At 62.7% G+C, this 56634-nt stretch carries 55 protein-coding genes and 2 tRNA genes (1 of these 57 only partly in view); 33 read left to right on the top strand and 24 right to left on the bottom strand.

Going from position 1 to position 56634, the window contains the following annotated elements:
- Window positions 1–1103, bottom strand: partial view of a DUF5129 domain-containing protein gene (locus HMPREF2736_RS03490; protein ID WP_070828898.1) — the 5' portion only. The gene continues 349 nt to the left of window position 1, outside the view; the window shows 1103 of its 1452 coding nt (coding positions 1–1103); its start codon is at window positions 1101–1103; its stop codon lies off the left edge, out of view.
- A gap of 108 nt (window positions 1104–1211) precedes the next feature.
- Here HMPREF2736_RS03490 and HMPREF2736_RS03485 point away from each other — a divergent pair, with 108 nt between their 5' ends.
- The 3 genes from HMPREF2736_RS03485 (at window position 1212) to HMPREF2736_RS03475 (ending at window position 2892) form a co-directional block, all read left to right on the top strand.
- Window positions 1212–1634, top strand: a complete 423-nt coding sequence (locus HMPREF2736_RS03485; RefSeq protein ID WP_070483278.1) for a hypothetical protein — start codon at window positions 1212–1214, stop codon at window positions 1632–1634.
- A 148-nt stretch (window positions 1635–1782) separates the two neighbouring features.
- Entirely contained in the window at window positions 1783–2199 is a 417-nt protein-coding gene (locus tag HMPREF2736_RS03480) for a hypothetical protein (protein WP_070828897.1), read from the top strand.
- 324 nt (window positions 2200–2523) lie between these two features.
- Window positions 2524–2892, top strand: a complete 369-nt coding sequence (locus HMPREF2736_RS03475; protein ID WP_070483285.1) for a hypothetical protein — start codon at window positions 2524–2526, stop codon at window positions 2890–2892.
- A gap of 27 nt (window positions 2893–2919) precedes the next feature.
- On the opposite strand, the gene HMPREF2736_RS03470 is transcribed toward HMPREF2736_RS03475, so the two are convergent.
- The 3 genes from HMPREF2736_RS03470 to HMPREF2736_RS03460 form a co-directional block, all read right to left on the bottom strand.
- The gene (locus HMPREF2736_RS03470; protein ID WP_070421883.1) at window positions 2920–3627 is read right to left on the bottom strand and encodes a hypothetical protein; all 708 of its coding nucleotides are present in this window, start codon (window positions 3625–3627) and stop codon (window positions 2920–2922) included.
- Window positions 3628–3684: 57 nt separating this feature from the next.
- Window positions 3685–5391: an ATP-binding protein gene (locus HMPREF2736_RS03465; protein ID WP_070828901.1), complete on the bottom strand. Its 1707-nt coding sequence runs from the start codon at window positions 5389–5391 to the stop codon at window positions 3685–3687.
- A 210-nt stretch (window positions 5392–5601) separates the two neighbouring features.
- The gene (locus tag HMPREF2736_RS03460) at window positions 5602–6840 is read right to left on the bottom strand and encodes a dicarboxylate/amino acid:cation symporter (RefSeq protein WP_070820058.1); all 1239 of its coding nucleotides are present in this window, start codon (window positions 6838–6840) and stop codon (window positions 5602–5604) included.
- A gap of 88 nt (window positions 6841–6928) precedes the next feature.
- Here HMPREF2736_RS03460 and HMPREF2736_RS03455 point away from each other — a divergent pair, with 88 nt between their 5' ends.
- The 11 genes from HMPREF2736_RS03455 (at window position 6929) to HMPREF2736_RS03405 (ending at window position 16169) form a co-directional block, all read left to right on the top strand.
- Window positions 6929–7384 carry an SdpI family protein gene (locus HMPREF2736_RS03455; protein WP_224213302.1) on the top strand — a complete coding sequence of 152 codons (456 nt, stop codon included), beginning with the start codon at window positions 6929–6931 and terminating at the stop codon, window positions 7382–7384.
- A 187-nt stretch (window positions 7385–7571) separates the two neighbouring features.
- Complete coding sequence (locus HMPREF2736_RS03450; protein ID WP_070828896.1) at window positions 7572–9041, top strand: anthranilate synthase component 1; 1470 nt, start codon at window positions 7572–7574, stop codon at window positions 9039–9041.
- Window positions 9038–9598, top strand: coding sequence for a glutamine amidotransferase-related protein (locus HMPREF2736_RS03445; protein WP_070828895.1), 561 nt, complete (start codon window positions 9038–9040; stop codon window positions 9596–9598). The genes HMPREF2736_RS03450 and HMPREF2736_RS03445 overlap by 4 nt, the downstream gene beginning before the upstream one ends.
- Window positions 9591–10610: an anthranilate phosphoribosyltransferase gene (trpD, locus tag HMPREF2736_RS03440; RefSeq protein WP_070828894.1), complete on the top strand. Its 1020-nt coding sequence runs from the start codon at window positions 9591–9593 to the stop codon at window positions 10608–10610. Before HMPREF2736_RS03445 ends, trpD begins: the two co-directional genes overlap by 8 nt.
- Window positions 10603–11982: a bifunctional indole-3-glycerol-phosphate synthase TrpC/phosphoribosylanthranilate isomerase TrpF gene (gene trpCF / locus HMPREF2736_RS03435; RefSeq protein WP_070828893.1), complete on the top strand. Its 1380-nt coding sequence runs from the start codon at window positions 10603–10605 to the stop codon at window positions 11980–11982. The genes trpD and trpCF overlap by 8 nt, the downstream gene beginning before the upstream one ends.
- A gap of 10 nt (window positions 11983–11992) precedes the next feature.
- Window positions 11993–13189, top strand: a complete 1197-nt coding sequence (gene trpB / locus HMPREF2736_RS03430; RefSeq protein WP_070828892.1) for a tryptophan synthase subunit beta — start codon at window positions 11993–11995, stop codon at window positions 13187–13189.
- The gene (gene trpA, locus HMPREF2736_RS03425) at window positions 13190–14005 is read left to right on the top strand and encodes a tryptophan synthase subunit alpha (RefSeq protein WP_070828891.1); all 816 of its coding nucleotides are present in this window, start codon (window positions 13190–13192) and stop codon (window positions 14003–14005) included.
- Entirely contained in the window at window positions 14002–14376 is a 375-nt protein-coding gene (locus HMPREF2736_RS03420; RefSeq protein WP_070839151.1) for a Rieske (2Fe-2S) protein, read from the top strand. Before trpA ends, HMPREF2736_RS03420 begins: the two co-directional genes overlap by 4 nt.
- Window positions 14377–14400: 24 nt before the next feature.
- Complete coding sequence (locus HMPREF2736_RS03415; protein WP_070828889.1) at window positions 14401–15339, top strand: bile acid:sodium symporter family protein; 939 nt, start codon at window positions 14401–14403, stop codon at window positions 15337–15339.
- Window positions 15336–15641 (top strand): hypothetical protein, encoded by a 306-nt coding sequence (locus tag HMPREF2736_RS03410; protein ID WP_070421893.1) that lies wholly within the window; start codon window positions 15336–15338, stop codon window positions 15639–15641. The genes HMPREF2736_RS03415 and HMPREF2736_RS03410 overlap by 4 nt, the downstream gene beginning before the upstream one ends.
- Before the next feature lie 15 nt (window positions 15642–15656).
- The gene (locus tag HMPREF2736_RS03405; protein ID WP_070828888.1) at window positions 15657–16169 is read left to right on the top strand and encodes a hypothetical protein; all 513 of its coding nucleotides are present in this window, start codon (window positions 15657–15659) and stop codon (window positions 16167–16169) included.
- Window positions 16170–16255: 86 nt separating this feature from the next.
- Here HMPREF2736_RS03405 and HMPREF2736_RS03400 read toward each other — a convergent pair whose 3' ends face one another.
- Complete coding sequence (locus HMPREF2736_RS03400) at window positions 16256–16627, bottom strand: hypothetical protein (RefSeq protein WP_070568273.1); 372 nt, start codon at window positions 16625–16627, stop codon at window positions 16256–16258.
- Window positions 16628–17083: 456 nt separating this feature from the next.
- On the opposite strand from HMPREF2736_RS03400, the gene HMPREF2736_RS03395 reads away from it, so the two are divergent.
- Window positions 17084–18367, top strand: a complete 1284-nt coding sequence (locus HMPREF2736_RS03395; protein WP_070613757.1) for an HNH endonuclease signature motif containing protein — start codon at window positions 17084–17086, stop codon at window positions 18365–18367.
- Window positions 18368–18435: 68 nt separating this feature from the next.
- Here HMPREF2736_RS03395 and HMPREF2736_RS03390 read toward each other — a convergent pair whose 3' ends face one another.
- From HMPREF2736_RS03390 to HMPREF2736_RS03365, 6 genes are all read right to left on the bottom strand, one after another.
- Window positions 18436–18807 carry a hypothetical protein gene (locus tag HMPREF2736_RS03390; RefSeq protein ID WP_070613758.1) on the bottom strand — a complete coding sequence of 124 codons (372 nt, stop codon included), beginning with the start codon at window positions 18805–18807 and terminating at the stop codon, window positions 18436–18438.
- 188 nt (window positions 18808–18995) lie between these two features.
- Window positions 18996–19409 (bottom strand): hypothetical protein, encoded by a 414-nt coding sequence (locus HMPREF2736_RS03385; RefSeq protein ID WP_070828887.1) that lies wholly within the window; start codon window positions 19407–19409, stop codon window positions 18996–18998.
- Window positions 19410–19505: 96 nt separating this feature from the next.
- The gene (locus HMPREF2736_RS03380) at window positions 19506–19853 is read right to left on the bottom strand and encodes a branched-chain amino acid transporter permease (protein WP_070828886.1); all 348 of its coding nucleotides are present in this window, start codon (window positions 19851–19853) and stop codon (window positions 19506–19508) included.
- A complete protein-coding gene (locus HMPREF2736_RS03375; RefSeq protein ID WP_070828885.1) occupies window positions 19854–20573 on the bottom strand; it encodes an AzlC family ABC transporter permease in 720 nt (239 codons plus the stop codon).
- Window positions 20574–21182, bottom strand: a complete 609-nt coding sequence (locus HMPREF2736_RS03370) for a YqgE/AlgH family protein (protein WP_070568254.1) — start codon at window positions 21180–21182, stop codon at window positions 20574–20576.
- Complete coding sequence (locus tag HMPREF2736_RS03365) at window positions 21175–22599, bottom strand: CCA tRNA nucleotidyltransferase (RefSeq protein ID WP_246822045.1); 1425 nt, start codon at window positions 22597–22599, stop codon at window positions 21175–21177. Before HMPREF2736_RS03365 ends, HMPREF2736_RS03370 begins: the two co-directional genes overlap by 8 nt.
- A 129-nt stretch (window positions 22600–22728) precedes the next feature.
- Between HMPREF2736_RS03365 and HMPREF2736_RS12615 the strand changes: the two genes are divergently transcribed.
- The 7 genes from HMPREF2736_RS12615 to HMPREF2736_RS03330 all read left to right on the top strand — a co-directional run bounded on the left by HMPREF2736_RS12615 (window position 22729) and on the right by HMPREF2736_RS03330 (window position 32612).
- Window positions 22729–23505 (top strand): NUDIX hydrolase, encoded by a 777-nt coding sequence (locus tag HMPREF2736_RS12615; protein WP_083284711.1) that lies wholly within the window; start codon window positions 22729–22731, stop codon window positions 23503–23505.
- Window positions 23502–25964, top strand: coding sequence for a DUF6049 family protein (locus HMPREF2736_RS03355; RefSeq protein ID WP_070828884.1), 2463 nt, complete (start codon window positions 23502–23504; stop codon window positions 25962–25964). Before HMPREF2736_RS12615 ends, HMPREF2736_RS03355 begins: the two co-directional genes overlap by 4 nt.
- Entirely contained in the window at window positions 25961–29383 is a 3423-nt protein-coding gene (gene murJ, locus HMPREF2736_RS03350) for a murein biosynthesis integral membrane protein MurJ (protein ID WP_070828883.1), read from the top strand. The genes HMPREF2736_RS03355 and murJ overlap by 4 nt, the downstream gene beginning before the upstream one ends.
- Window positions 29384–29457: 74 nt before the next feature.
- Window positions 29458–30024 (top strand): RNA polymerase sigma factor, encoded by a 567-nt coding sequence (locus HMPREF2736_RS03345; protein WP_070421903.1) that lies wholly within the window; start codon window positions 29458–29460, stop codon window positions 30022–30024.
- 10 nt (window positions 30025–30034) lie between these two features.
- The gene (trxB, locus tag HMPREF2736_RS03340) at window positions 30035–31048 is read left to right on the top strand and encodes a thioredoxin-disulfide reductase (RefSeq protein ID WP_083322962.1); all 1014 of its coding nucleotides are present in this window, start codon (window positions 30035–30037) and stop codon (window positions 31046–31048) included.
- 10 nt (window positions 31049–31058) lie between these two features.
- A complete protein-coding gene (trxA, locus tag HMPREF2736_RS03335) occupies window positions 31059–31388 on the top strand; it encodes a thioredoxin (RefSeq protein WP_070421904.1) in 330 nt (109 codons plus the stop codon).
- Window positions 31389–31436: 48 nt separating this feature from the next.
- Entirely contained in the window at window positions 31437–32612 is a 1176-nt protein-coding gene (locus tag HMPREF2736_RS03330) for an N-acetylmuramoyl-L-alanine amidase (RefSeq protein ID WP_070613769.1), read from the top strand.
- A 458-nt stretch (window positions 32613–33070) separates the two neighbouring features.
- Here HMPREF2736_RS03330 and HMPREF2736_RS03325 read toward each other — a convergent pair whose 3' ends face one another.
- The 7 genes from HMPREF2736_RS03325 to rpmH form a co-directional block, all read right to left on the bottom strand.
- Window positions 33071–34141 (bottom strand): ParB/RepB/Spo0J family partition protein, encoded by a 1071-nt coding sequence (locus HMPREF2736_RS03325; RefSeq protein WP_070613771.1) that lies wholly within the window; start codon window positions 34139–34141, stop codon window positions 33071–33073.
- A gap of 3 nt (window positions 34142–34144) precedes the next feature.
- Complete coding sequence (locus tag HMPREF2736_RS03320; RefSeq protein WP_141761584.1) at window positions 34145–35065, bottom strand: ParA family protein; 921 nt, start codon at window positions 35063–35065, stop codon at window positions 34145–34147.
- Between the two features lie 27 nt (window positions 35066–35092).
- Entirely contained in the window at window positions 35093–35725 is a 633-nt protein-coding gene (gene rsmG, locus HMPREF2736_RS03315) for a 16S rRNA (guanine(527)-N(7))-methyltransferase RsmG (RefSeq protein ID WP_371326403.1), read from the bottom strand.
- Window positions 35726–35825: 100 nt separating this feature from the next.
- The gene (gene yidC / locus HMPREF2736_RS03310; protein WP_070449834.1) at window positions 35826–36806 is read right to left on the bottom strand and encodes a membrane protein insertase YidC; all 981 of its coding nucleotides are present in this window, start codon (window positions 36804–36806) and stop codon (window positions 35826–35828) included.
- Window positions 36807–36815: 9 nt separating this feature from the next.
- Window positions 36816–37103 carry a membrane protein insertion efficiency factor YidD gene (gene yidD / locus HMPREF2736_RS03305; RefSeq protein WP_070421910.1) on the bottom strand — a complete coding sequence of 96 codons (288 nt, stop codon included), beginning with the start codon at window positions 37101–37103 and terminating at the stop codon, window positions 36816–36818.
- Window positions 37103–37456 carry a ribonuclease P protein component gene (gene rnpA / locus HMPREF2736_RS03300; RefSeq protein WP_070828880.1) on the bottom strand — a complete coding sequence of 118 codons (354 nt, stop codon included), beginning with the start codon at window positions 37454–37456 and terminating at the stop codon, window positions 37103–37105. Before rnpA ends, yidD begins: the two co-directional genes overlap by 1 nt.
- A 15-nt stretch (window positions 37457–37471) precedes the next feature.
- Entirely contained in the window at window positions 37472–37609 is a 138-nt protein-coding gene (gene rpmH / locus HMPREF2736_RS03295; RefSeq protein WP_070421912.1) for a 50S ribosomal protein L34, read from the bottom strand.
- A 761-nt stretch (window positions 37610–38370) separates the two neighbouring features.
- Here rpmH and dnaA point away from each other — a divergent pair.
- From dnaA to gyrB, 6 genes are all read left to right on the top strand, one after another.
- Window positions 38371–39957: a chromosomal replication initiator protein DnaA gene (gene dnaA / locus HMPREF2736_RS03290; protein ID WP_070421913.1), complete on the top strand. Its 1587-nt coding sequence runs from the start codon at window positions 38371–38373 to the stop codon at window positions 39955–39957.
- 682 nt (window positions 39958–40639) lie between these two features.
- Window positions 40640–41839: a DNA polymerase III subunit beta gene (gene dnaN / locus HMPREF2736_RS03285; protein WP_070421914.1), complete on the top strand. Its 1200-nt coding sequence runs from the start codon at window positions 40640–40642 to the stop codon at window positions 41837–41839.
- A 15-nt stretch (window positions 41840–41854) separates the two neighbouring features.
- A complete protein-coding gene (gene recF, locus HMPREF2736_RS03280; protein ID WP_070828879.1) occupies window positions 41855–43036 on the top strand; it encodes a DNA replication/repair protein RecF in 1182 nt (393 codons plus the stop codon).
- Complete coding sequence (locus HMPREF2736_RS03275; RefSeq protein WP_070828878.1) at window positions 43020–43616, top strand: DciA family protein; 597 nt, start codon at window positions 43020–43022, stop codon at window positions 43614–43616. The genes recF and HMPREF2736_RS03275 overlap by 17 nt, the downstream gene beginning before the upstream one ends.
- A gap of 249 nt (window positions 43617–43865) precedes the next feature.
- Window positions 43866–44615 (top strand): Abi family protein, encoded by a 750-nt coding sequence (locus HMPREF2736_RS03270; protein WP_070568224.1) that lies wholly within the window; start codon window positions 43866–43868, stop codon window positions 44613–44615.
- A 104-nt stretch (window positions 44616–44719) separates the two neighbouring features.
- Window positions 44720–46855, top strand: a complete 2136-nt coding sequence (gene gyrB / locus HMPREF2736_RS03265; RefSeq protein ID WP_210384143.1) for a DNA topoisomerase (ATP-hydrolyzing) subunit B — start codon at window positions 44720–44722, stop codon at window positions 46853–46855.
- Between the two features lie 89 nt (window positions 46856–46944).
- On the opposite strand, the gene HMPREF2736_RS03260 is transcribed toward gyrB, so the two are convergent.
- A complete protein-coding gene (locus HMPREF2736_RS03260) occupies window positions 46945–47379 on the bottom strand; it encodes a DUF6918 family protein (RefSeq protein WP_070421918.1) in 435 nt (144 codons plus the stop codon).
- 114 nt (window positions 47380–47493) lie between these two features.
- Between HMPREF2736_RS03260 and HMPREF2736_RS03255 the strand changes: the two genes are divergently transcribed.
- Complete coding sequence (locus HMPREF2736_RS03255) at window positions 47494–48393, top strand: chymotrypsin family serine protease (protein ID WP_141761583.1); 900 nt, start codon at window positions 47494–47496, stop codon at window positions 48391–48393.
- A gap of 131 nt (window positions 48394–48524) precedes the next feature.
- Here the strand turns inward: HMPREF2736_RS03255 and HMPREF2736_RS03250 are convergent, their stop codons facing one another.
- The 4 genes from HMPREF2736_RS03250 to HMPREF2736_RS03235 form a co-directional block, all read right to left on the bottom strand.
- A complete protein-coding gene (locus HMPREF2736_RS03250) occupies window positions 48525–48962 on the bottom strand; it encodes a hypothetical protein (protein ID WP_141739322.1) in 438 nt (145 codons plus the stop codon).
- A 27-nt stretch (window positions 48963–48989) separates the two neighbouring features.
- Window positions 48990–50831 carry a Rib/alpha-like domain-containing protein gene (locus HMPREF2736_RS03245; RefSeq protein WP_070828877.1) on the bottom strand — a complete coding sequence of 614 codons (1842 nt, stop codon included), beginning with the start codon at window positions 50829–50831 and terminating at the stop codon, window positions 48990–48992.
- A gap of 79 nt (window positions 50832–50910) precedes the next feature.
- Window positions 50911–51171 carry a TetR family transcriptional regulator gene (locus HMPREF2736_RS03240; RefSeq protein ID WP_371326404.1) on the bottom strand — a complete coding sequence of 87 codons (261 nt, stop codon included), beginning with the start codon at window positions 51169–51171 and terminating at the stop codon, window positions 50911–50913.
- A complete protein-coding gene (locus HMPREF2736_RS03235) occupies window positions 51171–51383 on the bottom strand; it encodes a CopG family transcriptional regulator (protein WP_070421923.1) in 213 nt (70 codons plus the stop codon). Before HMPREF2736_RS03235 ends, HMPREF2736_RS03240 begins: the two co-directional genes overlap by 1 nt.
- A gap of 70 nt (window positions 51384–51453) precedes the next feature.
- Here HMPREF2736_RS03235 and gyrA point away from each other — a divergent pair, with 70 nt between their 5' ends.
- Together gyrA and HMPREF2736_RS03225 are read left to right on the top strand one after the other, a co-directional pair.
- Window positions 51454–53970, top strand: coding sequence for a DNA gyrase subunit A (gene gyrA, locus HMPREF2736_RS03230; RefSeq protein ID WP_070815879.1), 2517 nt, complete (start codon window positions 51454–51456; stop codon window positions 53968–53970).
- 3 nt (window positions 53971–53973) lie between these two features.
- Window positions 53974–54318 carry a DUF3566 domain-containing protein gene (locus HMPREF2736_RS03225; RefSeq protein ID WP_070421925.1) on the top strand — a complete coding sequence of 115 codons (345 nt, stop codon included), beginning with the start codon at window positions 53974–53976 and terminating at the stop codon, window positions 54316–54318.
- Between the two features lie 82 nt (window positions 54319–54400).
- Here HMPREF2736_RS03225 and HMPREF2736_RS12520 read toward each other — a convergent pair whose 3' ends face one another.
- The gene (locus HMPREF2736_RS12520; RefSeq protein WP_070828875.1) at window positions 54401–55645 is read right to left on the bottom strand and encodes a hypothetical protein; all 1245 of its coding nucleotides are present in this window, start codon (window positions 55643–55645) and stop codon (window positions 54401–54403) included.
- A gap of 725 nt (window positions 55646–56370) precedes the next feature.
- On the opposite strand from HMPREF2736_RS12520, the gene HMPREF2736_RS03215 reads away from it, so the two are divergent.
- Window positions 56371–56444, top strand: a tRNA-Ile gene (locus HMPREF2736_RS03215).
- A 16-nt stretch (window positions 56445–56460) separates the two neighbouring features.
- Window positions 56461–56533 (top strand) — tRNA-Ala (locus HMPREF2736_RS03210).
- The last annotated feature ends 101 nt before the right edge of the window (window positions 56534–56634 follow it).

Here is a 56634-nt window from a genome sequence, read left to right as displayed (position 1 = left end):
AGCTCCTTGCCCTTCACCTCACTGCGCGCCCGCAGCACGTCCTCGCGGATCTTGGTCAAGTCAGCCCGGCGCGCCGCGGCGTCGCCATGCTCGACGGCGAAAAGCCTGTCGATGTTTTCCTCCGCCTTAGACACGTGCTTGACGGATTCGGCCGCGTCCGCCAACTGCCTGCGGTGCTCGTACACGTCCTTGTCGTCGTTCATGTTGATCGCGTTCAGCCCCGCCGCGCCGTGGACCAACTCGTTCATGCTCAGGAAGCGGTCGCGGACTTCCGCCCACTGGCGGCGCAGGGTTTCGTCGGCAAACGCGGACGTCAGCGAGTTCGCCCGCACGTCCACCTCGTCCAGCCGTCCCGCGAGGCGGGTGTATTCGCTGGTCACGGTGTCGTAGTCCTTGCGCGCCTGGGCGACTGCTTTTCGACGACGCCCCCGCACCGCCAACAACCCAGCCCCACCAGCGCCCGCCACACCGGCACCACCGACACCAAGGCCAATGGTCGCGCCGATCTGATCATCAGTCGCATCGTCCACCTGCTTCTGGGCGAGTGCCTCGGCGTTCATGGCCTGGTTCGCCGTGCGGAATAGCCCGGCCGGGATATTGCCGTCCTTCACGCCGGGTTTCATGGCGTCTTGGAGATCGGTGAGGTGGGAGTCGTCGTCAAGCATGAGCTCGCGAGTCACATCCTCGCCGCCGTACACAAACGCCTGGCGTGGGTCGAGGCCAACGCCGACGATGAGCGCGCCGTCCGCAAGGTGGCCGTTCTCGCCCTTCGACTGATCGACAAGGTCCGGGTACTGGGTGCGCAGGAGCGCCTCAACGTCGTCGAGGACGTTCTTGTGGTTCGTTTTGAACACCATGTAGTGGAAATCCGTGACCACCTCAGGCGCATCAATGCGTGCAGTGTCACGCTCGAGACGCGCGCGATCGTCGGGGGAGAGGACCTGCTGAGGGTCGTCGATAATCGCATTCGGCGCGCCATGCGTTTGCATCGTGACCTGCGAAATCTCCGGCACATCCACCATGTTGTAGCCGACGGCGGCACCGCCAAACCCCACCAACGCCGTGACGCCAAGAACTGCTGCAGTCTCACTCAAATTCGCCATGGAAAAAAATTTTAGCGACGAAGTAACGCACATCGCTTGGCGAGCGATGTTAGGTTTACACGTGTCAGAGCCCTGGCATGTTTAACCGATCACATTGAGGAGAACCCCATGAAGCGCATCGCTACCGCAGCAGCCGCTGCAACCCTGTCCCTGTCCCTCGTTGCCGGCCCGGCTTTCGCTGCCGACGCTCCGGCTCAGAACCCGGGCAAGGACGGTTCCTCCATCACCCAGCAGGACGGCGACAAGGCCGGCGAGACCAAGGTCGGCTCCTCCGAGCGCTTCAAGCAGTGCAAGAAGGACGAGAAGCCCGTCGAGGTCAAGGACAGCAACGCTAAGGCTGAGGACACCAAGGCTAAGGAAACCAAGTCCACCGGCGACTGCATCCAGGAGCTCATCAAGGACGACAACTACAAGGCCGACATCCTCGGCCTCCTGATCGGCGTCCCGGTCGCCCTCGTCGCACTGCTCGGCGCAGCTGCTGCCTTCTCCGGCGCTATCCCGGGCCTGCAGCTCCCGGCTCTCCCGTTCTAAGTCACACTTAGACGCGGTACTTTGACCCGGCTCCCCTGGTGGGGGACCGGGTCTTTTGTTGTGGTGAGGTTTTTCTGTTGTTCGTGCTGCGAACCTTCTTCGACACACGTTTAATAGCAGGTACACACCTCACCTCAAGGAGAAAACCATGAAGCGCATCACCACCGCCGCCGTCGCGGCAACCCTGCCCCTGTCCCTCGTTGCTGGCCCGGCATTCGCCGCTGAGGAGGACCTGGGCTCTTCGTTCTACTACAGGGAATGCAAAGTCCAAATGGACGAAGTTTTCCTTAATTACGACCTCTCCTTGAAGGAGGCCAAGACCGACCAAGAGCGGGCCGAGATCAAGCAGGCCATCGAGGAAAACAAGACCGAATATTTAAAGGAGTACAACAGCTCTACCCCGTCCGGCGTCTGCATCAAAAAGACCGTAGATCAGGAAGAGTACAAGTCCGGCATGCTCGGTCTCCTGATCGGCGTCCCGGTCGCACTCGTCGCACTGCTCGGCGCAGCCGCGGCCTTCTCCGGCGCCATCCCGGGCGTTCAGCTCCCGGCACTGCCGTTCTAGGTCGGCGCGCTTAGGCGCTACAAATTCAACCCGGTCCTTGTTGAAGGGGCCGGGTTTTGTGTTGCCATGTGGAACTTTCTTCGGTGTGCCGTCGTGGTCTCCTGGGGAAAGTGAATTATTTGGGTGCGGTGGGGGAAGAAAGTTCCCGAGAACAGCCGTTTTCACCGTCGCGTGACGGAGTGGGGACGCAAACGTCAGTGAAGAACACGAAACCTGTGTGATTTCTCCAACTCGCAACACAGATTCGGCCCGTACAAGTGAATGGCGACGGGCACGACGCCCGAGCGAATCAACTCGTGCGAATCAATTAGCGAAGGAGTAATCATGACCAACACTCGTATTGCAGCCGCCGCTACCGCTCTTGTTCTCGGCGCAACCGGACTGGCCGCCTGCAACGACTCCGAGGACACCACTGACTCCGTGACCACCCCAACCGACGGTGTGGTCTCCGACGTCAGCGACGCCGTCACCACCGGTGGCGCCACCGCAGGTGACACGGGCAGCACGGGTGGCACGGACGCCACCGGCGATGCGGTCGTCTCCGATACGGCTGTTGTCTCCAAGGACCCGCTGGCGCCGAGCGACGCGGTCATTTCCGACGAGGTAGTGACCAACTCCATCCCAGCTGACGGTGCAGCAGGTGGCGCTGCCGACGATGCAGCTGGCAGCGCAGCCACCGCACCGACCAACTAAGCCAACACCGCCAGCGGGTACAGCCCGCTAGAACGGTTCAGACACCGCCCGGCTAATCACCACTGCGTCAGGCTCGATGCGCTCACGCAGTTGAAGCTCGGCGGTGTTGTTGCTGTCTGAAGTCAGCACCCAACCCGCCCAGGCGTCCTTGCCGGGGGAGAAGATGCCGTCGCCTTTACCGATGATGTTCAGGGTGGCGTCGCGAAGCCAGAGCGGGCCGACAAGATCAGCATGCTCGGTGCCCTCGAGTGGGGCGACGAAGGGTTGGTAGGCGACGGCGTTGAGGGCGGCGAGGGTGTCGTCGAAAAGCTGTTGCGCCACCGCCATGTGCTGCGAGGCGCCGAGATAAACGATGGTGGTAAGGGAGAGGGGGCCGGTGGGCTCGTCGCGAAGCGTGAGGTCCGAGAGTCCGCCGAGTGCCGCCGCGAAGCGTGTGGGCCCGCCCATATCCTCGAAAAAGAAGTAGTCAAGCGCCTCGTCGCGGTTCGTGGTGGAGAAGTCCACGAGCGCGTTGAGCTCGTAGAGCTGGAGGTCCTCCGGCGCGGCGAGGTTGTCGTACGCGGCCTGGCAGCGGAGATCCCAAAGCACATACTCGTCCTCGATGGGGTGGGGGTGCGGCGACACCGCCGCAATCTCGACGCCGCTGGCCCGGATGCGGTTCAGGTAGAGCTCGTACGCGCCGTCGAGGTCCGGCTCGTGCGCCACGAAATGAGTGGTGACGATCTCGAAGGACATGCGAATGACACTACGCCATTGGGGGAGCGGGCAGATGTTTCACGTGAAACGGTGCGCCTAGTTGGGGAGGCGATACTTTCGCTTGCGGCTTGTCGGTGGGGCAGTGGGCACAATTTCACCCACATCCACCATGCTGCGGAGTCTTGGGCGCAGGGTATTGACACTCACGTCTAGGTGGTCCGCGATATCGCGTGCTGCTGCCTCTCCAACTTGGGCCAGGTAGGCGATGAGTTTGTTGTCCGTTTCATCGAGTTCGATGCCGCTGCTTGAAAGAACAAACGAATCCCGCGTGTGGCCCGGACCGAGCAGCCCGCGTGTGACGAGATCACTCAACAGACTCCGTGCATCGTCACTATCAAGCCCAATGTGCTTACGGAGCTCCTTCACGGACACAGCACCCAAACCCTTGGCAATCGCCAGCGCGATCTGTTCCTCTCGAGAGCTATTAGGAGCAACCGACTCCAACCATGCCGACATTTCAGGATCGAGGATCCCGAACCTGTAGAGGATGACGGTGAACTCACCAATCCGGGCATCGAACACCGGCTGGGGCAGGCCATAGCCTTCCATCCCTTGCTTCATTCGTTGAATGCCGCTTCCCTGGTTTTCAGCCACGCGCATCGAGCCTGAAGGCGTTGGAAGGTTGCTCAGCAAGTTCGCGAGCGAAGGGTTCCTGCTTACCGACCTGTTCTCGTCGATATTGTCTTCGGTGCGATCTCCCCACAGTCCGCCGGGACTGTTTACCTCGACCCGGTCCGGGTACACATCAACCTGCACTTGCCGCCCCTGAACCTGCGGACTGTAGTCACGGTGCATCGCGGCATTCACAATCGCTTCACGCAGAGCAATCTCTGGAATCTCAGGTTCGTCGACCATATTCGACCCAACTTCCACAGTACGAACCCGGAGATTGCGCACGACAGCTTTAATCGCATCCTCGACCGCCAGTGGAAGCGGACCGTCGCAGTGAGCCCGATCAAGGAAGCGTGTCTCAGACGTCGACTTCTCCGTCGTCGGGTGCACTGCGACATCGATGAAGAGCTGCGGGAAGAACTGCTGCGGATAGCTGCCCAATGCCAACGCGCCCGCAAGGGTTGGTACGCCCTCTGCATCAAGCACATGCAGTCGCTCCAGAACCTCTGCATCGGTTCTTGTTCCCACTCGGATCCGAGAACCCCTCTTCTCCAAAGATTGGATCAAACCGTTCCACGTCTGGCCGTCCAGGTCATCGAGGCTCGCCCCAGGAACAGGCAGCAACTCCGAGGAATCTGGCGTGTAGAGATTCATGAGCTGGAAGATCTCGTAGCTGGAAAGCCTCTGATCGCCATCCAGTACTCGCTTGTACGCGCCATCCCGGAGTCCTTGCGAGGTCACGTAACACGGCATCTGCTTTCCGAGGCGCTCATCGGTACGCATCGGCCGCACCTCAACCAAGATCACCGGCGAACCCTGGTATTCATCGAGTTCGACGACAGTCTCGGGTATCGGCGTCACCGGAGGCTTCTGTTGGTCGACCCTCAAAGCACTGATGAGTCGATCATTCATCGCACGAGAGTCAAAATCAGTGGCTGGCTGGAACGTACCGGTCGAATGATCTTCCTCAATGCCAAGGACGATCAGGCCACCCTTCGTATTTGCAAAGGCGCTCACAGCCTTCCAAAAGGCTGTATCCAACTTCCCCGTACCGGATTTCGCCTCAATCCAGTGATCATCATTCCGCTGGCGCCGCAGCCTGGCCATGATGTCATCCATCCGCTCACTCATGCTCTCACTGTACTCACTTTTTACAGTGAGGGCATCACTCAATACAGTGAGGACCCATTTTCACCCCTCTTTTTACAGTGAGGGCGTCACTTCATACAGTGAGGAGCCATCTCGATACAGTGAGCACCTGATGTTTCACGTGAAACACCTCGAAGAGCAACAAGGCAAAAGAAAACCGCCCCGAAGGGCGGTCGTCTCAACAGAAGGGGACTAGCGGGCAGCGCCTGCTTGGGTGTCCGCCGGGGTGGTGACGGTGTCGTCGTCAAGCGAATCGTTCTTGATCTTGCCCGCAGCGAACTTGTTCACAATCAGGGCGATCGCGCCGTCGCCGGTGACGTTGGCGGCGGTGCCGAAGGAGTCAACGACGATGTAGGACGCGATCATGAGGGAGACCATGGACTCGTCGAAACCGAGGTTGGACTGCAGCAGACCGACAGCGGCCATGATGGCGCCACCCGGCACGCCCGGCGCGGCGATCATCATGATGCCCAGCAGGAGGATGAATCCGATGACCTGGCCGGCGGAAATATCCAGGTTGGCCATAAACACGATGGAGAGCGCGTAGAGGGTGATCTTCATCATCGAGCCGGACAGGTGAATCGTCGCGCAGAGCGGGACCACGAAGCCGGCGACGTCCTCGTCAACCTTGTTCTTCAGGGTGGACTTGTAGGTGACCGGGATGGTCGCGGCGGAGGACGAGGTGCCCAGTGCTGTGAAGTATGCCGGCAGCATGTTCTTCAGCGCCTTGAACGGGTTCACGCCAGCGACGGTGCCTGCGACGAGGTACTGCAGCAGGACGATCACAATGGTCATGACCACGGACAGCAGCAGGACCACACCCATGGCGGCCATGGTGTCGCCGAAGTTTTCGTTCATGCCCAGACCCAGGAATGTGCCGAAGATGTACAGCGGCAGCAGCGGGATCACGAAGGTGACCACGACCTTGAGTACGACGTGGTTCAGCTCGTCGAGCACGTTATAGAGGTTGTCGGACTTCACCGCCGTCATAGCCAAACCGACCATGAAGGCGAGGAGCAGCGCAGACATGATCTCCACCGGCGCGGGCATGTCGACAGTGAAGTAGGGGGCCAGGCCACCCTCGTCGGGGTCGGCGACGTTGGTGATCAGATCGCGGCCCTCAAGGAGCTTGGGATAGAGGACGCCACCGGTCGCCCACGCAAGCAGGCCAGAGAGCACGGTGGAGCCGTATGCGACACCAGCAGTGATGCCGAGCCACTTGCTGGCACCCTTGCCCAGGCCAGCGATGGCGGGGGCGATGAGTGCAAAGATGAGGACCGGCACGAAGAAGCCGAGGAAGTTAGAGAACAGCCCGTTGAACGTGACAAAGACGCGGGCAAGCCAGTCCGGGAAGAAGAAGCTGCAGGCGAAGCCCAAGGCAATCGCTACAACCACCCAGAACAGCAATGAGTGGAGGATTTTCTTTTGCATGGGCCTAGCGTAGCCCGTATTTATGCAATCTACTGCATTTTGATCATATTTTTTTGCAGGTGAGTGTGCGGTCGTATGCTTAGTGGCTATGAGTCCGTTCGCGAACATGAGCTCCCTTAACGTTGTCCTCGGCATTATCTTCTCGTTGCTAACGCTTGCGCTGTTCATCCCCGGCGCGCTCGCCTCTGCGGGCAAGCTGCCCGGCAACAAGTGGATCGGCCTCCACGTGCCGGCTGTGCGCAAGGACGAAGGCATTTGGAACCAGGCGCATAAGGTAGCGGGTCCGTTCTGGGTGCTGGCCGCGTTGGCGCTCGCGTTCGGCGCGGCGTTTTCGTTCATCGCTTCCGGCTGGATGTGGGTCATGCCGGCGATCGCGGCGGTAGCGGCGGTGATTTCGGCGTCCGTGGGCGGCAACTTCGGTGCGCGCGCCGCGACGTTGGTGGAGCACGCGCGTGAGCAGGCGCCTGCGCAAGAAGAGGAGAAGCCCGCGGTGAACCTTGATGCTTTGCGACGAGCCGCCGACCACGCCGACAACAACGAATAAAATGAGCCCGCGAAGCCGGATCCTCGGCTACACTTCCTTTTTGTGACGTACATGACTTCTCAAACATGGTGGTGGCTCGCCTAACTGGCGCGCCACCTAGCGAAGTCACGGCCCGCCAGCTTGTCCCCCAAGCGCCGCGGGCCCTTTTTTATCCCTCGGTGCAAGCAAGAACAGAACCGAGGATCACATGAAATTCACCCGTCAAGAGGTGCGCTACCACGAGGATGTGGCAAGCCTCTTCGCCCACATCGGCGGCCTCGACGCAACCGACACGGTGTTGCTCGAGTCCGCTGACATCACGACACGTTCGGGGTTGCAGTCGTTGGCGGTGCTGCGGTCGTCGATACGCATTACTTGCTCCGGCAACCGCGTGACGCTCACACCGCTGACGCCGTCGGGCGAGATTATTGCGAACGAGATCGGGCTCGAGCACGAGTTTCCGCGCGTTGATGTGGAGGACGAGCGCGAGCGCCTGACCGCGGCGTCCACGATGGATGTGCTGCGCAAACTGACCGCCACCGAGGGCAATGAGGACTTTCCGCTGCTCGCGGGCGGTTTCGCGTTTGATTACCTGGAGACGTTCGAGCGCCTGCCCGAGGTCGCGGACGGCGACAACACCTACCCGGATTACGAGTTTGTCCTCGCGGAGGTCGTGCTGCGCGTCAACCACGAGACCGGCACGGCGTACCTCGCCGGGGTTGATGCTGCAGGTGACGGCATTGATCTCGCCGAGATCGCAGCGCGTATCGACGACGCCCCCGCACCCACCGACCCAACCACCCTCACCGGCACCCTCGTCGCCGAGGCGGATATGCCGGACGAGGAGTTCCGTGGGGTAGTGGAGCAGCTGCAGGGCAACATTTACAACGGCGACATCTACCAAGTCGTACCGGCCCGCAGCTTCACTGCCGAGTGCGACAACGCCTTCGGTGCGTACCGCCGCCTGCGTGCCGCGAACCCCTCGCCGTACATGTTCTACATCCGCGGCGAGGGGTACGAACTGTTCGGCGCATCGCCGGAGTCGAACCTGAAGTTCTCGCCGACCACCCGCCAGGTGCAGCTGTATCCCATTGCCGGCACGCGCCCGCGCGGGCTGAACCCGGACGGCACGGTCAACCACGAACTGGACACGCGCATGGAACTGCAGTTGCGCACCGACGCCAAAGAGGTCGCGGAGCACACCATGCTGGTGGACCTGGCCCGCAACGACATGGCGCGCGTGGCCGAGCCGCGTACCCGCAAGGTGCAAGACCTACTGCAGGTGGACCGCTACTCGCGCGTGATGCACCTGGTTAGCCGGGTCACCGCGACCCTGGCCGCGGACCTCGACGCACTTGACGCCTACCGCGCGTGCATGAACATGGGCACGCTCACCGGCGCACCGAAGCTGCGCGCGACCGAACTGCTGCGCTCCGTGGAAGGCAAGCGCCGCGGCTCCTACGGCGGGGCGGTGGGCTACTTGCGTGGCGACGGCGAATTCGACACCTGCATCGTCATCCGCTCCGCATTCGTGGCCAACGGCAAGGCCATCGTGCAGGCCGGCGCGGGCGTTGTGCGCGACTCCGTGCCCCAGTCCGAGGCTGACGAAACTCTGCACAAGGCCTACGCAGTCCTGCACGCACTCGCCGGTGGCCGCAACCTGGAGGTGAAGAAATGATCGTCCTGCTGGATAACCAAGACTCCTTTGTGTACAACCTGGTGGACGCATTCGCGGACTACGACACCGTGGTCTACCGCAACACCGTTACCGCCGACACGGTGCTGAACGCCAACCCGGACCTCATCGTCCTTTCGCCCGGCCCGGGCTACCCCGCGGATGCCGGCTGCATGATGGAGGTCATCGAGCGCGCCCAGGGCCGCATCCCGATTCTGGGTATCTGCCTGGGCTTTCAGGCTCTGATGGAGCACTTTGGTGGGCGGGTTGAGCCGTGCGGGCCGGTGCATGGGTCGTCGCAAAGCATGGTGCTTACAGACGGCCGCCACGTCCCCGTCGCCCGCTACCACTCCCTCGGCGCCACCACCGCGCCACCCGGCATTACGCCACTGGCGTGGACCGGCACGGACATCGGCGACGTGATCATGGTCGCCGAAACCGACGACGGCATGTCCATCGGACTGCAGTTCCACCCCGAATCCATCCTCACCCCCTCTGGCCCACAGATCCTGGACCACTGTGTGACGAAATTGCTACAGAAAGGCCACGACAATGACTAGCCAACTCGAGATCTTCCGCCGCTTCATGGACAACCCCGAGCCCACCCTCGAGGAGGCCATCGAGGCATTTACCCCGCTGACCGTCGGCGACTACGACGACGTACACATCGCCGCACTGTTGGCCATGATCCGCACGCGCGGCGAAACTTTTGCCGACATCGCCGGTGCGGCCCGCGCGTTCCTCGCCGCCGGGCGCCCGTTCCCGGTGACGGGGGAGGGGATCATGGACACCGCCGGTACGGGTGGCGACGGCGCGAACACCATCAACATCACCACAGCCGCTTCGCTTACCGCAGCTGCCGGGGGCGTGAAGATGATCAAGTGCGGCAACCGCTCCGTGTCCTCCAAGTCCGGTTCGGCGGACGTGCTCGAGGCGCTGAATATCCCGCTAGACCTCGACCCGGACCGTGCTGTGCGCCAGTTCGAGTCCTCCAACTTCACGTTCCTGTTCGCCCCGGCGTACAACCCGGCGATCGCGTTCGTGCAGCAGGTCCGCAAGGCACTTGGCGTGTCCACGCTGTTTAACACGATGGGCCCGCTGCTCAGCCCGGCACGCCCGGAGTTCCAGATCATGGGCATCGCTAACCCGAAGTTGGGCCAGGTGATTGCGGAAACGATGCGTGAGCTGGGCCGGAACCGTGCGCTCGTCGTCCATGGCGCGGGTACCGACGAGATCGCGGTCCACGGCGAGACCGAGGTCTGGGAGCTCAAGGACGGCGAGATCACCCACTACACCGTCACGCCCGAGGAGCTCGGCGTGGAGCGCCACAGTCTAGAGGACCTGCGTGGCGGCAACGGTGCCGAGAACGCAGCCTTCATGCGGGCCACCTTCGCGGGGGAGGGCCCGGCTGCCCACCGTGATGCCGTTGCCGTGTCCGCGGGTGCGATGTTCTACCTCTACGGCATCGCTGATTCTCTGGCCGCCAGCACCGAGCATGCGAAGCAGTTGCTTGCAGACGGCACGGTGGCCGATTGGCTCGCCACCCACGAGGAGGCCGATTACAGTGGCTAAGATTTTGACCAATATCGTCGAAAACAGAAAACGTCACCTTGACGATATTCGCGCACGCGTTGCACACGTAGATTTCGCCACGTTACGCAATTCGGAGCGCTCTCTGTACGACTCCCTCGCGCGCCCCGGCACCGCGTTCATCATGGAGTGCAAGTCCGCGTCCCCCTCGCTCGGGCCAATTCGCGACGACTACAAGCCCGGCGAGATCGCCTCCGTGTACTCGCGTTACGCCGCGGGCATCTCCGTGTTGTGCGAGCCGGACTACTTCAACGGCGACTACGACCACCTGGCCACCGTCGCCGCCACGACGCATCTGCCGGTGCTGTGCAAGGACTTCATCATCGACGAGGTCCAGATCTACGCCGCGCGCTACTTCGGCGCCGACGCGATCCTGCTCATGCTCTCCGTCCTTTCCGACGAGGAGTACGCGCACCTGGCCTCCATCGCCGCGTCGCTCAATATGGACATCCTGACCGAGGTCATCAACGAGGACGAGGCTCACCGCGCCATCAAGCTCGGCGCGAAGATCTTCGGCGTGAACCACCGCAATCTTCACGATCTCTCCATCGACCTCGACCGCTCCGCACGCCTCGCCGAGCTCGCTCCCGATGGGGCAGTGGTGGTCTCCGAGTCCGGCATCCGCGACTCCGCAACCGTGCGTCGCCTCGGCGGTCACTCCGATGCGTTCCTGGTTGGCAGCCAACTAACCTCCCAGCCGGACATCGACCGCGCCTGCCGCGAGCTCGTCTACGGCCCGAACAAGGTCTGCGGCCTGCGCACCGCCTCCGCCGCCCAGGCTACCAAGGCGTGCGGCGCGGTCTACGGCGGGCTCATTTTCGACGACGCCTCCCCGCGCAATGTTTCACGTGAAACAGCCACCGACATCATCGCTGCCGAGCCCGGCCTTGACTACGTCGCGGTGTCCCGGCGCACCTCGGGTTACGGCGAGCTCGTCCAGCCCGGCATCGCCGCCGTCCAGATCCACGCGCCGTACCAGGGCTCCGTCGAGGCGGAACTGGCGCTCATCGAATCCGTGCGCAAGGAGGTCGACGTCGAGGTCTGGCGTGCCGTCTCCATGACGCAGCCGGATGGCGAAAAGGTGGCCGAGGCGGTTGCTGGGGTCGTCGACAAGCTAGTGCTCGACGCCCACGACGGCGGGTCGGGGGAGCGCTTCGACTGGACGCGCGTGCCGGACGCCGTGAAGGAGAAGGCGTTTCTCGCGGGCGGCCTCAACCCCGACAACCTCACCGATGCGCTGCGCGTCGGATGCGCCGGCCTGGACCTGAACTCCGGCTTCGAAGACCCCAACGACCACAAAGACGCGGGCTCACTGCGACGCGGCTTTGACACCATTGGCAACTACCACGACTAAAGGACACCCCATGACTCTCCTCCCTGCGTACTACGGCGAATTCGGCGGACAATTCGTCCCCGAATCCCTCCTGCCAGCGCTCGACCAACTCGAGCAAGCCTTCGTCGACGCGTTTAACGACGAGGCCTTCATGGCCGAATACCGCTCCCTCCTGCGCGACTACCTCGGCCGCCCAACCCCGCTGACCGAATGCCGCAACCTGCCGATCGACGGCAACGCGCGCATCTTCCTCAAACGCGAGGACCTCGTACACGGCGGCGCCCACAAAACCAACCAGGTAATCGGTCAGGCGCTGCTAGCGAAGAAGATGGGCAAAACCCGCATCATCGCGGAGACCGGCGCCGGCCAACACGGCACTGCAACCGCGCTTGCCTGTGCGCTGCTTGGCCTGGACTGCGTGATCTACATGGGCAAGACCGACATGCAGCGCCAGGCACCGAACGTCTACCGCATGCGCCTGATGGGCGCGAAAGTCGTCGGCGTGGAATCCGGCGCGGGCACCCTCAAGGACGCGGTGAACGAGGCGCTTCGGGATTGGACCGCCACCTTCCACGAATCCCACTACCTCCTCGGCACGGCTGTCGGCCCGCACCCGTTCCCGAAGATCGTCAAAGAATTCCACCGCGTGATCTCCACCGAGGCCCGCGCCCAGATCCTTGAGCGCACCGGCGCCCTGCCGGACGTGGTCGTCGCCTGCGTCGGCGGCGGCTCCAACGCCATCGGCATGTTCGCCGACTTCATTGACGACGACACCGTCGAACTGGTCGGCGCCGAACCCGGCGGCGAAGGCTTCGGCCAAGGCAAGCACGGCGCCGCCATCGCCCAGGGCACCATCGGCATCCTGCACGGCACCCGCTCGTACCTCATGCGTGACGACGACGGCCAGGTCGAAGAGTCCTACTCCATCTCCGCCGGCCTGGATTACCCGGCCGTCGGCCCGGAGCACGCCTACCTCGCCCAGTCCGGCCGCGCGAAGTACGTGCCCGTCACCGACGACGAAGCCCTCGACGCCTTCCAGGCCCTTTCCCGCCACGAAGGCATCATCCCCGCGCTCGAGTCCTCGCACGCCCTGGCCTACGCCCTGAAGCGCGCCGCCGAGCACCCGGCCGACGCCGAGCCGCTGAACATTCTCGTCGCCCTGTCTGGCCGCGGCGACAAGGACATCGCACACGTGCGAGCAACCCTCGAGCAGAAGGAGAACAAGTAAATGTCGCGCTACGAGCAACTCTTTGCCAAGGGGGAGGGCGCGTTCGTCCCCTTCATCATGCTGTCCGACCCGAACCCGGATGACGCGGTGGAGATCATCTCCGCCATCGTCGAAGCAGGCGCCGACGCACTCGAGCTCGGCGTGCCGTTCTCCGACCCAGTCGCCGACGGCCCCGCGATCCAGGGCGCTCATGTCCGCGCTCTCCGTGGGGGAGCGACCGTGCAGCAGTCCCTCGACCAGGTGCGCACCATCCGCGAGCGCTACCCGGACCTGCCGATCGGCATGCTGATCTACGCCAACGTCGCCCACACTCGCGGCCTCGACCGCTTCTACACCGAGTTCAAGGAGGCCGGCGCCGATAGCGTATTGCTTCCCGACGTCCCCGTGCGCGAGTCTGACCCCTTCACCGCCGCCGCCGAGCGCGCCGGCATCGACCCGATCTTCATCGCCCCGGCCAAGGCCTCCCGCGAGGTCCTCGAGGGCGTGGCCGCTAACTCCCGCGGCTACATTTACGCCATTTCTCGCGACGGCGTCACCGGCGCGGAGAATGAGGCGACAGTGGAGGGGCTGCGTGAGGTCGTCGATAATGTGCAGTCCTTCGGCGGCGCACCGGTACTGCTCGGCTTCGGCATCTCCCGACCCGAGCACGTGCGCGACGCGATCGCCGCTGGGGCCGCCGGCGCGATTACCGGGTCGGCGATTACGAACATTATTGATAAGTATGTCGTCGATAATCGTGTGGAAAACATGGACAGGCTGAAACGGGAACTTTCCGACTACGTCAGCGCCATGAAGCAGGCTACGATCGCATCATGACCTGTTCACGTCGCATGTTCCTGCTCGGCACCGCCACCACCTTCGCCGGTGCCTTCCTGGCCGCCTGCGGGGAAGAGGCCCCCGAAGAAATTGCGAAGACCGACGTGCCGGTCGGCTCTGCGGTGATTCTGGACAAGTTCATCATCGCCCAGCCGTCCGCCGGCCAGTTCGTCGCATACTCGGCGGTGTGCCCGCACCAGCAGAAGAAGATCACCAAGGTGGAGGGCGAAACCGTCAAGTGTGTCGCCCACGGTTCCGTTTTCAACATCGCCACCGGCGAGCGCGTCTCCGGCCCGGCCGTGACCGGCCTGCGCGAAGTTGAGGTCATCGAAGCCGGCGACAAGGTCGAAGCTCAAAACCCGGCGAGCTAACCTGCTGGCCGTAGACTCGGCCACATGAAGAAGCTCGATCCTCTCCTCGTCGGCATCGTTGTTGCTGCGATCCTCGCCTTCGTCGTGCCGGCGCGCGGCGCGTTCGCGGACGGCTTTGGGGTGGCCGTCAAACTCGCGATCGCGCTGCTCTTTTTCCTCTACGGCGCACGCCTATCGACGCAAGAAGCCCTCCGGGGCCTCACCAACTGGCGCCTCCATGCCCTCATCCTCGCGTTTACCTTCGTGGCGTACCCCCTGATCGGCCTGCTCGCGCGGCCCACCACCGGGCTCATCTCCGAGGATCTCTACCAGGGCTTACTCTTCATGACCCTCGTGCCGTCCACCGTCCAGTCCTCCGTGGCGCTGACCGGCATCGCACGCGGCAACGTGTCCGGTGCTGTTGTAGCGGCGTCGGTGTCGTCGTTGGTGGGTGTCGTCGTCACGCCATTGCTCGTGATGTGGCTGATGGGCGCTGGCGACGGCGTGCATATCGACACCACCGTGTTCACCGACATCGCCCTCCAACTCCTCCTGCCGTTCATGCTCGGCCAGCTGGCACACAAACGGCTGGGGGAGTTAGCCAAGTCCAAGGCCACCAAGATCGTCGACCGCGGCTCCATCTGGATGGTCGTCTATTCCGCCTTTTCCAAGGGTGTCGTCTCCGGCGTGTGGTCGAACGTGACCGCGCTTGAGATCGTGCTGCTGATTGTGTTCTCCGTGGTGCTGGTCTTCGCCATGCTGTGGCTGACCCGCGTCGTGCCACAGGCGCTGCGATTCCCGCGCGAGGACGTCGTGGCCGTGCAGATGTGTGGCACGCAGAAATCTCTTGCGACCGGCTTGCCGATGGCTACCGTCATCTTCGGCGGTGCCCAACTCGGCGTGCTTATTATTCCGCTAATGATCTATCACATGGCACAGTTGATGATCTGTTCCGCATATGTCTCCAGAAAGAGTTTCACGTGAAACATTACGTCCGCATCCATTACAACGTCCCCGAACTCGGCGGAGAGCTGCTGAATATCGCTGAGCTGGAGGAGGTGTCGTCGCAAAGCTGCACCATGCTCCGCATGATTGAACTCGACCCCGCCGAGACCATCACCGGCATCTACGTCGACGGTCGCGTCATCGGGCAGGCCAACCAACCCATGGGCACCGTGCCACACCCGCGCACCTACGACGCGATGGAAGGCATCACCGCCCGACACCTCACCGCCGACGAATTCGAAGGCCTCTGGAGCGAAGCCCGAGCGAAGTTCCCGCACTAGCTTTATTCTTCGCCTATGGGTAGCTTTTTCGACACCATAGGCCCCTTCCTGCCTGGCCCGCTTGAAATCATCGGGTTCTACGGCCAGATTTTCCTCCCGATCCTGGTGCTGTTTTTCATCGCCCGGATGATCTTCCCGGGCCGCGCACCCATCGGATTTCGCCGCGACCTTATCGACGGCGTCATCCGCACCATCCACATCACCCCGCACATCCCGGGTGTGGACTCGACCGTCAGATACATGTCCGTTGCGACGATCGAGGCCACCACGCCCAATGGGGTAGTGAAGTACAAGGACATCCCCGCCAGTCCCGGTGCCCTCCCCAGCGCGGTTCGTCGGCAGATTTTCAAGCGCCCCCTACGCCAGCGCTCGCATCGGATCGACGTCGGCGACACGCTCAAAGCCCGCGAGATCCGCCGCCAGATCCAGAGTGGCGGCTACGACTTCACCCTGCCGCAGCCGGTCCGCGTGAAACTCGTCCCGCCGAAGAAGGAAGGCAAGCGCCTCTGGTACCGCGTGGTGAATTAGTTGGTGCGTCCCCACTTGTCCGCAATGCGGAGTTGCGGGCATGAAAAAACGCCACTCCGACGGGAGAGTGGCGCTTCAGCTCTTGCTTAGAACGGGAGAGCAGCGGCGACCTGCGGCGGCAGAATGCCAGCAGCCTTAGCGCCGTAGCCGATCAGACCGAGACCTGCAACAGAAATAGCGATCCAGGTGAGAGCCCAACCAGCTTGAGTTGCGCGGTAAGCCTCTTCACCCGAAGAACCAGCCTTAATGGACCCAGCCATCATATTGCCGACAGGTTCGGTGTTTGGAGCAGCGCCTGTTCCCTTATCCGCAATGATGCCGAGCAACTTGACAGCTTCAACGGCCTGACGCACCTCTTCTGCCTCATTGTTTGGCTTGGTTGCGGCCTCTGCAGGGACCATGGCAAGAGAAACAGTGGTTGCAGCGGCAAGAGCGGCTGCCGTCAAGCGACGCTTCATGGGGACTCCTCAGTAGATATTTGTGTGATTCTGCCAGCGGACTGGACAAATGTATTTTAGATCACTATTGACTGTAGGGATGATTTATATTCTTTACAAATTTGCGTAACGCTGCAGCTTGCAGCAACGATAAGACTGCCCATTTTCTCCGGCTCATCAGAGTTAAGCCGACTACCAATGAAGGTTCTCCTCATTTTCGGAATTAGTTGGTGCGTCCCCACTTGTCCGCAATGCGGAGTTGCGGATGCTTGACGACGACCCCACGCGCCCGAATTAGTTGGCCCGACCCAACGATTGGGGTGGTCGGAATTGTCCGCAATGCGGAGTTTTTTCGTTCGGTTTTAGTGCGTTTTATAGCGCACATAGAAAACGTTGTTTTTGCAGGTCACAGCCGTGTCGTGGCGGGTTGTATGCTTTGCTTTATCGAACATACATACGGCCTTAAGGGGGACCACAATGACAACGGCAGTGGAGGAGAAGTGCACTGAACCTAGTGCGTTTGCGGAGTTGCTTACGGATGCAATCGAGCAGTCGCACAGAAGCATGACGCGTTGTAAGGCGGAGCTGTTGTCGTCGATACGCGCGTTTGAGGAGGGCGGTTTCGCACCGCAGATGGGGGCACGGACCACGGCGCAGTTTCTGACGCGTCGCCTGGGGATCTCGATCTCCACAGCGCACGAATATGTTCACGTCGGCTGCCGCCTCGGCGAGTTCCTGTACCTTCAGCAGCAGTTCTCTGCAGGCAAGATCAGCTACTCCGTGGTTCGCTTACTGCTGCGCTACCTAACCCCGGCGGTAGAGCGCCAACTTGTCGACATGGCCCTGGAACTCGGCTACCACGAACTCGAAATCGCACTCAGTGGATACGACAAACCAGGGAATGGTGATAGCGAGAAGCCGGACCACTACCTGCGCGTACACACCCGCGATAACGGCGAGATTGCCCTCCACGGGGTGCTCAACGCCTCGGATGGCGCCGCGTTCATCGCCGCGCTGAAACTCGGGGAGATCGCCTACTACGAGATGGAGGAAATGCTCGAGGATGCATTGCGCCACGAAGACGGTCGGGTCGCCGAGCTCTCTATTAGGGACATGCTGCAGAAAGCCGACGCCGTCGAACCCGCAAAGAAGGCACGTAAGACCGCGTCCGGCTACGGCATGCCGATCGGTCGGATGCTGCTGCAGGCCTTCATGGGCATGGTGCACATGACCCGCAGCCAGCCCAAGAGCACACTGACAACGCCAGGCGCACATGTCAACGTACTGGTGACTAAGGACGGCCGCGCCTACATGCCCAACAACGTCGGCGCACGCTCCGAGGCACTGGTTGGATTGATCGCGAATGCTGACCTGCGCGTTTCTACTGTCGACGACGACGGCCTGATCATCAACACCGGCCGCTCTTCCCGCTTCGCCACGCCGGGACAGGTCAATGCTCTGCTCACCATGTGGGGTGGGCAATGTGCCGCGCCCGGCTGCACGCACTCGCGGTTCATCGAGATCCACCACATCAAAGAGTGGTCCGAGGGCGGCATGACCGATCTAGAAAACCTGCTGCCACTCTGTTCCGCCTGCCACTCCTTGGTTACCGATGGCTACCTCGAAACCGTCAAGGACGGCAGCGACGTGCACTTCATCTACCAAGACGGCACCCGCTACGTCTCGGACAACTATTCCCTGCCACGGCGCCGCGACAACGCGCAGACCTGGGCAGAAAGCGGGGGAGGGTTCGACGACTAAGCATGGCTCGGGCAGAGAAAAACTCCCCTCCGCAAGGGAGAGGAGTCACGTGCAAGAACCGATGCGGTTTAGAACGGGAGCTGTCCCGCGATCTGTGGTGGCAGGACACCCGCCTGCTTCGCAGCGAATGCGATCAAGCCCAAACCCGCGGCAGATACTGCAATCCAGGTGGCAACCCAGCCGGCCTGAGTAGCTCCGTATGCCTGCTCACCCGAAGACCCAGCCTTCACCGAGCCACCAGCCATGTAGCCAGCCTCATAGGTGTTAGGCATGGCTCCGTAGCCATTTTCGTCCCACTTCTTGATTAGCTTCTCGACTTCTTTTGCATTACGCGCTTCGTCCTGGGCGCGGGCTTCGTCGACGGTAATACCGTGTGCCGGGACGGTGGCGAGCGACAGTGCGGTAGTCGCTGCCAAAACTGCTACTGTAGTGCGCTTCATAGGACACTCCTACTGTGAGGCGGATTACTTCTGTCAATTGACTTGACACACGCATTAAAACAGAACTTCACATTCGTTGCAGAAGTCAAATTGGAGAAGGGCGACCACAACAGCCCTCGGATCATCTCAATAGTAGCGTGACCTGGGCAAAGTGAATCCTCAGCCGCACAGCCAGAGACTCATTTGATCTAGAGGGGAAGGCTAGAAAGCGAGGGAAGCTCAACACCCGGGATCTTGCCTGCTGCGGTGTACAGCAGAGCTAGGACCGCAATCGGAGCCAGAACCAAAAACGCGATGGTTCCAGGGCGATATGCATTCTTTGGGTGCAGCAGCACATTCATGCACGTGCCTTCGTTAGACGAGCCTTTGACATCAAGCTCTTCGACAAAATTATCAACAATGCTCTCGTAGAAATCTTTTGCAAACTTGTCTACATCATCTGTCGGCGCCTCAGCACGCTTCTCATCAAGGTCGTTGAGTGTGGCGACGCAATTAAAGTACGCGATGGAGGATGTTTGCGCGTGGGCGAACTGTGTTGGAACAACAGCGAGCGACAGGGCGGTGGTGGCTGCCACGGAGGCTGCAACAATACGGCGCTTCATTGGGGTCTCCTTACCCGAAACTGAATATGAGCTGTCAGATATCTGAGCCTAGTCAGTTAAGCATGACACCCGTTAACAACAAAACGGGCGAACCCCTCACACCACCAGGTTCACCAGCAGCATGTACACGGCGGTGCCGGCGAAGATGGAGAGGTCGGCGCGCCGTCGCCAGGCGTGGAGAGCGAACGTGAGCACCAAAGCCGCGAGGGCGGACCAGAAGCGGCCGGGGTTTCCGGCTTCGCCGGCGATGGTGTACACGACCAGGACGGTCATCACGCCGACGGGCATGAGGACGGCAAGGAAGTCGATGAACGGGCTGCCCTTGAGGTACCGCGTGAGCGCGAAGGGCAGGGCGCGCAGCAGGAACGTCACGATGCCGGCCGGGATGATCACGGCGGCGGCCATGCCGAGGGTGACGCCGTCGGGGAGTCCGAGGGTGCTCATTTATTTCACCTGCCAGGTGAGGAGGTCGTCGATACGCGGTGCCCAGAACCGCAGCAACAGCACGCCGAAGTAGGCGAGCAGGCCGATGATGATCATCTGGTCGGGGAAGATGAACGCCGCGACCACGGCCAGCGCACCCGCGATGAGTGGGGCGGAGAGGTCCTTGCTGCTTTGGAATGCCTCGTAGGCGAGGACCGCAAATAGGGCGGTGAGGGCAAACTCGAAGCCTTCGATGTCCTCCGGGATGAGGTTGCCCACGAGTGCGCCGATGATGCCCGGCAGGATCCACGACGCGTTGATCAGCATCGCGCTGGCCATCAGGCGGGCATGAGTCAGGCGCGCGCCATTAGCGACGAGCGTGGACGTCAGCGCGTAGAGCTCATCGGTCACGCCGTAGGTGAGGTACAGGCGCGGCAGGCCCGGGCGCGCGACGTCGCGGGGGAAGGTGAGGCCGTAGAAGATGTGGCGGAAGTTCACCATGAATGCGGTCAGCGCGGAGGAGAAGATGCCAAACCCGCTGGTCACCATGCCGATGGCGAGGAATTCCATCGAGCCGGAATAGATGATCATGGAGAAGATCGGAGCCCACCACCATGTGAAACCGGCTTGCGTAACCAGCAACCCGAACGCCAGCCCGAGCGGCACCAAACCGAGGCAGACGAGCCATGAGTCCTTCAGGCCGAGGCGGATCTGCCGCTTTGTTTCACGTGAAACACCCAATTAGTTGTCCTCCAGATTCGCCGGGAAGGTGGCGAACAGAGGCAAGGGCATTGCTTGGCGACGCATCACGTCCCCCCACAAATCCGCACCCGCCGGAGCGATCACGTCGGAGGGCAGTGCGGGGGCGACGAACCAGTCGCCACGCAGGATCTCGTCGTCGAGTTGGCCCGGCTCCCACTCGGCGTAGCCGGCGAAGATGCGAACACCGTCGATGTCGGCGGAGACAAGCTCCGGTTCAACGTTGAGGTTGAGCAGCACGAGGCGGTTGGCCATGCGCTGGAAGTACGGGTTGGCGTCGATGTCCACGCCGGGGGAGGTGACGCCGAGGCACACTGCGGCCTCGGGGCGGACGGGCCCGCCAATGTGCACAGCCTGGGGCTTGGCGGCGAGGTCGGCCCACGCAGGGATCACGTTGGCAAGCGCGGTCTCGCTGCGGCGGTTTAACACGACGCCGAGGGTGCGCTCCGCGCTCTGCTCGATGATGAGCACCACGGTGCGGGCGAACTCGGGGGAGTACATGCCGGGAGCGGCGACGAGCAACATGCCCGGCTCGGGATCAGTGCGCTCCAGGGCGTTGAAGAGGCGATCGGCGTAGAAGTACTCAGGCATTCTCGTTCTCCCACCAGGTTTTGAGTTCGGCGACGGCCTCGTCGTGGTCGAGCTCGCCACGCTCGAGGCGCAGTTCCTTCAGATACTTCCACGCCTTGCCAACCTCCGGGCCCGGTTTGAGGCCGAGGATCTCCATGATCTCGTTGCCATCCAGGTCCGGGCGCACGCGAGCGAGGTCCTCCTTGGCGGCGATGTCGGCGATGCGCTCCTCCAGGTGGTCGTAGGTGCGCTGGAGGCGCGCGGCCTTCCTGGGGTTGCGGGTGGTGCAATCCGCACGAACGAGTTTGTGAAGCTTAGGCAGCAATTCGCCGGCGTCGGTGACGTAGCGGCGCACGGCCGAATCGGTCCACTGCCCCTCGCCGAAGCCGTGGAAGCGCATGTGCAAGAACACGAGCTGGCCCACGTCGGAAATGACGTGCTTCGGGTACTTCAGGGCCTTGAGGCGCTTGCGGGTCATCTTCGCGCCGACCACTTCGTGGTGGTAGAAGGTCACGCCGCCGCCTTCCTTCGGCGCGCGAGTGGCGGGTTTGCCGATGTCGTGCATGAGCGCCGCCCAGCGCAGCTTCAGGTCAGGGCCTTCGTCCGCGTCTTCAAGTTCGGTGGCCTGGCGCAGCACGGTCAGGGAGTGGCGGTAGACGTCCTTGTGCTGCATGTGCTCGTCGGTCTCGAGTTGCAGGGCGGGGATCTCGGGCAGGATGTACTCGGCAACACCGGTGGCCACGAGCAGGTCAATGCCGTCCCAGGGGCGCGCACCGCACATGAGTTTGTCCAGTTCGGCCTGGACGCGCTCGGCGGTGATGCGCTCGATCTCGCTTGCCATGTCGCGCATCGCATCGAAGACGCGGTCGGCCACCGTAAAGCCCAGTTGGGAGACGAAGCGGGCGGCGCGCAGCATGCGCAGCGGGTCATCGCGGAACGACACCTCCGGCTCCTGCGGGGTGTCCAGCACGCCCACGACCAGGTCGGCAAGGCCGTTGACGGGGTCGTGGAAGGTGGGGGCGAGGTGGTCGTCGACAAGCGAGAGCTCGATGGCCATCGCGTTGCAGGCGAAGTCGCGGCGCACGAGGTCGCCTTCGAGGGTGTCGCCGAAGGTGACTTCGGGGTTGCGGGTGACGCCGTCGTAAAGATCGGAGCGGAACGTCGTAATTTCCACGGTTTCGCCGTGCCGGATCGCGGAGACGGTGCCGAACTCGATGCCGGTGTCCCACACTTTCTCGCCCCACTCCGCGAGAATTTCCTGGATAACCGCAGGTCGGGCGGAGGTAGTGAAGTCCAAATCGTGCACCCCGCGGCCCAGCATGGCGTCGCGGACGGAACCGCCAACAATATATAAGGACTCGCCGCGCTCGGCGAAGAGTCGGGCAAGCGGCTCCAGCAGGGCAGATTGCTTCTCGACGACCCCCTGCGCTCGGGCCATCAACGCGGCGGGGGCAAGTGGGTCGTTCGGATCGGGCATGTCGAAAAGCTTTGTCACCTTGGACACGATACCCGCCACCCCCGCGCGTGGAGTACCACAACCGGCCTGAAGCCGGATAGCATGGCACGAATGAGTGACAACACGCGGCCTGTACCGGGTCCCCCCAGCGGTAAGGGGGGATCCGGCGGGCGGCGTCGTCCGCGGAAGCGCCGCGGCGGCCAGAATAAAAACCAGCAGGGCCAAGACAAGAACCAATCAGAAGGCGGCGACAAGCCGAAGAAGAAGCAACACCGTCGCCGTAACCCGAACAACCGCCGGAGGGGCGGGCGCGGGAATCAGCGGAACCGAAACCGCAACCAGCATCGCCGTCATTCGCAGTACAACCGCCAGCACGACTCTTCGATGGAGGTGCGCGACGAGACCTCGGCCGGTGGTCTGGTGGTCTCCGGTATGGCGGAGGCTGTCGGCCCGGACGGCAAGGTAGACATGAGCCGCATCTACGTCGCGCTGATTGGCCGGCTGGATCGCCGTGGGCGGTTGTTGTGGTCGATGCCGAAGGGCCACGTCGAGGATGGCGAGCACCAGTGGCGCACCGCAGAGCGTGAGGTCTGGGAGGAGACCGGTATTACCGGCGAGGCCTTCGACACCCTGGGCACCATTGATTACTGGTTTGTGTCCGACGGAGTACGGATCCACAAGACGGTGCACCACAACCTGCTGCGGTTTGTGGACGGCGTGTTTAACGACGAAGACCCGGAGGTCACCGAAGTGGCCTGGGTGCCCATGAGCGAGTTGATGGAGCACCTTGCGTATGCCGACGAGCGCAAACTGGCGCGTATCGCGTTTGACCGGATGCCTGAGCTGGCTCGGAAGGAAGTCGCCGCCGGAAGGTCTACCCCGCGATGATTCGGCCGATTTCCCGTCTAGCTGCGGCCGCGGTTGCGGTGGCGCTGGCGGTCCCGTCAGCGACCCCGGCTCGCGCGGTGCCTGCGGTGCCAATCAGCCCGAAGAACCCTGAGGTTGCGGAGCAGTGGGTCAACCCGGCGGTGCGCCCGGGTGAGGGCCAGCTCGCGCGCGTGTCGCTTATCGACGCCCCCGCGGTCGTCTCCGCGCACGATCCGTTTCACGTGAAACTTCGCGTGACCAATCAAACTGACACAACCCTCGAGGGCCTGAAGGTGCTCACGCGTCGCGCCGCGCCGGTGGGCTCCGTCTCCGAGCAGCGCGTGGCCGCCGTCGCCGGGGTGGGGGAGTACAGCGTTGTGGGCGACGAGGTGGTCGTGGATACCCGGCTGCGCCCCGGCGAAAGCGCTGAGCTGTCGCTGCAGATGACCGCGCCCGGCGGCATCGGCGCGTACCCGATGATGCTGCAACTTATCGACGACACCAGCGCCACCCTGGACACCGACCGCTTCCACTTGGCCGTGCGCGGGTCGGCCGACGACGTCGAACCGGGCGGGCTGACCGCCCTGTACCCGGTCTCCGCTCCGGTGAATATCGTGCCGGGAGAGACCGGCGAGGCCCCCGAGGACCCGCCGCTGGTGCTGCAGAGCGACGCACTGGCGGAACAACTCGCGCCCGGCGGGCGCTTGGACACCCTGGTGGAGCAGTACCGCAAGGCAGTGGAAACCCCTGAGGTTGGCTACGCCACCTGCATGGCGCTCGACCCGGCGCTGGTGGACACGGTGGACCGCATGACCGGCGGCTACACCGTCAGTGATTCGCGCCCCGCCGTGGTGGAGGAACCGAAGCGTCTGCGCGACAGCTGGGGTTCGAACGACGACACGCACCGCACCCCAGGTTCCGGGGCCGAGGACGCGAAGGCGTGGCTGGACAAAGTGCGCGAGATCGCCGCGACCGGCTGCACCGTGGCGCTGCCGTGGGCGAACGCGGACCTCAACGCAGTGGCGCGTACGGGTGATCCGTGGCTGATGCGCGAGGCCGTCGAGCGCGGACCGTTTGTGCTGCAGCGGGTGCTGGGCACGGCAGGCACGATCAATACGGTGGTCGCCGGCACCGGCTACATCGAGGCGGGCGCCGGGCCGGCGCTTGGCTGGGCGGACCACACCCGCTCCACGGTGTTCGACGGCGGGATGCACGCCGCGTGGGAGGCGGCCCAAGCTGACAGCGCGCCCGACGCCGAAGCCAACTCCCACCAGAGCGCGCTCGAACGCGCGGAGCTCGCAGACTTCTCGGGCGCGGCGGCGCCGGTGCCGGAGGTGCCGGTGCAGGTGCTCGTCGCAAAGCCTGCGGATGCGCAACGTTTCACGTGGAACACTGCCGGCGTGATGGAGGTCGGGTACCAGGATTCGCTGGCCGCGGTGCTAGCGGCGACGGGGGAGCACCCCGAAACGCCTGGTTACACCAACCCGAGCCTGCGGTTCGACTACACCATGGACTCCAAGACCGCGCGCGACAACAACGCCGCCGCCGCGATGCGGCTTGCCGCCCAGAACGCCACCACGCGTGAGGGCGACGCACCGACGCAGCCTGTGATGGTCAACCCGCCGGCGACGTGGGACGCGAAAACCGCCGCGGTGTTCCTTGGCACAATCGCTGGCCTAATCGCCGACGGCACGTCGCGCCCAGTCTCATTCGGCGACTACCTCGCCGCCCCGCCAGAGGTCCCACCCGCCGACGACGCCGGCACATTCGGGGACCCCGCCGCCTACACCGACGCGGAAATCCTGCAGGTCACGCAGCAAAACAGCTTCATCAACGACATCACCGCGCTCATGGCCCCCGACCCGGCCATCGCGCTGACCCGCTACGGATTCACCCTGCCGCTGCGCCGCGACATGCTCGTCGCACTCAGCACCAACGGACGCAGGGCACTTTCGCTTTACGACGACGCCGTGCGCGCCACCGGCGACCGCCTCGCCGCCAGCCGGGCAACGCTGAACGATCTGCGCGATTCCGTGACGTTAATCCCGCCGGGGAACGTGTACACCAGGGCGTCGTCGTCAAGCCCACTGCTCATCGTCGCCCAAAACGGAATGCCGCTGCCGGTGCAAACCCAGATCCGCTACTGGGGGCCCGACGGCGCGAAACTGAACGTGCCGGGGACGCTGAAAATCCCCGCACGCGGCTCCGTCACCGTCCAGATGACCGCCGACCTGCCCGACAACAACCGCGGCACCGACCTGCAGCTTTACCTCGCGGGTGCCTCGGCCCAACCGATCTCGCGCCCGGTGGACATCTCCGTGCGCACCGCCGGGCTCCAACTCGGCGGGTGGGCGCTCGCCGGCGCGCTGATCGCCGCGATGCTGGCGCTCCTGCTCATCACCCGCAGGAAAGCGCCGCCGAACAGGCGCCCAACCAAACGCCCACCACCCAGCAACCCACGTGAACGGAGACAGCCGTGACAGCACAGGACAACAGCCAGCCCGAGGCTGGCCTGCGCCGCCGCATCGTCGCCCCGGCACCCCCGGCGCCAGTACCGGCCCCGCGCGAGCCGAAGCCGCCCACCCCGGCGGCAACCGGCCTGCCGGACAAGTCCCTGCTGACCACCAGCCCCAAGGGCGAGACCATCGCCCCGCCACCGACGGCTGACGACGCCGCCGCAGTCGCCACAGCCGCGACAAGCGTTGCGGTCGCCGAGCCCGCTGAGCCTGCCGAGGACACCGAACCCAGCGAGGGCGAAAAGGTTGTCCGCGCCACCGGCTCCATGGCAATTGCCACGCTGATCTCGCGCATCACCGGCTTCATCCGCACCGTGCTCATCGGTGCGGCGCTCGGCGAGGTTGTCGCCTCCGCGTTCAACACCGCCAACACGCTGCCGAACCTGATCACCGAGATCGTGCTCGGATCGGTGCTCACCGCACTGGTCGTGCCGGTGCTCGTCCGCGCGGAGAAAGAGGACGCCGACCACGGCGCCGCCTTCATCCGTCGCCTGTTCACGCTCACGCTGACACTGATGACGGTGGTCACGCTGCTCGCCGTCGTCGGCGCGCCGTGGCTGACGGAGATGATGCTGGACGAGGACTCCACAGGCAACCTCGTCCAAACCACATCCTTTGCCTACCTGCTGCTGCCGCAGATCTTCTTCTACGGCATGTTCTCCCTGTTCATGGCAATCCTGAACACGAAGGAACACTTCCGGCCAGGCGCGTGGGCGCCGGTGGCGAACAACGTCGTCTCCATCGCCGTGCTGGTGGCGTATATGGCGTTGCCGGGGACGTTGAATCCGGCGGCGCCGTCGTCGATAAGCAATCCGCACGTCATGCTGCTTGGCCTGGGCACCACCGCGGGCGTGGTGGTGCAGTGCCTGATCATGCTGCCCGCACTGCGCAAACTGGGCATCGACCTGCGACCGCTGTGGGGTATCGACGAGCGCCTCAAGCAGTTCGGCGGCATGGCCCTGGCCATCATCACCTACGTGGCGATCAGCCAGCTGGGCTACGTGATCACCACCCGCATCGCGTTCGCGGCGGACCCGGCGGCACAGTTCATCTACCAACAGCACTGGATGCTGCTGCAGATGCCATACGGCATCATCGGCGTGACCCTGCTGACCGCAATCATGCCGCGCCTGTCGCGCAACGCCGCCGACGGCGACGACAAGGCTGTCGTGCACGACCTGACCATGGGCACCAAACTGACGTTTATCGCCCTGCTGCCGATCATCGTGTTCATGACGGCGCTCGGCCCCGACATCGCCAGCGCCCTGTTCGCCTACGGCTCATTTAGCGACGAAGCCGCCTACACCCTCGGCCTGACCATCAGCGCCGCCGCGTTCACGCTCATCCCGTACGCGCTGGTCATGCTGCACCTGCGTGTGTTCTACGCGCGCGAGGAAGCCTGGACGCCAACCTTCATCATCGCCGGCATCACCGGCACCAAAATTGCGCTGTCCATGCTGGCGCCGACCATCGCCAGCGAGCCGGGCCACGTGGTCATCCTGCTGGGCGCCGCGAACGGGTTCGGCTTCGTGGCCGGCGCGATCATCGGTGCGCTGCTACTGCGCCGCAAGCTTGGCACCCTGCAGTTCCGTGAGGTGCTACGCACGTCCCTGTGGGCCATCGGTGCGTCCGCCGTCGGTGTTGCCGCGGTGTTCGGCGTGCGCTGGTTGCTTCGCGACGTCGCCGGCCTCCACCTCCCGGAAGCCCTTGGGCGCATGATCGGTGCGCCGTCGCTGGGATCGCTGATCGAGATCGCATTGCTCGGCGTGCTGTTCCTCATCGTCACCGGCGTCGTGCTGTCGCGCTCCGGCCTGCCTGAGGTGCAGAACCTGGGCTCCGCCGTGGGCCGCATCCCGGGCCTGGGCCGGTTCATCACCGCCGACGCCGACCGCGGCCTCGAAGTGGGCCAGGTCGACCCGCGCGAAATGTCCAACCAGTTCCTCGCCGCCGACACCTTCAACGCCTCCCCGGTACCGCCGCCGATGTCCGCCGGTGTCGTCCGCGGCCCACGCCTCGTGCCCGGTGCGTCCGTGTCCGACGGCCGGTTCCGCCTCATCCGTGACCACGGCGCGTCCTCCAGCGCACGCTTCTGGCAGGCCCGCGAGATTGCCACCGGCCGCAACGTCGCCCTGACGTTCGTGGACACCACCGGTGCCGCCCCCATGGCGCCCGCCACCCCGCGCGAGGCCGCCCTGCAGGCCGCGGGCATCGCGCGCCGTACCCGCCAGCTGGTCAACATGCACCTGCCGGCGCTGCCGGACCACGTGGAGATCCTGTCGTTCCGCTCCGGCGCCGTCGTGGTGTCCGACTGGATCGAGGGCTCCTCGGTGAAGGCTGTTGCGGAGTCGGGCCAGACGCTGCACACGGAGGCCGTCGCCAATGCACTCGTGCCGCTGGCTGCTGCGCTGGCCACCGCGCACGAGGCCGGCGTGCCGCTGGGTCTGGACAACCGCCAGCAGTTGCGCATTGATACAGACGGCATCGTGCGCCTCGCATTCCCGGCCGTCCTGCCGGATGCGACGAAGCCGACCGACGCCGAGGCGTTCGCCGCCGCCCTGGAGTTGCTGACCTCCAACGTCACCTCCGACGACCTCGCCGAGATCACCGCACGCACGCGAGCGCTTGTCGACGCCGACGCTGTCGACCAAGCCGCCTTCCGCGAAATCGCCACCGCCCTGAAGGAAGCAGCCAACCTGCCGGGTTCGCGCCGCCACAGCGAGGAAGACGACACCCCGACCGACACCATCCCCGTCGTCGAGGTGCCCGAGTCCGTCGAGCCCGTGCCCGAGCACGTGGAGGACCCGGACGTGATCCACGGTGGCTTCGGCAGCGGCCGCACCAAGCCGCTGACAATCGCGCTGGTCACCCTGATGGCCGTGGCTGCCGCAGTGGCGATCGGTGTGCTGACGACCTACCTGGTGGACATCGTCTCCGGGGAGGAAGAAGAGGAAGCCGTCGCGACATCCTCCGTGGCGCCCGCCCCACGCGTGCCCGTGCTCATCGCACCGCTGGAGGCTGTTGCTGACTCTGCTGGCTCTTCCGGCTCTGATGCTCACGCCGCCGTTGACGGTGATCGGGCCACGAAGTGGGAGGTCGGAGGGGATCTCGTCGTCAAGCAAAGCAACGGTCAGCCGTTCGACCTCGAGCAAGTGCTTATCGACGCCTCCGGCGCAACCGGCGCAACCTTCACCATCTCCGGCGTGCCCGCGGGTGGTCAAGCGCCTGTGGTGCTGTCGGAGGGCACGGTGCGCACCGGCCAGATCAGTGCCGATGTGGACTACACCGGCGCGCTGACCGAGGTGATCATCTCCTTCACCCCGGCGGAACAGAAACCGCTCGAAATTTCGGAAGTTTCGTTGGCAGGGCATGTGGATGTCCAATAGATTGTGCAATTGACCCCTTCCCTTCCGGGGAGGGGTCGTGCACACTGGGGGTCAACACTTTTCTGGGGGGAATCATGGATTACCGCAATGACCGGGCTCTAGTCGCCCAATACCTCGACGGAGACCGACGAGCGTTCAGGCAGATCGTCAAACGCCACCACAAAGCCATGTACTACGTGGCCCGCAACTACACGCGCAACGACCAGGATGCGCAAGACATCGTCCAGGACGCGTTTTTCAAGGCGGCACGCAGCCTGCACACCTACCGCGGGGAAGCGAAGCTATCCACGTGGCTGCACCGCATGACCATCAACGCCGCCATCGACCACCAACGCAAGTTCACGCGCGCGGGCGCACAGGCGAGTCTTGACGACGACGCCGTGGCCGTCAGCAGCGACATGAACAAATACCTCGCCTACAACCCCATGGAGGCCATGGAACGCACCATCGCGATGCGCCAGGCGCTCAACGTGTTGCCGTCGGGGCAGCGTAAGGCACTGTGGCTGATCGATGTCGCAGGCATGTCCGTCGAGCACGCCGCCCACGAATTAGGCGTGAAACCGGGCACCGTGAAGTCCCGGAGATACCGTGCCCGGGAGGCAGTAGCTGCAGCAATCGGGGAGAGGTTAACAAGCAGCTAGACTCACCGATATGAACTTCTCCGGATTCAATTTCGTTACCCCGCAGACCGACGAAAGCGGCGATTCCGCAACGGAACCCGCCACCGCCCGCACCGATGTAGACACCATCCACGATGTGATCATCATCGGCTCCGGACCGGCCGGCTACACCGCCGCGCTCTACGCCGCTCGCGCCGAGCTCAAGCCCCTCGTATTCGAGGGTTACGAGTTCGGCGGCGAACTCATGAACACCACCGACGTGGAGAACTTCCCCGGCTTCCCCGAGGGCGTGCTCGGCCCAGACCTGATGGGCAACATGCGCGAGCAGGCCGAAAAGTTTGGTGCAGACCTGCGCCCTGAACTGGTAGACCGCGTGGACTTCTCCGGCGAGATTAAGAAAGTGTTCGTGGACGACGAGGAGTTCCCCGCCCGCGCCGTCATCCTTGCCACCGGTGCAGCCCCACGCCACCTGGGCATCCCGGGCGAGGCCGAACTGACCGGCCGTGGCGTGTCCACCTGCGCGACCTGCGACGGTTTCTTCTTCAAGGATCAGCACATCGCCGTCGTCGGTGGTGGCGACTCCGCAATGGAGGAAGCAACCTTCCTGACCAAGTTTGGCTACAAGGTTTCGCTGATCCACCGTTCGGAGAACTTCCGTGCCTCCGCCATCATGCTGGAGCGCGCGAAGCAGAACGAGAAGATCGAGTTTGTCACCAACACCGTCGTCGAGTCCGTCGTTGAGGCAGACGGCAAGGTCGGCGGGTTGAACGTACGCAACGTGGAAACCGGCGAAGAGTCCGTCCTGGATGCCTCCGCGTTGTTCGTCGCTATCGGCCACGACCCGCGCTCCGGGTTCCTCGAGGGCCAGGTTGCTGTAGACGAGGGCGGTTACGTTTCGGTGGAGGATCCGTCGACACGCACCAGCGTCGCCGGCGTGTTCGCCTGCGGTGACCTGGTGGACAAGACCTACCGTCAGGCCATCACGGCGGCTGGTTCGGGCTGCCGTGCCGCGTTGGACGCACAGCACTATCTCGCGGAGCTGTAAACTAACGGCCATGAGCGCACCAGTAGATGTCACCCAGGCCACCTTCAAGAGCGAGGTCATCGAGTCCGACACCCCGGTTCTCGTGGACTTCTGGGCAGAGTGGTGCGGCCCGTGCCGCAAACTCTCCCCGTTGCTCGATGAGATCGCGTCGGAGATGGCAGGCCAGGTTAAGGTAGCCAAGGTCAACGTGGACAACGAGCGCACCCTGGGCGCAATGTTCCAGGTCATGTCCATTCCGACCGTGCTGCTGTTCAAGGACGGTAAGCGCGTCGATGAGTTTGTGGGTCTGCGTCCGAAGTCGGAGATCGTCGCTAAGATCCAGGCGCAGCTCGACGCGTAAGCTGTTGTAGTTGGTTTTGTTTTTTCGACCGGGAAAGTTAGGTGCTTAGTGCAAGACTTGCTGCACGTTGGCGACTCCAGCACGCGGGTTGCCGAGGTTCGGTTGTCGCTGGCCCGCCTCGGTCTCCTCGACGGATACGAAGGCGAAATCGATAGCACGCGTCGCTTCACCGAAAGCGAGATGCTTTTCGACGACACCCTCGCCGAAGCCCTCAAAGCCTTCCAACAATCTCGCGGCATTTTGCCGTCTGGCTCCATCGACGACCTGACGCTTCGCGAGCTGCGCGAAGCCTCCTACACGTTGGGCGCACGCGTGCTGAGCTACCAGCCGGGCCAAGAAATGGTCGGCGACGACGTGGGTCAGCTGCAGACACAGCTTCACGAGCTCGGCTTCTACGCCAACCGCATCGACGGCCGCTTCGGCCCCGCGACCTACGAAGCGTTGATGAACTACCAGTTGAACTCCGGTTTGGAGGACGACGGTGTCTGCGGCCCCGACACGTTGCATGCATTGTCCCTGCTTGGCCGCCGCATCACCGGAGGTTCCGCCCAGGCGATCCGTGAGCGCGAAACCGTCCGCCAGGCCGGCCCGAACCTCGCCGGTAAGCGCGTAGTCATCGACCCTGACCTCGGTGGTTCCGACAAGGGCCTGGTTGTGGAGGGCCCGTATGGTCCCATCACGGAGGAGGAGATCCTCTGGGACCTCGCCCAGCGCATCGAGGGCCGCATGGTCGCCACCGGCATGGAAACCATCCTGTCCCGCCCGCGCGGCGACAACCCGTCCAACAAGCACCGCGCCGACCTGGCCAACGGCTTCAACGCCGACCTGCTGATCTCACTGCGTCTGGATTCCTACCCAAACGAGAAGGCCAACGGCGTTGCCACCTTCTACTTCGGCTCCGAGCACGGCAGCTCCTCGATGACCGGCGAAACCCTGTCCGGTTACATCCAGCGCGAGATCGCCGCCCGCACTGACCTGCAGAATTGCCGAAACCACGCCCGCACCTGGGAGATGCTGCGGATGACCCGCATGCCGTCGGTGGAGCTCGTGGCCGGCTACCTCACCAACCCGGGCGACCTGGCCGTACTTACCGACCCCGCCCAGCGCGACGCCATCGCCGAAGCCGTCGTCGTCGCCGTGAAGCGCCTCTACCTGCTGGACCACGACACCCGCCCGACAGGCACCTACTCCTTCAAGGAGCTCCTGCGCGAAGAGCAGGCCTAACCGCCCTCCCGGCTCTCGCGCCCTCCCAGGCCTCTTTTACCCAAATAGTTCCCGTCCTGGGAACTATTTCGGCTTTCCGGGCCCAAATAGTTCAATTCACCCAGGTCGCGCCGTCGCGGGCCGAAAATAGTTCCCGGACCTAACGCGATCTGCCGATTTCCGTGGAACTTTTTTGGTGAGGGGAGCGGCAACGGCCTCGATCGCGACCTCTATCGCGGCAGCAGTCGCCCGTCGCCCGTCGGCCGGCACCCAGTCACTGACACATTGCGGCAGAATCTGTCAGCCGCAGGTAAACGTGCAGGTCAGACACGACCCTGACAAAGTCCGGCAGAATCTGTCAGAACCGGCTGCCGGTGGCGGACACCGCTAGGCAGCGTGGCAGGCCGACAGCGGGCATGCGGACACCGCGGGCGCACAGGCGACCCAAACCAACCGCCCAAACCAGCCGCCTAAAACCCCTAGTCGGTGCCTTGGATGAGCCCCATGATGCGCTCGAAGTCGTCCTTGTCGCCGAACTCGACGACGATCTTGCCCTTGCGCTTGCCCATGGTGACGGAGACTTTGGTGTCCCAGATGTCGGCAAGCGAGTCGGCGGCCTGGGTGAGGTACTCCGGCTGGGGGAGAGGTTGGCGCTTCGGCTTGTCGGGCACCTTGCCGCCTGCGTTGATCATGGATACGGCCTCTTCGGTGGCGCGCACGGACAGGCCTTCGGCGACGATGCGGTCGGCGAGTTGGGCCTGGGCGTCGGTGGTGTCGTCGCCAAGTTTGATGCCCAAAAGCGCACGGGCGTGGCCGGCGGACAGCACACCGGCGGCGACGCGGCGCTGCACCGGAACCGGCAGCTTGAGCAGGCGGATCGCGTTGGTGATCACGGGGCGGGAGCGGCCGAGCCGGTCGGCGAGTTGTTCTTGGGTGACGCCGAACTCGTCGAGAAGTTGCTGGTAGGCGGCAGCTTCTTCGAGTGGATTCAACTGCACGCGGTGGATGTTTTCCAGCAGTGCGTCGCGGAGCATGTCCTCGTCGGAGGTTTCGCGCACGATCGCCGGGATGTGCTTGAGGCCTGCCTTGGAGGAGGCGCGCCAACGGCGCTCGCCCATGATGAGTTCAAAGCCTTCGGGGGTGTCGCGTACGACGATGGGTTGGAGGAGGCCGAACTCGCGGATGGAGTGGACCAGTTCGGCGAGCTCATCCTCGTCGAAGACCTGGCGTGGCTGCTTCGGGTTCGGGATGATCTGGCCGATCGGGATTTCCTGGTATCGGGCGCCCACCGGCACCGGCTGCATGACGTTGTCCTGCTTCGCAGTAACGGTCGGCGCGCCCTTCACAGCCCGCGGCGCACCCTTCGGCGCCCCCTTAGGCGCTCCCTTCTTCGCAGCACCAGAACCAGCGCCCTTGTCCTGCTTGCCGAAGATCACGTCGGAGGCGTTGCCGCCGATGCCGGGGGTTTTGCCGTTCTTGTCAATGTCTGCGGGTGCCGACGGGATCAGTGCTGCCAGTCCGCGGCCGAGGCCGCCTTTGCGTTCTGCCATGGTTTAGTCCTCCTCGGAAGAGCTGTCGAGTTGGGCGGAGACTTCCGGGCTCACGCCAATTGGGCCGGTGGTGGGGTGGGGTTGGTAGTCGCCGCGCAGCGCGAGTTCTTTGGCTGCGTCGAAGTAGGCGAGTGCTCCGCGGGAGCCGGGGTCGTAGTCGATGACGGTCTGGCCGTAGCCCGGCGCTTCGGAGACCTTCACGGAGCGGGGGATGACGTTGTTCAGCACGACTTGGCCGAATTGGCCGCGGACCTCGTCGGCGACGTCGGCCGCGAGGCGGGTGCGGGCGTCGTACATGGTCAGCAGGATCGCGGAGATGTGCAGGTTGTGGTTGAGGTGTTCGCGGATCATGCTGATGTTGCCCAGCAGCTGCCCCACGCCTTCGAGTGCGTAGTACTCGCATTGGATGGGGATGAGTACTTCGTCGACGGCGGTCATCGCGTTGATGGTCAGCAGCCCGAGGGATGGTGGGCAGTCGATGAACACGTAGTCGAAGCCATACTCGTCCAAAAAGCCGCGGCGGATGGCGTCGTGGAGTCTGTATTCGCGGCGCACCATGGACACCAGCTCGATTTCCGCGCCGGCGAGGTCGATGGTGGCGGGGATGCAGAACAGGTTCTCGTTGTCGGCGTGGGCCTGCACGGCGTCGGCGGCGTCGGCCTCACCGATGAGCACTTCGTAGCTAGAGGTGGTGCCGGAGGTGTGTTCGGCGCCGAGCGCGGTGGAGGCGTTGCCTTGCGGATCCAGGTCGATCACCAGCACTTTCATGCCCTGGCGGCTCAGTGACGCCGCGAGGTTGACGCTGGTTGTGGTTTTGCCGACGCCACCTTTTTGGTTGGCAACGGTGATCACGCGGGGTTGGTCGGGTCGCGGGAGCGTTTCGCTTCTCGACGACACCCTCGCCGCCCGCATCGCCTCCTCCATCAAAGGCGTGTCATCGTAGTGATCCACTTATTCCCCCTTCTTCTTGCGGGTGATGCGGATTAGGGTGGTTGGCTGTTCAAGCGTAGTCGCACCCACGGTGAGAATCTCGGGATCCTTACCGCCAGCCTTGGCGATGAGCTTGGCGTCGCGTTCCAGCTCCTCGGCGACGGATTCGCCCTTCATGGCGATCATGGCCCCACCGCCCTGCAGCAGCGGAAGCGACCAGCCGGCAAGTTTGCCCAAGGGTGCCACGGCGCGGGAGGTCACGGCGTCGAAGGATGCCTTCGGCTGCTCCTCGGCGCGGCCACGGATGACGGTGACGTTGTCCAGGCCGAGCTCCTCGGTGATCTCGCGCAGGTAGGTGGAGCGCTTCAGCAGCGGCTCGATGAGCGTGATCTTCAGGTCCGGCCGAGCGATCGCCAGCGGGATTCCCGGCAGGCCGGCGCCGGAGCCGATGTCCGCCACCCTCAGCCCTTCCTCAAACGCTTCCGAGATCACCGCGCAGTTCAGGATGTGGCGCTCCCAAAGGCGCGCGACTTCCTTGGGGCCGATGAAGCCACGCTCGGCGGCGGTGGTGGCCAGCGACTGATGGTACGCCTCGGCCAATGCGAGGCGATCTCCGAAAACTTGGGCTGCGGCTGCAGGGGAGGTATCCGACATGCAGAACACTGTAGTCGGCTCTCCGACACGACCCCACACCATATATATGGGTATGAAAAACGCCCCGGGTGGGGCCGGGGCGTCGTCGAGAAGCAAATGCTTAGTTGCCTTGCTTGCGCTGCTTCTTCGTGCGGCGATCCACCTTGCGGGCACCCGGGGCAGGCGCGGTGGTGCGCTTCATCTCCACCTTGCGGGCCTCCTCGGCAGCCTCCTCGGCGTCCATCTTGTTGTTCAGGAAACGGGTCTGGAAGAAGGTCCACACGTTGTTGGTCAGCATGTAGAACAGCAGGCCGATGTGCCAGATGACACCGGTGGCCAGAATCATGATGGGGAAGAACCAGAGCATCATCTTGTTCATCATGCCCATCTGGGATTCCATCATCGCGGCCATCTCGCCCTGCGGCTTCGCGGTCTTGCCGGCAGCCTTGCGGGCGGCCTGGCGGTTGATCATGATGCGGGCGTTGAAGTGCGTAAACGCAGCACACAGCACGACCAGCGGGGCACAGACGGCGATGATGTTCGCGCGCGTCAGGTCAGCGTTACCGAAGGCTGCGAACATCTCCTCCGGCATCGACATGTACGCCGACAGCGGCACACCGAGGAAGTCCGCGTCCAGGAAGGACTGCACGTCCGACGGCGGGAAGGCGTAGTTGGCGGTGTTGCGGTTCTGCTCAACCGTGAAACCAAGACCAACGCCGCCGCCGTCACCGGTGCGGTTGAAGGAACGCAGCACGTGGAGCAGGCCAATAAAAATCGGCATCTGCACCAGCGGCACGATGCAGGATGCCAGCGGGTTGGTACCCATCTCGCGGTAGAGCTTCTGCGTCTCCTCCGCAATCTTTTGCTGGTCGCCCTTGTACTTCTCGCGGATTTCCTGCATCCGCGGTTGCATCTCCTGCATCTTGCGGGTGGACCGCATCTGGTTCACCATCGGCTTCAGCAGCAGCAGACGCACCGTGCATGTCAGCAGCACGATGGCGAGGATCCAGGAAATACCTGAATCCTTCGGAAGGATGAAGCCGAGAACCTCGTGCCAGAACTTCAGCACCCAGGAAATCGGCCAATAAATGAAATTCAGCACGTTTCGGTGTTACTCCTCACTCAATTCGATGCTGCCCGGGACAGGGTCGTAGCCCCCCGGGTGCCAGGGTCCGCATTTGCAGATCCGGGCCGCCGCCAGCATCCCACCACGTAGAGCGCCGTGCCGAGACACAGCTTCGAGCCCATACGCGCTGCATACCGGCAGAAAACGACAGGTCCCGCCCATTTTAAGGGGTGAGAGGTATTTTTGGTAGCCGCGAATCAGCCCGACCAGCGCTTTGGCGGCCGGTCCGCGGGCGGCGGGGATTTCGCCGCCGGCGAAGTTGTAGTACGCCATCAGCGGTTCAGCGCTTTGGTGATGGCGCGTTCCATGTCGCGCGCGAGGTCATCGCTGGTTGCGGTGGCAGACTTCGGCAGGGCGCGAATGACGACGTCGTAATTGCGCGGCAGCTTATCGACGACCCCACGTTGCACCACCACATGCCTCAACTTCCGCGACACCGCATGGCGGGTCACGGCGTTGCCGACCTGCTTAGACACCACAAGCCCGAAACGTGGGCCACCTGTGATGACCTCGTCCGGGCGTGGGTAGACATGGACCATTAATGTGCGAGACCCCGCGCGCACTCCCTGCTTCATCGCCGTTTTGAAGTCGGCGGATGAAGTGAGTTTGTGCGGGCGGGGTAGCACGATGGTTGCGTAAGACTACGCGGAAAGGTTCGCGCGGCCCTTCTTGCGGCGCGCGGAAACGATTGCGCGGCCGGCGCGGGTCTGCATACGAGCGCGGAAGCCGTGCTTGCGTGCGCGGCGACGGTTATTCGGCTGGAAAGTCCGCTTAGACACGGTGGACTCCTTGTGCGGTCATGAACGGCCGACGGCTCGTGAAAGCCTCCCGGGGTAGTAGCCGTTCCAAAGTTGAAACGAGTGCGTCGAGATTGCGGTTCGGCACCAGTGGATCGGTGCGCAGTCGCGTGCAGCGCCTTCGCCGGCTCGCCTTGGTAAGCGGCCCGGTGCCCGGCGGGGGCGGTGCTCTCGTGAAGCACGCCAGGGGTAACTGGCGTGAAGACGGGGATAAGACTACGCGAGATTTGCGGCCGCGGCCAAATCAACACTCCGGGTTTCTCATCTGGCCCGAACGGGTGCCCCCGTAATTACAAGCTTGTGTTTTTTCGCAGGTCGGGCAACGAATCGCCGAAGTTTCCTGCGGAGCAGCTGTGAGTATGGGGACACATGTTCGACGACAGGAGTTGTCCACAGTTTGGTGAATGACAAAACGTTAGACACTGCGAGGTCGGGCGGGGTAACAATGTTTCAACACCACAATCACACAGGCTGTTCATGCACAGCCCTGTGGATAACTGTGAAGTAATGGTTGAGACTTTCCCGGTTCGACGGTCATTTCCGCAGGGCAGGTCAGGTTTCTGTAATTCACACAGTTATCCACAGAAGAAAATGCACCTGTGGACAACTCCCGAATGCGAAGCTGTCCACACCTGTGGATAACATTGTGGATCGGCAGGTGAGAGCCAAGCCGATCATCCTCAGCGCTTGTGGATCAAGCGGTGAATTTGGAATTACAGGAAATTGACAGACTGGAGCGGACCTTGGCGGATCAACACCTCGAGGATCTTTGGCGTGGCATCGTCGACGAACTCCTCAGACTCTCCGAGCAACCCTCGTCCACGGTCCCCACACTCACCCCGCAGCAGCGCGCCTACCTGCGGCTCATGAAGCCAGTCGTGCTTGTCGACGGCTACGCCCTCCTCTCCGCACCACACCAAGCCGCCAAAAACGTGGTCGAAGACTCCCTTTCCCCGCACATCACCGCGCTGCTGACCTCCCACACCGGACTGCCCTACAACCTGGCCGTTTCCGTCGCCGCACCCGAGCCCGAGCCTGAACCACAGCCCGAACCCGAACCGGTGCAGCCGCCCACGCCGCCGGTCCAGCAGCACTCCTGGGGCCAATCCCAAACCGTGGCGGGGGAGTACGAGGCAGAACAGCCCGCCGCTGGCGAACAAATCCCAATGGGCCTTGACGAGCTGGCGCGGATGCATGCCGCTCAGGTTGAGGGGCGTCGTCGAGAAGCAGCTGCTCATCCCACCGTGGACCGCCGCATCCCGCGCGAAAAGCCAGCTCACGACCCCGACCGCGAAGCCAGCCTCAACCCGAAATACACCTTTGAGAACTTCGTCATCGGCTCCTCAAACCGCTTCGCCAACGGCGCCGCCGTCGCCGTCGCCGAAAACCCCGCCAAGGCCTACAACCCCCTCTTCATCTGGGGCGGCTCCGGCCTCGGCAAAACCCACCTGCTGCACGCCGCCGGCAACTACGCCCGCGTCCTGCAGCCAGGCCTGCGTATTAAATATGTCTCGTCCGAGGAATTCACCAACGACTACATCAACTCCGTGCGCGACGACCGCCAAGAATCCTTCAAACGGCGCTACCGCAACCTCGACATTCTGATGGTCGACGACATCCAATTCCTCGAAGGCAAAGAAGGCACCCAGGAAGAGTTCTTCCACACCTTCAACGCGCTGCACCAGGCAAACAAGCAGATCATCCTGTCGTCCGACCGCCCGCCGAAGCAGCTGACCACGCTGGAAGACCGTCTGCGTACGCGCTTCGAAGGCGGCCTGATCACCGACGTTCAGCCACCAGACCTAGAAACCCGCATCGCCATTCTGATGAAGAAGGCTGCCGCCGACGGCACCCAAGTCGACCACGCCGTGCTCGAACTCATCGCGTCGCAGTTTGAGTCGTCGATCCGCGAACTCGAAGGCGCGTTAATCCGCGTCTCCGCCTACTCTTCGCTGATCAACGAGCCAATCACCATGGAAGTTGCTCAGGTAGCACTGCGCGACATTCTTCCCGACGAAGGCGACGTGAACATCAACGCCGCCACCATCAAAGAAGCTGCCGCGGAATACTTCGAAGTCACCATGGAGCAGCTCGTCGGCGCAGGTAAAACCCGTCAGGTGGCGCACGCCCGCCAGATCGCCATGTACCTCTGCCGCGAACTCACCGACCTGTCACTGCCCAAGATCGGCGACGAGTTCGGCGGCAAAGACCACACCACCGTCATGTACGCCGACCGCAAGATCCGCAAGGAAATGACAGAAAACCGTGGCACCTACGACGAGATCCAGGAGCTCACGCAACTGGTGAAGAACCGGGCCCGCGCGCGGTAGGGGTTGAGTTAATAGGGGAGTCCACTCCGGTGGGCTCCCTTTTTTGTGGTTGTCGCGCCTCCCGCACGGCGTTTCCTGACAAACTTCACAAAATTTGTCAGGGTTCATTTCTGACCAGCAGCGATGCCGACGGCTGACAGATTCTGGCGGAATGTGTCAGCCAGGGAGCCTCAACAACACACCAAAACCACGCCAAAACCCACCCAACACAGATCTATCCACAGACCTATCCACACCTGTGTAATTACACCGTTGTAATTAGGCGATCTTAGTCACAAAAGGCCGCTGACCGGCTGGGGAGCGAAATGTGGACAAACCGTGGATAGCTCGGGACAAAATGTGTAATTCCAAAAAGCACAGAAATCTATCCACAAGCAAGGGCAGTTATCCACAAGTTATCCACACCCTGAATCACAAGACGGATCGCCGAGATGACCGGCGCAGATAAGGTGTAATCCACAGATTCCCCAGGACTTACTGTTGTTCCTACCTATTTACTTGTAATTCTTCTAAGAGAAAGAGAGGGTGTGCAGAACTCGCCGGGGCTCCGTCGATAGGCGTCGAGAGGCAAAGAGCGAATGACAAAACTGGCACCCGGAAATGGCGTGTGTCGGGGTGCCCGCCTAGAGTGGTTGCGTAATTACATCCGGCCCCTACCCACGTGCAAGGAGTCTGCGCCGCCATGGTTGACATCAACGGTGACAACAACGTGTCGTTCCGCGTCGAACGGGACGACCTTTCTGACGCCGCGGCGTGGGTTGCGCGCAGTTTGCCGACGAAGAACACGCAGCCGGTGCTTCGCGCGGTGGTCATCACTGCGGATGACAATGGTTTGGAATTCGCGGGCTTTGACTACGAGGTGTCCACGCGTGTGCGTATCGGCGCGGAGGTGTCTAACCCGGGTCGTGTCGCTGTAGCGGGCAAGCTCCTGGCGGACATCGTGGCGAACATGCCGAATAAGCCGGTTGAGGTGACCACGGATGGTCAGAAGCTGGTGCTGCAGGGTGCTGCGGCACGCTTTGAGCTGCCGATTATGTCCTTGGATGATTACCCGCAGTTGCCTCACTTGCCGCAGGTCACGGGTCGCATTTCGCCGGCGTCGCTCACGGGTGCTGTCACTCAGGTCGCGGCGGCGGCAGGTCGTGATGACACGCTGCCGATGCTCACGGGTATCCATGTGGAGATCGACGGCGAGAATGTCACCCTTACCGCCACGGACCGTTTCCGTCTGGCGCAGCGTCACCTGACGTGGGAGCCAGCGAGCGCGAACGTGAAGGCGGATCTGCTGGTTCCGGCGAAGACGCTGCTGGATAACGCTCGTACGCTGGACACGAGTATCGACGAGCCGGTGGAGATCGCTGTCGGTTCCGAGGACAACATTGGCGGCGAGGGCCTGTTTGGCCTGCACACCGGAAACCGCGAAACCACAACTCGCATGTTGGATGCGGAGTTCCCGAATGTGGAGCCGCTGTTGCCGAAGGAGCACACGTCGATCGCGTCGGTTGAGGTTGCGCCGCTGATGGAGTCGATCCGTCGTGTCAGCCTGGTCGCGGACCGCAACGCGCAGCTGCGTCTGCACTTCAAGGAAGGCCAGGTCACGCTGTTTTCCTCCGGCGCGGATTCCGGTGCGGCTGAGGAGACCATCGACGCCGCCTTCACCGGTGCCGACGAACTGCTCATCGCCTTCAACGCCGGCTACCTGCGCGAGGGCCTGTCGGTGATTGGCACGAACCGCGTGGTGTTCGGCTTCACGGAGCCGTCGCGTCCGGCGATCATGATCCCGGAGCCGGAGGAGCTGCCGGAGGCGGACGAGAACGGCACGTTCCCCACCCCGGATACGTACTTCACGTACCTGCTGATGCCGGTTCGCCTGCCGGGTTAGTCGCGGGCGGCCTGTATGCACGTCCGCGAGCTTGATCTGCGTGATTTCCGCTCGTGGCCCGAGTTGAATCTCAAGCTCGAGCCGGGGGTGACGGTGATCGCCGGGCGCAACGGCCATGGCAAGACCAACATTGTGGAGGCTGTGCACTACACATCCACGTTGTCGAGCCATCGCGTATCTACGGACGCACCCCTCGTAGCCACCAACAGACCGAACGCGCGCGTCTCGGTCACCACGGTCAACGACGGCCGCGAACTCACAACCCACCTGCTGATCAAGCCGCATGGGGCGAACCAGGCGCAGATCAACCGCACGAAGTTGAAGTCCGCCCGGGAGATCCTGGGCGTGTTGAGCACGGTGATGTTTTCGCCGGAGGACCTGCGGCTGATCAACGGTGAGCCGGCGGAGCGGCGTCGCTTCCTGGACGACCTGGCGGCGCTGCGCACGCCGCGTCTTGGCGGGGCCCGCGCGGATTATGAGCGGGTGCTGCGCCAACGAAACGCACTGCTCAAGCACTCAAACATGGCGCTTCGCAGGGGCTATGGTGACGACGACGGCGCCAGCGCCTTGAGCACCCTCGACGTGTGGGACGGCCAGCTTGCACATTTTGGGGCGCAGGTGGTGGCGGGGCGGCATGGGCTCGTCGATACGCTTGGGCCCCTGATCGCGGAGGCGTACCACTCGGTGGCGCCGGAATCGCGGCCGGCGTCGGTGGAATACCGCTCTACGCTGGACAAAGCTGTCACGGAGCTCGCCGGCGGGCCCTCGCGGGACCCTGCGGTGTTTGAGGCGGCGATGCTCACGGAGTTGGGGCGGCGCCGCAAGGAGGAGATCGACCGGGGCATCACGCTGGTCGGCCCGCACCGCGACGACCTGGCGCTCATGCTCGGCGACAACCCTGCGAAAGGTTACGCCTCGCACGGGGAGACCTGGTCGTATGCGTTGTCACTGCACCTGGCCGAATACCAATTGTTGTCCAGCGACGGCAAGGATCCGGTGCTGATTCTCGACGACGTCTTCGCCGAACTCGACGCCAAACGCCGCGAGCGCCTCGTTCACGTGGCCGAAGAGGCCGAGCAGGTCCTGATTACCGCTGCGGTTGGCGACGATCTGCCCGGCAACCTCGACGACGCCGTCACCGCCCGCTACGCCGTGACCATGGAGGATGGGGTGAGTTCGATTGAGCGATCTCATTAAAACCACCTTCGACAACCTGCGCGCCACCGCCCGCAAACGCGGCGGCCGCCTGCCGGACCTCTCCCGGCAGGGCACAAGTGTGATTCCAAGGCGCAACACACCAACGCTTATCGACGACCACCGCACCATCACGGTGCCGGGGTTGGACTTGCCGGAAGGGGGTCGTCGACAAGCAGATGTTCGGGGGATTCCCACCGGCCTGGACGGACGCGCGCTGCCGAGGAGTTACAAAGTCTCCTCCTTTGCCAACCTGCTGGGCAAAGAAGTGCGCAAACGCGACTGGACCGAAAAGATGGCGCATGGCTGGGTGATGGGGCACTGGGAGGACCTGGTCGGGGAGAAGATCGCACAGCACACGCACGTGGAGATGATCAAGGGCGACGAAGTGCACGTGAGTTGTGATTCCACCGCGTGGGCGACCCAGATGAAGTACATGCAGCGCGAAGTGCTGCGCGCCATCGCCGAGAAAGTCGGGCCGGACGTGGTGACCAAACTGCACATCTACGGACCGAAGACGAAAAGTTGGCGCTACGGGCCGCTGCATGTCAAAGGCCGCGGCCCGCGGGATACCTACGGGTAGGGGTTACTGATTTGAATGTCAATACCCTCACGCAGTTAGAGCTTGCGTTGGGGAAAAGTGTCGCTTATTGTTTTCCATGTAAGCCCCGCAGATTGAGCCAGTAACGGCGAAGGTTCTGAGTTTTCAGGACGCTCGGGGCATTTGAAATTTCTGGGGGTGGAAATGAATTCAGCGATCTGAATATGAATCTCATCGCTTCTTCGCCGAGAATGTCAACGTTTCGGGATTATGTTTTAACGCCAGGAAAGAATGGACAGGAAGCGCCAGTTGATCGCTTACCAAGGGCGGAACAACACCTCAGAACTTTCTGAAAGAATTAACCGGGCTGCAAGTCGACTGTATTTCTGGGACTCACAAATCGCGGGGTCTTTTTGGCCCGCAGTGGCGCTGGTGGAGGTTCTCGTCCGCAACGCTATGAACGACGAACTGTGCGACTACTTCGATATAGACCACGAAGACGGTTGGCATACGTTAGTGATGAATGGAGAAGACTCCATATCGTCTTCCGAAGAAGGGAATCAGCTCAAGAGCAAGTACATCCTTCTGACGCGAAAAGACTACCGTGCATTTGAACAGAAACTGAGTGAGATTAAACGGAAGCGTCCCAGTTCTGCTATTTCGGGGGACTATTTTGTAGGAAAAGTTTCTCTAGGAATGTGGCTTAGCTTGTTGAATAACGGAGACTCGGGTCCAGGGCGCGGCTATCTCAACTACGAACAGACGCTATGGGAGCCGTGTTTGGTTGAGGCTTTTCCGAACTATCAAGGCAAGCGTTCCCAGCTGAGGAACGAATTAAACCAGTTTGCCAAGTTACGGAACCGGATCGCTCATCATGAACATCTTCTCGGACGGCACAACTTTAATAGTGATGCGGATAACCTCGTTAGTATCGCGAGCTATATCGACGAGGACGTTGCGGAGGTTATCCGACAAAACAACCGCTTTCGTTCTGTGATCGCCCAGCAACAAGATTTCCTTGACGGATTGACTGTCCTTTAAAACCCGAAAACGTGAAATTGGGGCGTGAAACGCCCGCTCGCGGGTTGGACGAGTGCCCGTTATGTCCCCCTCGGCGTGTAAGATGAAACGAGTTCAACGGGCCTATGGCCCATATTTCACGCATGGAGGAGCGTCCCGCAGTGGCTGAACAGCAACCCCATTACGACGCGTCGTCGATTACTATTCTCGAGGGCCTCGAGGCGGTGCGTAAGCGCCCAGGCATGTACATCGGTTCTACCGGTGTGCGCGGTCTGCACCACTTGGTGTGGGAGGTCGTGGACAACTCTGTCGACGAGGCGATGGCGGGCTACGCCGACCAGGTCGATGTGACGTTGTTGGCAGATGGCGGCGTTGAGGTCGTCGATAATGGTCGTGGTATTCCGGTGGAGATGCACCCGTCCGGCGCCCCGACTGTCCAGGTGGTTATGACCCAGCTGCACGCCGGCGGCAAGTTCGACTCGGAGTCCTACGCGGTTTCCGGTGGCCTGCACGGTGTGGGTATTTCCGTGGTGAACGCGCTGTCCACTCGCGTTGAGGCGGATATTAAGCGTGACGGTAGGCACTGGTACCAGCGCTTCAACATGGCCGTGCCGGATGAGTTGGAAGAGGGCGGTAATGCCCGCGGTACTGGTACGGCGATTCGTTTTTGGCCGGACCCGGAGATTTTTGAGACGGTCGAGTTCAATTACGACACCATCGCACGCCGCCTACAGGAGATGGCGTTCCTGAACAAGGGTCTGACGATCACGCTGACGGACCAGCGCGTCACTGACGAGGAACTTGAGCTCGAGGCGATCGCCGAAGAGGGCGACACCGCTGCGCTGATCGGCGGCGACTCGTTCGACGATTCCACCGAGACCGTCGATGCGTCCGAGGTTGATAAGGACGGCGACGGAAACCCGGTTGAGGCTGGCGATGAGGTTGCGCCGGACGTTAAGAAGAAGCGCGAGAAGAAGGTTGTCTACCACTACCCAGACGGCCTGATTGACTACGTCAACTACCTGAACAAGTCGAAGACCGCCATCCACCCGACCATCGTCGGTTTCGACCAGAAGGGTGACGGCCTCGAGGCTGAGGTGGCGATGCAGTGGAACAGCTCGTTTAAGGAGTCTGTCCACACCTTTGCCAACACCATCAACACGCATGAGGGCGGTACGCACGAGGAAGGTTTCCGTGCCGCGCTGACCACGTTGATGAACCGCTACGCCCGCGAGCACAAGCTGCTCAAGGACAAGGAGCCGAATCTTACTGGCGACGACTGCCGTGAGGGCCTCGCCGCTGTCGTCTCCGTACGTGTAGCTGACCCGCAGTTTGAGGGCCAGACGAAGACGAAGCTGGGCAACACTGAGGTCAAGGGCTTTGTCCAGCGCGCTATCAACGAGAACCTGTCCGATTGGTTCGACGCGAACCCGGCTGAGGCGAAGGTCATCGTGAACAAGGCGGTGGCGTCCTCGCAGGCTCGTCAGGCGGCGCGTAAGGCGCGTGACCTGGTTCGTCGTAAGTCTGCGACGGACCTGGGTGGCCTGCCGGGCAAGCTGGCGGACTGCCGTTCGAAGGACCCTGCAAAGTCCGAACTGTTCATCGTGGAGGGTGACTCCGCAGGCGGTTCCGCAAAGGGCGGCCGCGACTCCAAGTACCAGGCGATCCTGCCGCTGCGAGGCAAGATCCTGAACGTGGAGAAGGCCCGCATGGACCGCGTGCTCAAGAACGCCGAGGTCCAGGCCATCATCACCGCCCTGGGCACGGGTATCCACGAAGAGTTCGACATTGCGAAACTGCGCTACCACAAGATCGTGCTCATGGCCGATGCTGACGTGGACGGCCAGCACATCGCCACCCTGCTGCTGACCTTGCTATTCCGCTTCATGCCGGAACTGGTGGAGAACGGCCACGTGTACCTGGCTAACCCGCCGTTGTACAAGCTCAAGTGGGGCAAGGGCGAGCCGGGCTACGCCTTCTCCGACCGCGAGCGCGACGAGCTGCTGGCGGAGGGCCTGGAGGCCGGCCGCAAGATCAACACCGATGACGGCATCCAGCGTTACAAGGGTCTGGGCGAGATGAACGCCAAGGAGCTGTGGGAGACCACCCTGGACCCGGAGACCCGCATCCTGCGCCGCGTGGAGCTCGAGGACGCGCAGCGCGCCGACGAGTTGTTCTCCATCCTGATGGGCGACGACGTCGCGGCACGCCGCAGCTTCATCACCCGCCGCGCGAAGGACGTCCGCTTCCTTGACGTCTAGGCTGTAGGCGCGTACAGCAACGCCCCGGCACTTCCCTTGGTGGAGGTGCCGGGGCGTTGGCGGTTGTGGGGTGCTGCGGGTGCTTTGCGCTACGCGTACTTTTCGACGACACGCCCCAGGTCCGGCAACGCCGGACTCACAATCTTCTTCGCCTTGCCGCGCAGCGTGGAGTAGACCTTCTTCAGCGCGCTGGGCATGGATTCGATGGCGGTATCGCCAGCCTTGAGGACGGAATCGATCACGGAGTCCTCGTTCGCGGCGAGGAACCCACCGAAGTCCTGCTGGCCGCTTGCCTTGAAGGCGTTCCAGTGCGGGTTCAGCGACTCGACGAGGTCCGGCAGGAACTTGTTCAGTCCCTTGCTCACGGCGTCTGCATCAGCTTTCTTACCTGCGGCGATGGCGGACTTGAGGGCCATGCCGGTCAGGCCGGACTGGTTGGCCACGGTGGTTTCCGTCAGTTGGGTCAGGTCCTCGACGAGCTTGGACCGGGTGGAGGCGTCGAGAAGCTTGGATAGATCACTCATAGTGGGCAGTGTACTTGCCGTACGACAGGATTTTTGTTTGCGGGAAAACAAGCAGCTGTCAGGGAGCAGGGATATAGTCTTCAGTATCTTCGGCACTAATTGACAGGAAACGTTATGCCTGATTTTAAAGACCTCGCTTCTCGGCTTCCTGAGATCGCAGGTATGGTCCTCGCGATTCTGACGGTTCTCGGACTTATTGGGGGACTGGCGTCGGGGGAGTTAAGTTCAGAAAACCCAGGGCAGCAGAACATTACGCAACCAGACAGGGAGCGGCCCAACCCTTCGCAGCAGCCTCGGCCTTCGCAGCAGCCGCAGAAGCCTGCACCGCGTGTAACCGCTGGTATGCGCAACACCGAGGTGTACCGCCAGTCCCAGGGCTTCGAACGGCTTGTCAATCTGGGCAAGGTGGCGCCGGGCGCCAAATATACGGTGTTTGACCAGGCGGGTCGTCCTAAAGGCGAATGCAGTTTTGGGTGGATGCTGCGCCAGCAGAACACTAACCGTGTGTTCAACCTGACCGCCGGTCACTGCGGTGTGACAGGGGACCGTGCGTTTGTGATGCTTCCCAATAACCAGCTCATGTATGCGGGTCGGTTTATCTCTTCGACCGGCATGCCGAATCGGATTGGGGTCGATGCTGATTTCGCAGTCATTTTCCTTGATAACCCCAACGTGCAGATTGACCCGACCGTTCCAGGTGTTGGCCGTGTGCAGGGTGTTGCTGGTTTGCCGGCAATCGATAGGACTGAGCCGAAGCTTTGCCGTCTAGGTTGGCGCAGCGGCTTGTCGTGTGGCTACTACATCGATACTCCAAGTCCGCTGGTGTTCCGGTTCCGGAACATTTCGGACCACGGCGATTCCGGCGGCCCAGTGTGGGTTGAGGGGCCGAATGGCCGCTACGCCGCAGGTGTCCTGTCCTTCGGACCGAAGGTGAATGCTACCCAAATCGGTGCTGCCGCAATCGGCCCTGTGCTTGAGTACCTGAGTCAGTACAACTTCTATTACTGGGGCTAGAACCGGAGGTAAACGACAAGACCGCGTCCAGGACTGGACGCGGTCTTTTTGGTTGCAGTTCTTCCTCCGCAGCCCCATAAGTCACTGCAACCACAACAGTTCACAACCGTAACATACGCGGTTGCGGGGCGTTACTTAAACGACGGGGGATTTTTCTGGAATTGGTCAATCGCCTGCGTGACCTGGGACGTAATGAACTGTGCCGGGAAGATTCGGTTGCTCTCGGAGGAGCCCACGACGTGGGTGAGGTTGAACTGCTTGGCTACGTCGTCGACAGCTTGGCGCACTGGCGGCACGAAATCGACGATGGCCTGGATGGCAACCAGCGTGGTTACCAACGCGATGGTCAACGAGATCGGAGCCGAGCCGGTGTAGGAGCCCTCAAGTGGGCGCTTTTCTGGCACGTCGAGGTCCTTGTCGTAGTCCGGACGGTAGTCCGGCTTGGAGGAACCACCGGAGCTCGTGGTGGAGAGCTGTGTGACGGCGGGTTCGGCGTGAGCTGGTGCGACCGTGGTGACGACGGCAGCGGCCACGGCAATCGCAGTGGCGGCGGTGGCGATTTTCTTCATGGCAGACATGTTAAGCGCTCGGGATCGTTAGAAGGGCAATGAACCCATCTGTGTCACTGCGAACCCTGCGGCGCCGAGCAGGGCCAGGACGCCGAGCACGATGGCGATGATGCCGCCGGTGCTGGACCCCTCCTTGTCCGTACCGCCAGGAGTCGGTGCAGGCGCAGGAGCGGGTGCCGGATTGGCGGTGGACGGCGTCCCCGGCTTCGGCGCAGGCGCAGGCGCGGGCGAACCAGGACCAGGCGCATCAGAAGGCTGCGTTGCGGTCGTGGTGTTGCTGCGGATGGCGATTGGCAGGCGGGCCGTGTTTTGCGAGCCGTCCTTGTAGGTCACCACCACATTCGCCGCAATTTGCGCAACGTCCGCGTTCTTACCTGCTGTGATGGTGATGGCACCCGTGGAGGTGTCGGCCGTAAACGTGAGGTCACGGACGACCAAGTTAGTGATGCTCACTACGGCGCCGTCCGGCCAGTTGTTTGGCTCCACGGTCACGCTTTCCCCGGGAAGGAGTCTTGCGGTGGGGTAGCGCACGGTGGTCACGGATGCCTGTTCCACCTCGGGTTTGGTGAAGGTGAAGTTGGTCTCAAGGTACGTGCGTGATCCGTCGGGGAAGCGAGCGGTTACCGGCATGGTCACGGTGGTGCCGGCCCTGGTGCGCTGCGGCGGGGTCAGGTTGATTTCGCCGGTGTGGCGGTCGATCTTCACCTGCCAGCCGGCCGGGGGCGTTTGGTTGATCTCAAACGTGGTGCCTTCGGGGAAGTCGCCGACCGGTTTGGCTGTGGCGATTTCCGTGGTGGTGGCGCTCGCGGCGGGGGATTTCACGGTGAAGGTTTCGGAGTTCCACTTGCCGTCTTCGGTGACGGTGAAGGTTGCCCATCCGATGCCGACGAGGTTGTCCGGGGTGGTGACCTCGACTGGGATTTGGAAGGTCCAGGGTGCTGTCAGTGGGCGCTTTGGCTTGACGACGACAACCCCGCTGGCCTCGTCAACATCGACATCAATAAAGCGGAAGATGCTCGGGTTGAGATCGGGTCGTGCCTTGAAGGTGGTGCCTTCGGGCAGGGCGTCCGCCAACGCGGTGGAGGCTTGCTCGCTGCCGCTCATTGTCTTGTCGTGCCACTTCGGGGTGAAGGCGTTGTCGTAGATGTTGTTGAAGAAGTCCTCGATAGACGCACCGCTGCCAAGGGACTCGCTTGACTTCTTGGAGTAGGCGTAGATATCTGCACGCACGTTGCGGAACGAGCCGTCGGGGTACACCACCTTCACGCTGGCTGCGCTCTTGGAGCCTGGCTTGACCGGATCGAGCTGCGTGACAGACAGATCGCCGTTGGCGGCAGCGGTGACCTTGAAATGGTCGGGAGCGGTGACTTCGAATCGGGTGCCTTCGGGGAAGTCACCCTGCAGTTGCGCTACGGAGAGCACCGAATCGGAGCTGTCTTCGACGGTGAACGCTGGGTAGTACGACAGGGGATACTTCTTTGCCATCTCGCCGATGGTGTCGACGACGTGGATCATGATGGGGAAACTGCGTGCGCGCACGCCGTCGCTGCCGGTGATCATGAACTGGGTGCGCTGGTTGGGGATCACGTCTTCGGCGACGTGCATGGTGACCACGCCGGTGCGTGGGTTGGTGCTGAACCGGTAGCCCAGGTAGTCGTCGGAACCCTCGAAGCGCACGTTGCTGGGGATGGAGCCCTGCGGGGCGATCTCCACGGTACCGCCGGGCGTAACCTGCTTGACCGGCCACGTGAGTCCGGACAGGAAGGCTTGAGAGGTGGCGGCGGTTGCGGGGGAGTGGGGCAGGGCAACACCGCCGCCCAACAACGCGGCGGTGGTGGCGACCGCAATTGCGGTGCGACTGAACTTCATGGCTGCCTCCAATAAGTTATAAGAACTTTTCGACTATACCCCTAGACACCTGTAATGCGAGTTTTTGGATTTATCCCGTTTATCCCGCCCAGCGCCGATACACCTCTGCGGCGACCACGGCGAATCCCTCGTTGCCAGACGACAGCGGTGCGAGCGCAGTAATAGAAGAGGACAAGGCCTCGGCTGCGGCGTCCACCGAGTCGAAGACCGGCACGCCGTGGAACCGGGAGCCTGGCACGGCAGCACACGCCGCCAGGAACCCGAAGGACGTGATGTGGCAGCCGTGGAAGTCGCAGTACTCGTCGGCGATGTCCAGCAACTGCTCTGCACTCAAGCCCATCACGAGCGGGCCTGCCGGATGCGTGATTCCATGGCGGTGTAGCCGGGGATGAGGGAGCGTGCGAGGTCGGTGACGGTGGCGTCGTCAAGCAAACGCGTTGCGGAGGAGACCACCGCACGGCGCGCGGCTTCCTGCTTGGAGCAACCCCATGCGGATGCGAGTAAAACGAGCGCTTTGTCTTCGTCTGCGGTCAACCGGAGCGTCATAGCCATACCACTTTGATACCACGGCGATCCATGGTCGTGGCGGAAAAAGCCACAGAAGCCCGCTAGACTCAATCACATGGCTGATGACACCACTGGCGGCTTGGACCGCATTCAACCAATCGACATCAACGAGGAGATGCAGACCAGCTACATCGATTACGCCATGAGCGTGATCGTGGGCCGCGCGCTCCCCGAGGTGCGCGACGGCATGAAGCCCGTGCACCGCCGCGTGATCTACGCGATGTACGACGCCGGCTTCCGCCCGGAACGCTCCTACGTCAAGAGCGTGAAGGCCGTCGGTGAGACCATGAGTAACTACCACCCGCACGGCGACAGCGCCATCTACGACACCCTGGTGCGCATGGCGCAGCCGTGGGCGATGCGCTACCCGCTTGTGGACGGCCAGGGCAACTTCGGCTCGCCGGGCAACGACGGCCCGGCCGCCATGCGTTACACGGAGTGCAAGCTCACCCCGATCGCCATGGAGATGGTCCGCGATATCCGCGAAAACTCCGTGGACTTCGCCCCGAACTTCGACTCCAAGACCCAGGAGCCGACCGTCCTGCCGTCGCGTGTGCCGAACCTCTTGATGAACGGCTCCAACGGCATCGCCGTGGGTATGGCCACCAACATCCCGCCGCACAACCTCAACGAGCTGGCGGCCGCGATCCAGTGGATCCTGGACAACCACGACGCGGACGAGCAGACTACGCTCGACGCCGTCATGGAGCGCGTGAAGGGCCCGGACTTCCCAACCGCCGGCCTCATCGTGGGTGATCAGGGTATTAAGGACGCCTACACCACCGGCCGCGGCTCCATCCGCATGCGCGGCGTGACGGAGATCGAGGAGATTGGCAACCGCCAGGTCATCACGATCACCGAGCTGCCGTACCAGGTCAACCCGGATAACTTCATCCACAACATCGCCGAGCAGGTCACCAACGGCAAGATGGTGGGCATCTCCAAGATCGAGGACGAGTCCTCCGACCGTGTGGGCATGCGCATCGTGGTCACCCTCAAGCGCGACGCTGTGCCGCGCGTGGTGCTAAACAACCTGTACAAGCACTCCCAGCTGGAGACGAACTTCTCCGCCAACATGCTGTCCATCGTCGACGGTGTGCCGCGCACCCTGCGCCTGGATCAGATGCTGCGTTACTACGTCAAGCACCAGATCGAAGTCATCGTCCGCCGCACCCAGTACCGCCTGGACGAGGCCGAGAAGCGCGCCCACATCCTGCGTGGTCTGGTCAAGGCGCTGGATGCGTTGGATGAGGTCATTGCCCTGATCCGCAACTCGCCGACTGTCGACGACGCCCGCCAGGGCCTGATGAAACTTCTCGATGTCGACGAGATCCAGGCCAACGAAATCCTGGCCATGCAGCTGCGCCGCCTGGCAGCGCTGGAGCGTCAGAAGATTGTCGACGACCTTGCCGCCATCGAGGAACAAATCGCCGACTACAAGGACATCTTGGCCAAGCCGGAGCGTCAGCGTCAGATTGTTGGCGAGGAGCTGGGTGAGATCGTCGACAAGTATGGCGACGAGCGCCGCACCCAGATCGTCGCCGCAACCGGCGATGTGACCGAAGAGGACCTCATCGCTCGCGAGAACGTCGTGGTCACGATCACCTCCACCGGCTACGCCAAGCGCACCAAGGTGGACGCCTACAAGAGCCAGAAGCGCGGCGGCAAGGGCGTGCGTGGCGCCGAGCTGAAGCAGGACGACGTGGTGAAGAACTTCTTCATCTGCTCCACCCACGACTGGATCCTGTTCTTCACCAACTTCGGCCGCGTCTACCGCCTCAAGGCCTACGAACTGCCGGAAGCAGGCCGCACGGCCCGCGGCCAGCACGTGGCTAACCTGCTGGAGTTCCAGCCGGAAGAGAAGATCGCCCAGGTCATCCAGATCCAGTCCTACGAGGACGCCCCCTACCTGGTCCTGGCCACCCGCGATGGTCGTGTGAAGAAGTCGCGCCTGACCGACTACGAATCCGCACGTTCCTCCGGCCTGATCGCCCTGAACCTCAACGAAGGCGACGCCCTCATCGGCGCATCGCTTGTCGGTGAGGACGATGACATCCTGCTCGTCTCCGAACAGGGCCAGGCGATCCGCTTCTCCGCCGACGACGAGCAGCTGCGCCCGATGGGCCGCGCAACCGCCGGCGTGAAGGGCATGCGCTTCCGTGGCGACGACCAACTGCTCGCCATGACCGTCGTCCAAGACGGCCAGTTCCTGCTCGTGGCCACCTCCGGCGGCTACGGCAAGCGCACCGCCATCGAGGAGTACAACACCCAGGGCCGCGGCGGCATGGGTGTGATGACCTTCAAGTACACCCCGAAGCGCGGCAAGCTCATCGGCGCCCTGGCCGTGACCGAGGAGGACCAGATCTTCGCCATCACCTCCGCGGGTGGCGTGATCCGTACTGAGGTCAACCAGATCCGCCCGTCGTCACGCGCAACCATGGGCGTGCGCCTCGTGGACCTCAACGACGGTGTCGAGCTGCTCGCCATCGACCGCAACGTCGAAGACGAGGGCGAAGAGGAAGCCACTGCCGTGGCAACCGGCCAGAAGACCCTCGACGATGCGAAGGAGTAGCCCATGGCCGCTCGCAAAGTGACAATCCGGAACGTCAGCGCCGGATCCGTCTTTAAGGTTGCGACGCTGCTTGCCTTGTTCGGGTTCATCGCCTGGATGCTCGCCGCAGTGCTGGTGTACCTCGCGCTGGACCGCGCCGGGGTGGTCGAGTCCATCAACTCGCTCATCGGCGGCGTGGGTGGCGACCAGGTCGTGGACATGAAACTTGCCATGATGGCCGCGGCACTGTTCGGCCTGGCCGGCGTGGTGTTCATGTCCATCATGGCGCCGCTGACCGCGATCATGTACAACGCCGTCGCGGACCTCGTCGGTGGTGTGCGCTACACCATGTCTAACAGGGCAAAATAGCGCTTATCGACGACACCAAAACGCGCCCCGGGTCGTACCTCCCGGGGCGCGTTAAGTCTTTTCTGTGCTGGCCTGCGCTGGGTTAGAACCCCAGGCCCGGCATCATGTTCATCACCGCGAAGCCGATGCCGATCAGGGCCAGGATTGCCACGATCGGGGCGACGATCGCCGCGACGTTGACGTCCTTCTCAACAACCGGAGCCGGCTTGTCCTTCTGCTCAGCCTGCTGCTCGTGCTCGGCCGGTTTCTCGGCGGGCTTCTCCGGCTGGTTCTCAGCGGGCTTCTCGGCCTCAGGTGCTGGCTGCTCTGCCGGCTTCTCCTCCTCAGGCTGCTCCTTCGGAGCCGGGTCGTTGACCGCCCCTTCCTGCGACGGAGCCGAGGCAACACCACGGGCACCGATGCGCCAAGCGTTGATGGCCAGTGCTTCCCAGTCCGCCGGAACCTCGCGCACACCGAACGGGGTGTCGAGCAGGTATGGCTTCTCCGAGTAGTTGAAGTAGTCGAACTGGTAGTCGTAGTTCATCACCGACTTGTAGGCCGAGGTATCCAGACGCATGCCCTGGATGTCCTTGACCACCGCGTGCGCACCCTGGTGGCGCAGGCCGAGGGTGTGGCCTAGCTCGTGCAGGATGGTGTTGCGCAGCATCTCTTCCGAGTTCATGAAGCGGTGGTTAGCCACGAAGAACGAGGTGTCGTTGACCAGCGAGGCGCCGGACGACAGGTTGTAGGCGTCGATCTGATCGCCGATAACACCGATGCGGAAGATGTTCTGGCGCTCACCGAGCATCTCGTCGATGTTGTTCAGCAGCTTCGAACCCTGGCTTTCGTTCTCGAAGTAGTTCTTGACGTACTTCAGGGTCTCACCGCCGCGAGCCTCGTAGCCGGGGATGTTGTTGAAGGTTTCGCCGGCGTCGACGTGGAGGTTGATGCCGTGGTCGTCGAAAAGATCAACCATCTCCTGCAGGGACTCGGCCTTCACGCCGTATTCCCTGGTGTTGGCGTTGGCACAAGCCTCGGAAGGCTCGACGTCGCAGCCGAGGGTCTTGTACTCGGACTCCATCCAGTTGAGCTGGAGGAACAGGTCCGGGCGGCTCGGGTCCGCACCGTAAGCAGGCAGGTTAAGCACGGTGCCGTCCTCGAGGACAACGCCGTTGCGCTCCCAGAGGTCGGGGATGCCGTCGCCGTCGGAGTCGATGAGCTCCGCGGAGATCGCTTGATTATCGACGACAACGTCAGCAGGCTCTGCAGCCTTAGCCGGAACAACTCCACCGAAGGCGACGGTGGCGGCGAGGGCTGCTGCGAGACCGGTACGAAGTGCTGCGCGCATTTTCCTGCTCCTTACTTATGTGCGGTGTTTGCGGTAAACACCGCATTTCCTTTGCTGCCCTCGAGTTTATGCACCAAGTATGCGCTGGTAAACCCGCCGAATTTTCGGCCCTTTCGAGGCCGGATTGTTCAACGTTTATTTTGGATTGTTCAACGTTTTCACCCCGTTTATCGTGCGGATTGTTCATCAATCCGAGCTAATTTTAGGGCTGTCGCGTTGGGTTGTTGAACGATCTTTTGCGCTCCGGTTCGGTTCGTTCAACAATCCGGAGAAGCAGCATACTATGCATTGATTTGTATACGGATGGGTATACAACTTGGGATCTGGCCCTCACCAGGAGTTTTGCCTGCCGTGCTCGTATAAAAACAGGTTTTGGCGCCGTCTTGGGGCGCTGCCGCATGGCGAAAAGGCCAGGTTGGGCGGATTGTTCACCAATTTGTGCAGGCCTCCTACCCCCGCAAATTACCCCCGTTCCGCGAGGGTGTCGTTGAGGTGTCGTTGGAGTGCGGTTGTTGTGCCCTGATCGTCTAGCTCCCGTTCCGGCGAACCAGACGATCACGCTGATACTGAAAACCATCGCCAACATCACCTGGGGATATGTGGAGGGTGCAGGCGGGTCGTCTAGTAGCAATGCACAAGCAGCTAGACGATAAGCATAAAAACACGCAACAACCTGGCGATTTGGCGGTTATAGCAGTGCTCTGTAATATTCCTATTCGTTCCCAGGGCCTATAGCTCAGTCGGTTAGAGCGCATCGCTGATAACGATGAGGTCGCAAGTTCGATTCTTGCTAGGCCCACAGCCCGAAAGGGCACGGGGCATTAGCTCAGTTGGTAGAGCACCTGCTTTGCAAGCAGGATGTCAGGAGTTCGATTCTCCTATGCTCCACAGGAACACAAAGGCCAGGTCCTCCCGAGGACCTGGCCTTTGGCGTTGGTGGTCACCAGGGGCCCAGGCGGGTTAAGCGACAAAATGTGTGTCTGCTATCG

This window comes from Corynebacterium sp. HMSC036E10 (assembly GCF_001836265.1).
Taxonomy (GTDB): domain Bacteria; phylum Actinomycetota; class Actinomycetes; order Mycobacteriales; family Mycobacteriaceae; genus Corynebacterium; species Corynebacterium coyleae.
This window is presented reverse-complemented; position numbering and strand designations above follow the sequence as displayed.

Bases quoted from the DNA above. Each gene is read 5' to 3' on its own strand.
- HMPREF2736_RS03270 (WP_070568224.1), top strand. From the start codon at position 43,866: ATGGACAGGAAGCGCCAGTTGATCGCTTACCAAGGGCGGAACAACACC.
- trpA (WP_070828891.1), top strand. From the start codon at position 13,190: ATGTCGCGCTACGAGCAACTCTTTGCCAAGGGGGAGGGCGCGTTCGTC.
- HMPREF2736_RS03380 (WP_070828886.1), bottom strand. From the start codon at position 19,853: ATGAGCACCCTCGGACTCCCCGACGGCGTCACCCTCGGCATGGCCGCC.
- trxB (WP_083322962.1), top strand. From the start codon at position 30,035: ATGAACTTCTCCGGATTCAATTTCGTTACCCCGCAGACCGACGAAAGC.
- HMPREF2736_RS03475 (WP_070483285.1), top strand. From the start codon at position 2,524: ATGACCAACACTCGTATTGCAGCCGCCGCTACCGCTCTTGTTCTCGGC.
- HMPREF2736_RS03460 (WP_070820058.1), bottom strand. From the start codon at position 6,840: ATGCAAAAGAAAATCCTCCACTCATTGCTGTTCTGGGTGGTTGTAGCG.
- HMPREF2736_RS03450 (WP_070828896.1), top strand. From the start codon at position 7,572: ATGAAATTCACCCGTCAAGAGGTGCGCTACCACGAGGATGTGGCAAGC.
- HMPREF2736_RS03235 (WP_070421923.1), bottom strand. From the start codon at position 51,383: ATGGCTATGACGCTCCGGTTGACCGCAGACGAAGACAAAGCGCTCGTT.
- HMPREF2736_RS03470 (WP_070421883.1), bottom strand. From the start codon at position 3,627: ATGTCCTTCGAGATCGTCACCACTCATTTCGTGGCGCACGAGCCGGAC.
- HMPREF2736_RS03400 (WP_070568273.1), bottom strand. From the start codon at position 16,627: ATGAAGCGTCGCTTGACGGCAGCCGCTCTTGCCGCTGCAACCACTGTT.
- HMPREF2736_RS03225 (WP_070421925.1), top strand. From the start codon at position 53,974: ATGGCCGCTCGCAAAGTGACAATCCGGAACGTCAGCGCCGGATCCGTC.
- HMPREF2736_RS03365 (WP_246822045.1), bottom strand. From the start codon at position 22,599: ATGGCCCGAGCGCAGGGGGTCGTCGAGAAGCAATCTGCCCTGCTGGAG.
- rsmG (WP_371326403.1), bottom strand. From the start codon at position 35,725: ATGTCGGATACCTCCCCTGCAGCCGCAGCCCAAGTTTTCGGAGATCGC.
- gyrA (WP_070815879.1), top strand. From the start codon at position 51,454: ATGGCTGATGACACCACTGGCGGCTTGGACCGCATTCAACCAATCGAC.
- trpD (WP_070828894.1), top strand. From the start codon at position 9,591: ATGACTAGCCAACTCGAGATCTTCCGCCGCTTCATGGACAACCCCGAG.
- HMPREF2736_RS03245 (WP_070828877.1), bottom strand. From the start codon at position 50,831: ATGAAGTTCAGTCGCACCGCAATTGCGGTCGCCACCACCGCCGCGTTG.
- HMPREF2736_RS03420 (WP_070839151.1), top strand. From the start codon at position 14,002: ATGACCTGTTCACGTCGCATGTTCCTGCTCGGCACCGCCACCACCTTC.
- HMPREF2736_RS03390 (WP_070613758.1), bottom strand. From the start codon at position 18,807: ATGAAGCGCACTACAGTAGCAGTTTTGGCAGCGACTACCGCACTGTCG.
- HMPREF2736_RS03415 (WP_070828889.1), top strand. From the start codon at position 14,401: ATGAAGAAGCTCGATCCTCTCCTCGTCGGCATCGTTGTTGCTGCGATC.
- trxA (WP_070421904.1), top strand. From the start codon at position 31,059: ATGAGCGCACCAGTAGATGTCACCCAGGCCACCTTCAAGAGCGAGGTC.
- dnaN (WP_070421914.1), top strand. From the start codon at position 40,640: ATGGTTGACATCAACGGTGACAACAACGTGTCGTTCCGCGTCGAACGG.
- HMPREF2736_RS03465 (WP_070828901.1), bottom strand. From the start codon at position 5,391: ATGAGTGAGCGGATGGATGACATCATGGCCAGGCTGCGGCGCCAGCGG.
- HMPREF2736_RS12520 (WP_070828875.1), bottom strand. From the start codon at position 55,645: ATGCGCGCAGCACTTCGTACCGGTCTCGCAGCAGCCCTCGCCGCCACC.
- HMPREF2736_RS03320 (WP_141761584.1), bottom strand. From the start codon at position 35,065: ATGGAGGAGGCGATGCGGGCGGCGAGGGTGTCGTCGAGAAGCGAAACG.
- HMPREF2736_RS03355 (WP_070828884.1), top strand. From the start codon at position 23,502: ATGATTCGGCCGATTTCCCGTCTAGCTGCGGCCGCGGTTGCGGTGGCG.
- recF (WP_070828879.1), top strand. From the start codon at position 41,855: ATGCACGTCCGCGAGCTTGATCTGCGTGATTTCCGCTCGTGGCCCGAG.
- HMPREF2736_RS03395 (WP_070613757.1), top strand. From the start codon at position 17,084: ATGACAACGGCAGTGGAGGAGAAGTGCACTGAACCTAGTGCGTTTGCG.
- HMPREF2736_RS03240 (WP_371326404.1), bottom strand. From the start codon at position 51,171: ATGGGCTTGAGTGCAGAGCAGTTGCTGGACATCGCCGACGAGTACTGC.
- HMPREF2736_RS03260 (WP_070421918.1), bottom strand. From the start codon at position 47,379: ATGAGTGATCTATCCAAGCTTCTCGACGCCTCCACCCGGTCCAAGCTC.
- HMPREF2736_RS12615 (WP_083284711.1), top strand. From the start codon at position 22,729: ATGAGTGACAACACGCGGCCTGTACCGGGTCCCCCCAGCGGTAAGGGG.
- gyrB (WP_210384143.1), top strand. From the start codon at position 44,720: ATGGCCCATATTTCACGCATGGAGGAGCGTCCCGCAGTGGCTGAACAG.
- trpB (WP_070828892.1), top strand. From the start codon at position 11,993: ATGACTCTCCTCCCTGCGTACTACGGCGAATTCGGCGGACAATTCGTC.
- HMPREF2736_RS03325 (WP_070613771.1), bottom strand. From the start codon at position 34,141: ATGGCAGAACGCAAAGGCGGCCTCGGCCGCGGACTGGCAGCACTGATC.
- yidD (WP_070421910.1), bottom strand. From the start codon at position 37,103: ATGGCGTACTACAACTTCGCCGGCGGCGAAATCCCCGCCGCCCGCGGA.
- HMPREF2736_RS03445 (WP_070828895.1), top strand. From the start codon at position 9,038: ATGATCGTCCTGCTGGATAACCAAGACTCCTTTGTGTACAACCTGGTG.
- HMPREF2736_RS03250 (WP_141739322.1), bottom strand. From the start codon at position 48,962: ATGAAGAAAATCGCCACCGCCGCCACTGCGATTGCCGTGGCCGCTGCC.
- HMPREF2736_RS03455 (WP_224213302.1), top strand. From the start codon at position 6,929: ATGAGTCCGTTCGCGAACATGAGCTCCCTTAACGTTGTCCTCGGCATT.
- HMPREF2736_RS03255 (WP_141761583.1), top strand. From the start codon at position 47,494: ATGCCTGATTTTAAAGACCTCGCTTCTCGGCTTCCTGAGATCGCAGGT.
- HMPREF2736_RS03385 (WP_070828887.1), bottom strand. From the start codon at position 19,409: ATGAAGCGCCGTATTGTTGCAGCCTCCGTGGCAGCCACCACCGCCCTG.
- HMPREF2736_RS03480 (WP_070828897.1), top strand. From the start codon at position 1,783: ATGAAGCGCATCACCACCGCCGCCGTCGCGGCAACCCTGCCCCTGTCC.
- HMPREF2736_RS03485 (WP_070483278.1), top strand. From the start codon at position 1,212: ATGAAGCGCATCGCTACCGCAGCAGCCGCTGCAACCCTGTCCCTGTCC.
- HMPREF2736_RS03370 (WP_070568254.1), bottom strand. From the start codon at position 21,182: ATGCCTGAGTACTTCTACGCCGATCGCCTCTTCAACGCCCTGGAGCGC.
- HMPREF2736_RS03345 (WP_070421903.1), top strand. From the start codon at position 29,458: ATGGATTACCGCAATGACCGGGCTCTAGTCGCCCAATACCTCGACGGA.
- HMPREF2736_RS03405 (WP_070828888.1), top strand. From the start codon at position 15,657: ATGGGTAGCTTTTTCGACACCATAGGCCCCTTCCTGCCTGGCCCGCTT.